Source organism: Nonomuraea sp. NPDC023979 (assembly GCF_040639085.1).
In the GTDB taxonomy this organism is placed as follows: Bacteria; Actinomycetota; Actinomycetes; order Streptosporangiales; family Streptosporangiaceae; genus Nonomuraea; species Nonomuraea ceibae.
In genome coordinates this window covers 56893-113796 of record NZ_JBEZZG010000018.1, presented here as the reverse complement: position 1 = coordinate 113796, position 56904 = coordinate 56893, and the positions used below count along the sequence as shown (strand labels likewise).

At 73.5% G+C, this 56904-nt stretch carries 54 protein-coding genes (2 of these 54 cut by a window edge); 35 read left to right on the top strand and 19 right to left on the bottom strand.

From position 1 onward, the window contains the following. From AB0G11_RS28355 to AB0G11_RS28340, 4 genes are all read right to left on the bottom strand, one after another. Positions 1-1562 carry the 5' portion of a serine/threonine-protein kinase gene (locus AB0G11_RS28355; RefSeq protein WP_357589494.1) on the bottom strand. 664 nt of this gene lie to the left of the window's left edge, so 1562 of the gene's 2226 nt are visible here — the first part of the coding sequence; it begins with the start codon at positions 1560-1562; its stop codon lies beyond the left edge, outside the window. 128 nt (positions 1563-1690) lie between these two features. Beyond that, on the bottom strand, positions 1691-3061 hold the full coding sequence (locus AB0G11_RS28350) for a DUF1116 domain-containing protein (protein WP_357589560.1): 1371 nt from the start codon (positions 3059-3061) through the stop codon (positions 1691-1693). After that, complete coding sequence (locus AB0G11_RS28345) at positions 3061-4620, bottom strand: FdrA family protein (RefSeq protein ID WP_357589492.1); 1560 nt, start codon at positions 4618-4620, stop codon at positions 3061-3063. Before AB0G11_RS28345 ends, AB0G11_RS28350 begins: the two co-directional genes overlap by 1 nt. A gap of 138 nt (positions 4621-4758) precedes the next feature. Then, on the bottom strand, positions 4759-5610 hold the full coding sequence (locus AB0G11_RS28340; protein WP_219506721.1) for a DUF2877 domain-containing protein: 852 nt from the start codon (positions 5608-5610) through the stop codon (positions 4759-4761). A 130-nt stretch (positions 5611-5740) separates the two neighbouring features. Here AB0G11_RS28340 and AB0G11_RS28335 point away from each other — a divergent pair, with 130 nt between their 5' ends. From AB0G11_RS28335 to AB0G11_RS28295, 9 genes are all read left to right on the top strand, one after another. Then, positions 5741-7369, top strand: coding sequence for a PucR family transcriptional regulator ligand-binding domain-containing protein (locus tag AB0G11_RS28335; RefSeq protein ID WP_357589490.1), 1629 nt, complete (start codon positions 5741-5743; stop codon positions 7367-7369). Positions 7370-7380: 11 nt separating this feature from the next. Beyond that, on the top strand, positions 7381-7590 hold the full coding sequence (locus AB0G11_RS28330) for an RNA-binding S4 domain-containing protein (protein WP_219506709.1): 210 nt from the start codon (positions 7381-7383) through the stop codon (positions 7588-7590). Positions 7591-7647: 57 nt separating this feature from the next. Next, positions 7648-8967: a solute carrier family 23 protein gene (locus AB0G11_RS28325; protein ID WP_219506702.1), complete on the top strand. Its 1320-nt coding sequence runs from the start codon at positions 7648-7650 to the stop codon at positions 8965-8967. A gap of 108 nt (positions 8968-9075) precedes the next feature. Beyond that, a complete protein-coding gene (locus AB0G11_RS28320) occupies positions 9076-10434 on the top strand; it encodes a solute carrier family 23 protein (RefSeq protein WP_219506700.1) in 1359 nt (452 codons plus the stop codon). Then, positions 10431-11267, top strand: coding sequence for an FAD binding domain-containing protein (locus AB0G11_RS28315; protein ID WP_357589488.1), 837 nt, complete (start codon positions 10431-10433; stop codon positions 11265-11267). The genes AB0G11_RS28320 and AB0G11_RS28315 overlap by 4 nt, the downstream gene beginning before the upstream one ends. Further along, positions 11264-11761 carry a (2Fe-2S)-binding protein gene (locus tag AB0G11_RS28310; protein WP_357589486.1) on the top strand — a complete coding sequence of 166 codons (498 nt, stop codon included), beginning with the start codon at positions 11264-11266 and terminating at the stop codon, positions 11759-11761. The genes AB0G11_RS28315 and AB0G11_RS28310 overlap by 4 nt, the downstream gene beginning before the upstream one ends. After that, a complete protein-coding gene (gene cutA, locus AB0G11_RS28305; protein ID WP_357589484.1) occupies positions 11758-14112 on the top strand; it encodes an aerobic carbon-monoxide dehydrogenase large subunit in 2355 nt (784 codons plus the stop codon). Before AB0G11_RS28310 ends, cutA begins: the two co-directional genes overlap by 4 nt. Continuing rightward, entirely contained in the window at positions 14109-15131 is a 1023-nt protein-coding gene (locus AB0G11_RS28300; RefSeq protein WP_308125815.1) for a leucine-rich repeat domain-containing protein, read from the top strand. Before cutA ends, AB0G11_RS28300 begins: the two co-directional genes overlap by 4 nt. Before the next feature lie 47 nt (positions 15132-15178). Then, the gene (locus AB0G11_RS28295) at positions 15179-15622 is read left to right on the top strand and encodes a hypothetical protein (protein ID WP_219506692.1); all 444 of its coding nucleotides are present in this window, start codon (positions 15179-15181) and stop codon (positions 15620-15622) included. On the opposite strand, the gene cydB is transcribed toward AB0G11_RS28295, so the two are convergent. From cydB to AB0G11_RS28280, 3 genes are all read right to left on the bottom strand, one after another. Then, positions 15594-16499, bottom strand: a complete 906-nt coding sequence (gene cydB / locus AB0G11_RS28290; RefSeq protein ID WP_219506690.1) for a cytochrome d ubiquinol oxidase subunit II — start codon at positions 16497-16499, stop codon at positions 15594-15596. The two genes, AB0G11_RS28295 and cydB, sit on opposite strands and share 29 nt — an antisense overlap. 10 nt (positions 16500-16509) lie before the next feature. Further along, complete coding sequence (locus tag AB0G11_RS28285) at positions 16510-17853, bottom strand: cytochrome ubiquinol oxidase subunit I (protein ID WP_219506688.1); 1344 nt, start codon at positions 17851-17853, stop codon at positions 16510-16512. A gap of 171 nt (positions 17854-18024) precedes the next feature. Beyond that, positions 18025-18882, bottom strand: coding sequence for a polysaccharide deacetylase family protein (locus AB0G11_RS28280; protein WP_357589483.1), 858 nt, complete (start codon positions 18880-18882; stop codon positions 18025-18027). Positions 18883-18980: 98 nt separating this feature from the next. On the opposite strand from AB0G11_RS28280, the gene AB0G11_RS28275 reads away from it, so the two are divergent. From AB0G11_RS28275 to AB0G11_RS28265, 3 genes are all read left to right on the top strand, one after another. Next, a complete protein-coding gene (locus AB0G11_RS28275; protein ID WP_219506686.1) occupies positions 18981-19640 on the top strand; it encodes a carbon monoxide dehydrogenase subunit G in 660 nt (219 codons plus the stop codon). A gap of 108 nt (positions 19641-19748) precedes the next feature. Beyond that, positions 19749-20645 carry a hypothetical protein gene (locus tag AB0G11_RS28270; RefSeq protein WP_219506684.1) on the top strand — a complete coding sequence of 299 codons (897 nt, stop codon included), beginning with the start codon at positions 19749-19751 and terminating at the stop codon, positions 20643-20645. Between the two features lie 59 nt (positions 20646-20704). Then, the gene (locus tag AB0G11_RS28265) at positions 20705-21376 is read left to right on the top strand and encodes a DsbA family oxidoreductase (RefSeq protein ID WP_357589481.1); all 672 of its coding nucleotides are present in this window, start codon (positions 20705-20707) and stop codon (positions 21374-21376) included. On the opposite strand, the gene AB0G11_RS28260 is transcribed toward AB0G11_RS28265, so the two are convergent. Next, positions 21361-21981, bottom strand: a complete 621-nt coding sequence (locus AB0G11_RS28260) for a thymidine kinase (protein WP_219506682.1) — start codon at positions 21979-21981, stop codon at positions 21361-21363. The two genes, AB0G11_RS28265 and AB0G11_RS28260, sit on opposite strands and share 16 nt — an antisense overlap. Positions 21982-22107: 126 nt before the next feature. Between AB0G11_RS28260 and AB0G11_RS28255 the strand changes: the two genes are divergently transcribed. The 7 genes from AB0G11_RS28255 (at position 22108) to AB0G11_RS28225 (ending at position 30153) form a co-directional block, all read left to right on the top strand. Further along, positions 22108-22479, top strand: a complete 372-nt coding sequence (locus tag AB0G11_RS28255) for a hypothetical protein (RefSeq protein WP_219506681.1) — start codon at positions 22108-22110, stop codon at positions 22477-22479. Positions 22480-22486: 7 nt separating this feature from the next. After that, the gene (locus AB0G11_RS28250) at positions 22487-24490 is read left to right on the top strand and encodes a hydantoinase/oxoprolinase family protein (RefSeq protein WP_357589479.1); all 2004 of its coding nucleotides are present in this window, start codon (positions 22487-22489) and stop codon (positions 24488-24490) included. Further along, a complete protein-coding gene (locus AB0G11_RS28245; protein ID WP_219506679.1) occupies positions 24483-26288 on the top strand; it encodes a hydantoinase B/oxoprolinase family protein in 1806 nt (601 codons plus the stop codon). Before AB0G11_RS28250 ends, AB0G11_RS28245 begins: the two co-directional genes overlap by 8 nt. 45 nt (positions 26289-26333) lie before the next feature. After that, positions 26334-26903, top strand: coding sequence for a hypothetical protein (locus AB0G11_RS28240; RefSeq protein WP_219506678.1), 570 nt, complete (start codon positions 26334-26336; stop codon positions 26901-26903). A 179-nt stretch (positions 26904-27082) separates the two neighbouring features. Beyond that, entirely contained in the window at positions 27083-27967 is an 885-nt protein-coding gene (locus AB0G11_RS28235) for a Gfo/Idh/MocA family oxidoreductase (RefSeq protein ID WP_357589477.1), read from the top strand. Positions 27968-28049: 82 nt separating this feature from the next. Beyond that, positions 28050-29057, top strand: a complete 1008-nt coding sequence (locus tag AB0G11_RS28230) for an NAD-dependent epimerase/dehydratase family protein (RefSeq protein WP_219506676.1) — start codon at positions 28050-28052, stop codon at positions 29055-29057. Positions 29058-29079: 22 nt separating this feature from the next. Then, a complete protein-coding gene (locus tag AB0G11_RS28225; RefSeq protein WP_246645131.1) occupies positions 29080-30153 on the top strand; it encodes a dihydrodipicolinate synthase family protein in 1074 nt (357 codons plus the stop codon). A 7-nt stretch (positions 30154-30160) separates the two neighbouring features. Here AB0G11_RS28225 and AB0G11_RS28220 read toward each other — a convergent pair whose 3' ends face one another. Beyond that, on the bottom strand, positions 30161-31396 hold the full coding sequence (locus tag AB0G11_RS28220) for a hypothetical protein (RefSeq protein ID WP_357589475.1): 1236 nt from the start codon (positions 31394-31396) through the stop codon (positions 30161-30163). Positions 31397-31440: 44 nt separating this feature from the next. On the opposite strand from AB0G11_RS28220, the gene AB0G11_RS28215 reads away from it, so the two are divergent. The 6 genes from AB0G11_RS28215 to AB0G11_RS28190 all read left to right on the top strand — a co-directional run bounded on the left by AB0G11_RS28215 (position 31441) and on the right by AB0G11_RS28190 (position 37123). Then, positions 31441-32589, top strand: a complete 1149-nt coding sequence (locus AB0G11_RS28215) for a DegT/DnrJ/EryC1/StrS family aminotransferase (RefSeq protein ID WP_357589473.1) — start codon at positions 31441-31443, stop codon at positions 32587-32589. A gap of 86 nt (positions 32590-32675) precedes the next feature. Continuing rightward, positions 32676-33923: an extracellular solute-binding protein gene (locus AB0G11_RS28210; RefSeq protein WP_357589471.1), complete on the top strand. Its 1248-nt coding sequence runs from the start codon at positions 32676-32678 to the stop codon at positions 33921-33923. Between the two features lie 25 nt (positions 33924-33948). Continuing rightward, positions 33949-34815 (top strand): sugar ABC transporter permease, encoded by an 867-nt coding sequence (locus AB0G11_RS28205; RefSeq protein ID WP_219506669.1) that lies wholly within the window; start codon positions 33949-33951, stop codon positions 34813-34815. Next, positions 34812-35672, top strand: coding sequence for a carbohydrate ABC transporter permease (locus tag AB0G11_RS28200; protein WP_308125814.1), 861 nt, complete (start codon positions 34812-34814; stop codon positions 35670-35672). The genes AB0G11_RS28205 and AB0G11_RS28200 overlap by 4 nt, the downstream gene beginning before the upstream one ends. A gap of 10 nt (positions 35673-35682) precedes the next feature. After that, positions 35683-36576, top strand: a complete 894-nt coding sequence (locus tag AB0G11_RS28195) for a dihydrodipicolinate synthase family protein (protein ID WP_357589469.1) — start codon at positions 35683-35685, stop codon at positions 36574-36576. Further along, positions 36569-37123, top strand: a complete 555-nt coding sequence (locus AB0G11_RS28190; protein ID WP_308125812.1) for an NUDIX hydrolase — start codon at positions 36569-36571, stop codon at positions 37121-37123. The genes AB0G11_RS28195 and AB0G11_RS28190 overlap by 8 nt, the downstream gene beginning before the upstream one ends. On the opposite strand, the gene AB0G11_RS28185 is transcribed toward AB0G11_RS28190, so the two are convergent. From AB0G11_RS28185 to AB0G11_RS28165, 5 genes are read right to left on the bottom strand one after another with little or no spacing between them, the layout of a single operon-like run. Then, a complete protein-coding gene (locus tag AB0G11_RS28185) occupies positions 37104-38114 on the bottom strand; it encodes a S66 peptidase family protein (RefSeq protein ID WP_219506667.1) in 1011 nt (336 codons plus the stop codon). The two genes, AB0G11_RS28190 and AB0G11_RS28185, sit on opposite strands and share 20 nt — an antisense overlap. A 23-nt stretch (positions 38115-38137) precedes the next feature. Next, entirely contained in the window at positions 38138-39001 is an 864-nt protein-coding gene (locus AB0G11_RS28180; protein WP_219506665.1) for an NAD(P)-dependent oxidoreductase, read from the bottom strand. A gap of 57 nt (positions 39002-39058) precedes the next feature. Continuing rightward, positions 39059-41008: a hypothetical protein gene (locus AB0G11_RS28175; RefSeq protein ID WP_357589467.1), complete on the bottom strand. Its 1950-nt coding sequence runs from the start codon at positions 41006-41008 to the stop codon at positions 39059-39061. A gap of 54 nt (positions 41009-41062) precedes the next feature. Continuing rightward, positions 41063-41773, bottom strand: a complete 711-nt coding sequence (locus AB0G11_RS28170; protein WP_357589465.1) for an amidohydrolase family protein — start codon at positions 41771-41773, stop codon at positions 41063-41065. Then, complete coding sequence (locus tag AB0G11_RS28165; protein ID WP_357589463.1) at positions 41770-42534, bottom strand: amidohydrolase family protein; 765 nt, start codon at positions 42532-42534, stop codon at positions 41770-41772. The genes AB0G11_RS28170 and AB0G11_RS28165 overlap by 4 nt, the downstream gene beginning before the upstream one ends. 86 nt (positions 42535-42620) lie before the next feature. Between AB0G11_RS28165 and AB0G11_RS28160 the strand changes: the two genes are divergently transcribed. From AB0G11_RS28160 to AB0G11_RS28130, 7 genes are all read left to right on the top strand, one after another. After that, positions 42621-44591: a PQQ-binding-like beta-propeller repeat protein gene (locus tag AB0G11_RS28160; protein WP_357589461.1), complete on the top strand. Its 1971-nt coding sequence runs from the start codon at positions 42621-42623 to the stop codon at positions 44589-44591. A 10-nt stretch (positions 44592-44601) separates the two neighbouring features. Continuing rightward, the gene (locus AB0G11_RS28155) at positions 44602-45366 is read left to right on the top strand and encodes an amidohydrolase family protein (RefSeq protein WP_357589459.1); all 765 of its coding nucleotides are present in this window, start codon (positions 44602-44604) and stop codon (positions 45364-45366) included. After that, entirely contained in the window at positions 45363-46082 is a 720-nt protein-coding gene (locus AB0G11_RS28150) for an amidohydrolase family protein (protein ID WP_357589457.1), read from the top strand. Before AB0G11_RS28155 ends, AB0G11_RS28150 begins: the two co-directional genes overlap by 4 nt. After that, a complete protein-coding gene (locus AB0G11_RS28145) occupies positions 46079-47233 on the top strand; it encodes a DegT/DnrJ/EryC1/StrS family aminotransferase (protein WP_219506651.1) in 1155 nt (384 codons plus the stop codon). The genes AB0G11_RS28150 and AB0G11_RS28145 overlap by 4 nt, the downstream gene beginning before the upstream one ends. Positions 47234-47579: 346 nt before the next feature. After that, positions 47580-49580, top strand: a complete 2001-nt coding sequence (locus AB0G11_RS28140; protein WP_219506649.1) for a PQQ-binding-like beta-propeller repeat protein — start codon at positions 47580-47582, stop codon at positions 49578-49580. A gap of 43 nt (positions 49581-49623) precedes the next feature. After that, positions 49624-49758 carry a hypothetical protein gene (locus AB0G11_RS28135; RefSeq protein ID WP_357589455.1) on the top strand — a complete coding sequence of 45 codons (135 nt, stop codon included), beginning with the start codon at positions 49624-49626 and terminating at the stop codon, positions 49756-49758. Between the two features lie 9 nt (positions 49759-49767). After that, on the top strand, positions 49768-50445 hold the full coding sequence (locus AB0G11_RS28130) for a histidine phosphatase family protein (protein WP_219506647.1): 678 nt from the start codon (positions 49768-49770) through the stop codon (positions 50443-50445). 3 nt (positions 50446-50448) lie between these two features. Here the strand turns inward: AB0G11_RS28130 and AB0G11_RS28125 are convergent, their stop codons facing one another. Continuing rightward, positions 50449-50979, bottom strand: coding sequence for an AAA family ATPase (locus AB0G11_RS28125; RefSeq protein ID WP_357589453.1), 531 nt, complete (start codon positions 50977-50979; stop codon positions 50449-50451). A 77-nt stretch (positions 50980-51056) separates the two neighbouring features. Between AB0G11_RS28125 and AB0G11_RS28120 the strand changes: the two genes are divergently transcribed. Together AB0G11_RS28120 and AB0G11_RS28115 are read left to right on the top strand one after the other, a co-directional pair. Then, a complete protein-coding gene (locus tag AB0G11_RS28120; RefSeq protein WP_357589451.1) occupies positions 51057-52220 on the top strand; it encodes a CoA transferase in 1164 nt (387 codons plus the stop codon). A 70-nt stretch (positions 52221-52290) separates the two neighbouring features. Next, complete coding sequence (locus AB0G11_RS28115; protein ID WP_219506642.1) at positions 52291-53781, top strand: carboxyl transferase domain-containing protein; 1491 nt, start codon at positions 52291-52293, stop codon at positions 53779-53781. 1 nt (position 53782) lies between these two features. Here the strand turns inward: AB0G11_RS28115 and AB0G11_RS28110 are convergent, their stop codons facing one another. Genes AB0G11_RS28110 through AB0G11_RS28095 form a run of 4 tightly spaced genes read right to left on the bottom strand, consistent with a single transcriptional unit; the run spans position 53783 to position 56351 of the window. Then, a complete protein-coding gene (locus tag AB0G11_RS28110) occupies positions 53783-54175 on the bottom strand; it encodes a hypothetical protein (RefSeq protein ID WP_219506640.1) in 393 nt (130 codons plus the stop codon). Beyond that, complete coding sequence (locus AB0G11_RS28105; RefSeq protein WP_246645128.1) at positions 54172-54618, bottom strand: hypothetical protein; 447 nt, start codon at positions 54616-54618, stop codon at positions 54172-54174. The genes AB0G11_RS28110 and AB0G11_RS28105 overlap by 4 nt, the downstream gene beginning before the upstream one ends. Before the next feature lie 10 nt (positions 54619-54628). Next, on the bottom strand, positions 54629-55420 hold the full coding sequence (locus AB0G11_RS28100; RefSeq protein ID WP_219506638.1) for a carbon-nitrogen hydrolase family protein: 792 nt from the start codon (positions 55418-55420) through the stop codon (positions 54629-54631). After that, a complete protein-coding gene (locus tag AB0G11_RS28095) occupies positions 55380-56351 on the bottom strand; it encodes a DUF418 domain-containing protein (protein ID WP_357589450.1) in 972 nt (323 codons plus the stop codon). The genes AB0G11_RS28100 and AB0G11_RS28095 overlap by 41 nt, the downstream gene beginning before the upstream one ends. 32 nt (positions 56352-56383) lie before the next feature. Here AB0G11_RS28095 and AB0G11_RS28090 point away from each other — a divergent pair, with 32 nt between their 5' ends. Beyond that, a protein-coding gene (locus AB0G11_RS28090) for a pyridoxal phosphate-dependent aminotransferase (RefSeq protein WP_219506634.1) crosses the window boundary here: on the top strand, positions 56384-56904 show its start. 646 nt of this gene lie beyond the right edge of the window; only the first 521 of its 1167 coding nucleotides appear in the window; the start codon lies at positions 56384-56386; its stop codon lies off the right edge, out of view.

Genomic DNA, 56904 nt, shown 5'->3' with positions numbered 1-56904 from the left:
GCCAGGCGGCTGTGCGGCATCTCGCGCGACAGGTCCCTGGACTGATCGCGCAGGTCGTCGGGGGAGGCCAGCGGCCACGGCGCGGACCTGCCGGCGGTCCGGCTGTCGCTGGTCAGCGGCAGGATCGGCGGTGCGGACGGCTCGTCGTCGTCCACGTTCGGGTAGCCGCCCAGCGGCGGGTTCGACGGGCCGTCGAGCAGGCCGCGCGCCACGAACGGCGTCTCCTGCGGCCCGGGCGTCTCCTCCGGCATCCGCTGCGGCCCGGACGTGTCGTGCAGGCCGGACATGTCGGGGATGCGGTGCGAGCCCGACGCAGGGTCGGGCAGCGGGTACGAACCGGACGAGGGGTCGGGCAGCGGGTACGAGCCCGACGAGTCTTCGGGGACGCGGTGCGGTCCTGAGCGGCTGCCGAACGCGTCGAAGCCGTCCGCCACCGGCGGCTGCCTGAGCTGGTCGGTCGGGTGCCCGCCGGCCGGGCCCGCCACCGCGTACCCGCCGGACGAGCTGCCGAGCGGATCGTACGGGACCCGTACCGGACCCGACGGGGTCTCCACGATCCGCGACGGCAGCGGCCCGGACGGCGGCTCCGACGGCGGCCCGGACGGCGGCATTGACGGCGGCTCGCCCGCGCCGAAGTCCGGGTCGGGCGGCAGCGGCGGGGGCGGCGGCACGTCCGGCACGCGCGGACGCGCCGAGCCGTGCGCGCGCAGCACCCGCTCCAGCTGCTCCACCACCTGGTCGGAGGTCAGCCGCTCGGCCGGGTTCTTGCGCAGCAGCCCGTCGATGACCGGCCGCAGCGCGCCCGCCCGCTGCGGCGGGTTCGGCTCCTGCGTGAGGACCGTGCCGAGCACCGCGATCGCGTCCGGCCCCTCGTACGGCGGCCGCCCCTCGACCGCCGCGTACAGCGTCGCCCCGAACGACCACAGGTCGGCCGCCTGGGTCAGCGGCTGGCCCGACAGCCGCTCCGGCGGGATGTAGGCGGGCGAGCCCATGAGCAGGCCGGTCTGCGTGATCGTCACGTCGCCCTCGATCGCGGCGATGCCGAAGTCCGTCAGCACCACCCGGTCGGCGGTGAGCAGCACGTTGCCCGGCTTGATGTCACGGTGCAGGATCCCGGCCGAGTGCGCGTGCCGCAGCGCGTCGAGCACCCGGATGCCGATCTCGGCCGCCTGGACCACCGGGAGCGGGCCGCCCTGCCGCACCGCCTGCTCCAGCGACCAGGCGCGGACCAGCTCCATGACGATCCACGGGCGGCCGTCCTCCTCGACGACGTCGTGCACGGTGATGATGCCCGGGTGCGTGAGCCGGGCCGCCGAGCGCGCCTCGCGCAGCATCCGCCGGTGCGCCACCTGCTTGCCGGCGTGGTCCAGGCCGAACGGCAGGATGAGCTCCTTGACCGCCACGTCCCGGGCGAGCAGGACGTCGTGGGCGTGCCACACCATGCCCATGCCGCCCCGGCCCACCGGCGACATCAGGCGGTAACGGCGGCCGATCAGGCGGCCCTGGCTCTGTGAGGCGCCGCCCTCGGCGCCGGGGCCGCTGAGTACGCGGTCGGCTGCCATGTCACGCCCCCATCTGTTACCTGCGTCGCGGCATACGTTCCAGATTAATGAGATTCGCCACGATATAGGCAGGCCATTCCGGGTGTGAAGCCAAACCTTCCTTACAGAAGCCCTGACCTGCCGATACGTCAGCCTGCAAGGGCCGCGAGCGCGCTGGTGAACGCCTCGGCGGGCGGGCTCACCAGCCCCGCCCCCACCTGCCCGGTGCCCGCGACACGCCCGGCGATGCCCGTGTTGACCACGGGCAGCAGCCCGGTCCTGGCGACCAGCGCCACGTCGATCCCCACCGGCGTCCCCCGGAAGCCCAGCGCCGGGATCTGGTAGGCCGGATGCTCCGCCAGCGTGATCTCGTACATGGACCGGGTCGCCGCCACCGCGTCCGCCACCTCCCCGCCCACGAACCGCACGATCGCCGGGGCCGCCGCCATCGCGAACCCGCCCAGGCCCGACGTCTCCGTGATCGTGGAATCGCCGATGTCCGGGTTCGCGTCGCCCGGCCCGTACGCGCCCAGGAACAGCCCGTCCGGCACCCCCGCCGGGCCGGTGAACCAGCGCGACCCCAGCCCCGACACCTGCACGCCGAAGTCCGTGCCGTTGCGCGCCATCGCCACCACCAGCGACGAGCCCGGCACGTCCCGCGCCGCGTCGGTGCTCACCTTGGCCGCCGCCATCGCCGCGTTCAGGAAGAAATGGTCGTTGCCCGCGATGAACCGCAGCACGTCCGACGCGTTCGCCGGAGCCGCGTCGACCACCGCCGGAGCCAGCTCCCGCAGCAGCAGCGAGGTGGCCGCCCGGTTGCGGTTGTGCAGCTCGTCGCCCATCTGCAACGCCTGTGCGATCATCGCCCGCAGGTCGATCGGGCCCGCCAGCTCCACCGCCGCCGACAGCACCGGGCCCAGCACCGTGTCCATCCAGCGCAGCCGCTCCAGCACCTCAGGCCCGTACGCGCCGTACCGCAGCACCTTGCCCAGGCCCTCGTTGAGCGAGCAGTACGCGACGCCGCCGTGCTCGTCGTCCCGCACCTCGAACAGCCACATCGACGGGCTGACCACCCCCGCCATCGGCCCCACCGCGCCGTGCCCGTGACACGGCTCCAGCAGGACGTCACCCGAGGCCAGCGCCTGCTCGGCGGCCCGCTCGTCCGGCGCGTACCGCTCCAGCAGCATCGCGCCGATCAGCGCCCCGCGCAGCGGCCCCGACGCCCGCCGCCACGTGATCGGCGGGCCCGCGTGCAGGAACATGCCCCTGGGCAGCCGCAGCAGCTCCGACGCCCGCCGCACCCCCGCCAGGTACGGGCGGGCACCGGTCATCCGGCGCACCGCCAGCTCGTTGGCCGCCCGCCTGCGCGGATCCGCCAGCACCCGCCCCAGCGCCTCGGCCGTCCCCGCCATCGGCGGCCGCCACGCCACGGTCACGGTGTCGGCGGCCTGCTCCCGCAACGCCTCCGCCAGCGGTTCGGCCCCCACGGTGATCACCATCGGCGGCCCGTCCAGCACCATCACGACACCTCCGTAACCGACCCCGGCCAAACCCCTCCAGGCGCGGACCCGGAGCCAGGACCGGACCCAGAGCCGTGAGCGGCGGCCCCGGGAGTACCGGGACCGGGGTCGAGGCGAGCGGCCCCGGGCGCTCCGAGGGCCGGAGCGGCGACCCCGGGAGCTCCGGGACCGGAATCGGGGGCAGGGGATGGGGGGCGGCTGGCGGTGGTGGCGGCGAAGCGGGCGGCGCGGGCGTTGGAGGCGAAGACGGCGGCCCCGGCGGCCCGGAGGGTCTCGGCCTGCCGCCGGAGCCCCTGGGGGTCACCCTCGGTGCCGACCAGCGCGACCACGACCGTGGCCGGGGACGCCGCGATCGCCGGGGCCAGTGCGGCTGCCGGGTCGGGGTCGGCCCCGTGCCCTAGCACCACGTCCATCAGCACCACCGCGTCCGGCGGCACCTTCCGCAACGCCTCCAGCCGCAGCGTCGGGTCGATCATCGGATGCGCACGCGCCCGCGTGTAAACGTCGTCCCCGTAGTCGGTGAACTCCCCCCGGCCCGCGACCGCCGCCGCCTCCGCGCACAACGTGCCCCCGGCGTACACGCCGACCAGCGCCCGCCCGCCCCCGGCCCCGCTACCGGTCCCGTCCCCGCCGGACGCCGCGACGTCGCCAGGGGCCGTCCACGACGGCCAGTCGGGCACCGGCACGCCCAGCGCCCGCAGGGCCTCCTCGGCCGCCGACGTCAGGTCCGCGTCCCCGCCGAGCACGGCCGTCACGACCGGCGTGCGCAGCGCCCCCGCCACCTCCCGTACGGCCGCCGCCACCTCGGGCGACGGCGGCTTGGAGATCAGCACGATCAGCTCGGTCGCCGGGTCGTCGTCCAGCATGCGCAGCGCCCGCACGGTGGACCGGCCGCCGATCTCCGCCGACAGGTCCCGCCCGCCGACCCCCAGCACATGGCTGACCCCCACCCCGGCCAGGTCGAGCAGGCACGTCACCTGCTGCGCCCCGGTGCCCGACGCGGCGACCACGCCCACCGGGCCGGGCCGCAGCACGTTCGCGAAGCCCAGCCCGACCCCGCCGATCACGGCGGTGCCGCAGTCGGGGCCCATGACCAGGACCCCGCGCTCGTCCGCCCGCTCCTTGAGCAGCCGCTCCTGCTCGACGGGCACCCCGTCACTGAAGATCATCACCGGCAGCCCGGCCTCCACGGCGTCCAGCGCCTCGGCGAACGCGTGCTCGCCCGGCACCGACACCAGCACCAGGTCGGCAGGCGACCTGGCGGCCGACCGGGTGGTGCGCGGCGGCTGCTCCGACTCCCGGCCCGGCGGGGCCCGCTCGGTGAGCCGCCGGTCCAGCTCCTCGGCGGCCCCGGCCACGTCGTCGCCCCGCAAGGCCACCAGCAGGTCGCCCGGGTCCGCCGCGGGCACGTCGAAGCCCAGGTCGCGGGCCAGGCCGAGGTTCAGCTGCGTGGCCATCGCCACCACCGCCACCTCGGCCCCCGGCAGGCCCGCACCGGCTCGCATGAGCGTCACCGAGTCGTGGTAGACGCCCCGGCGCACGAACACCGCATCACCCATGCCGACCCCCAGGACCGGGAACCCCGTACGGAGACCCAGGGGACGGCGGCCCCCCGAGCGGGCGGGACGCCCCTCCGGCGCGGCGCCCGGGGACGGGACGCCGGTCCCGCGTGGAAGGGCGCGCGCCCAGGGGACGGGTCATCGGCGGCCGCCCAGGGAGAGGACGGCGTCGAGGCCGATGGCGATGCCCTGGGCGAGGTCGGCGCCGGAGGTGTGGCCGAGGGCGTGGAGGCGGCGCAGGGCCGGTTCGAGCGCCTGGCGTCCGGCGAGGGCGCGCAGGACGGCGACGACCTCGGGCCCGGCCTGGCCGCGCGCCGCGCAGTGCAGGAGCGTCGCGGAGATCGGCGTGGTGCGGGTGCGGGCGTCGTAGGTGACGGCGGCGGCGAGCCAGCCGGCGAGCTTGACCGCCTGCCCGGCGCCGGTCGCGGCGCCGAGATGGCGCAGCGTCACCAGCAGCCCGGCCAGCACGTCGTCGCCGCTCGGGGTGAGCCCCGGCCCGAGGCCGACGAGCTGCTCGGCGGCGGTGACCGCGCCGACCAGCCGCCCGGACGCGCAGCTCACGGCCAGCAGATCGACGGCAGGGTGCCCGGCGAGCGCGGGCCCCGCAGGCGGAGGCGGCAGCGTCACGGCGGCGAGGCGGGCCGGGTCGACGGGGCCGAGGGGCGGGGCGGGGTCCCACCAGCGGCGGGCGCGCAGGCTGAGCCGGCCGAGCTCGACGGACCCGTCGCCGACGTGGGCGTCGTCGCCCACGGTGACGTGCGGCAGGGGAGCGGAGAGGAGGACGGAGTTGGGCAGCCGGGACGCCCCGCCCGTGATGACCGCGATCACCGACGGCTCCAGGTCGGTCCTGACCTCCAGGTAGATCCCGGCGGCGAAGGCGGCCAGCACCCGGGCGGGCCGCCGGGGCGCCTCCAGGACGGGCCGCACGGCCGCGCTGGCGGCGCCCGTGACGTGGACGCGTGCGCGCCCCGCGTGAGTGCCGACCGTCACCGGACCTCCCTATCGGCCTTGGACCTGACCGTAGAACGCGCCGGGCAACCCTCCGTACGGAGAAATTTGCCAACAGTCAGCGGGAAGGTTGGCTCTTCCTGCCAGACGTTTCTCGGGTCACAATCACCCCATGGAGCCCCCGGTCCGTCTCGCCAGCACCGGAACGATCATTCACGGTGTGTCCGTCGGGGAGGTGCTGGGCGTGTCGACGCTCGCGGGCGCCCGGCTGATCGCGGGGGAGCGCGGGCTGGGCCGCATCGTGCAGCGCCTCAACGTCATGGAGGTGCCCGACATCCTGGCCTGGGTCAAGCCGCACGAGCTGCTGCTGACGACGGGCTACCCGCTGCGCAACACGCCGCAGTCGCTCGGCCGCCTGGTCGCCGACCTGGACGAGCGCGGGCTGGCGGCGCTGGGGATCAAGCTGGGCCGCTACGTGGACGAGCTGCCCGCGGAGATGGCCGAGCAGGCGGAGCGGCTGGGCTTCCCGCTGATCCTGCTGCCGAACGACGTCGGCTTCGACGACATCCTCAACCAGGTGCTGACCGACATCCTCAACCGGCAGGCGGCGGTGCTGGTGCGGGCGGAGGAGGCGCACCGGGCGCTGGTGCAGGTGGTGCTGGCGGGCGGCGGGCTGGACGAGGTGACCGCCGAGGTGGCGGCCCTGCTGGACGTGGCGGTGGCGGCGGTCGACGGGCGCGGCCGGGTGCTGGCGGCGGCCGGCCCGCGGGAGCACGTGGCGGCGCTGCGCGAGTCGGCCGCCCACGACGGACTCCCGGCCTCGGCCGGCCAGGGGCAGCCGGGTCAGCCGGGGGCGGGGCCGCGCGGGCGGGTGATGGCGTCGGTGCCGGTGACGGCGGGCGGGCACCACCACGGCCGGATCGTCGCCTACAGCCCCGCCGGGGCGATCCGCGACAGCGACGTCGGCATCCTGGAACGGGCCGCGACGGTCGCGGCGCTGGCCGTCACCCGCCAGGAGGCCGTCCACGCCGTCGAGTCGAAGTACCGGGCCGACTTCCTGCGCGACGTGCTCACCGGCCGGGCCGGCACGGCCGAGCGGGTGGCGGCGCGGGCGCGGGCGTTCGGCTGGGACCTGGAGCGGCCCGTCACGGTGCTGGTGGCCGAGCTCGACCCCGACAGCGACGAGCGCACCGCCCAGGACCGCCTGGTCACCTGCTGGACGGCCGCGCTGCGCCGCCACGACCCGGGCGGCGCGGTCGCGGGCTTCTCGCACGAGGTGGTGGCCGTGGTGGGTGCGGAGGTGGACGCGTCCAGGCTCGCCAGGGACGCCGCCGCCGGGTTCGCCGACGTGCCGCCGGCGACGTTCTCCACCGGCACCTCCCGCCCGAGCCCGGGGGTGGCGACGCTGCCCGAGGCGTACACGCAGGCGCTCAAGGCGGCGCGCGTCGGCCGCCAGCTGCACGGCCCCGGCGCGGTCGCGCACTTCGACCAGCTCGGCGTCTACCGGCTGCTGTCGCTGGTCAGCGACACCGACGAGCTGCACGCGTTCGTGAAGGAGACGCTCGGCCCGCTGTCGTCCGACACCGACGCCGAGAACGCCGACCTGCGCCGCACCCTCCAGGTCCTGCTGGAGACGAACCTCAACGTGGCCGAGACCGCCCGGCGGCTGCACTTCCACTACAACACGCTGCGCTACCGCATCGGCAAGCTGGAGCGCCTGCTGGGCAACTTCACCGACGACCCCCACCTGCGCCTCAACCTGACGCTGGCCCTGCACGTGCTGCGCATGCGCGGCATCTAGGCTTGCTCTCCGTGGACCTGGAATTCGAGCTGCGCGACGACTTCATCCCGCTGTGCGACCTGCTGAAATACTGCGGCGTCACCGAGACGGGCGGCATGGCCAAGCATCTGATCGCCGAGGGCCTGGTGCTGGTCGACGGCGAGGTGGAGCTCAGGAAGACGTGCAAGATCCGCTCCGGCCAGGTGGTCAGCGGCGACGGTTTCGAGATCCACGTGAACTGACATCGCAGGTCACCCCCTATTGTGCTCTCCGGAACTACGGAGAGGACGGGCACGCGGATGGCGCTCGGGTGGAAACTGCACGGCGACGGCAAGAGGCTGACGCCGGGCGAGGTGGTCAAGCCGGACGAGCGGCTGTCGTGGCCCAGGACGGCCGGGATCGGGGCGCAGCACGTCATCGCCATGTTCGGCGCGACGTTCGTGTTCCCGCTGCTCATGGGCCTGGACGCGAACCTGGCCGTGATGATGTCGGGCGTCGCGACGATCATCTTCCTGCTGGTCGTGCAGGGCAAGGTGCCGAGCTACGTCGGGTCGAGCGCGTCGTTCGTCGGCGCGGTGGTGGCGATCCGGGCGGGCGGCGGCGACAGCGCCACCGTGACGGGCGCGCTGCTGGTGGTGGGCGTCGTGCTGGCGGCGGCCGGGCTGGCGATCCACCTGCTGGGGGTGCGGATCATCCACCGGGTGTTCCCGCCGGTGGTGACCGGCGGCGTGGTGATGCTCATCGGGTTCGGCATGGCGTACGTGGCGGCCGACAACTACTGGCCGCGCGATCCGTGGGTGGCGCTGCTGACGATGGTGGCGACGCTGGTGTTCGTCGGCCTGTTCCGCGGCTTCGTCGGCCGGATCGGCGTGCTGCTGGGCCTGGTGTTCGGGTTCGCGCTGTCGTACGTGTGGGACCTGGTCGGCGGGAAGATCGCCACGCCCGACGCGAGCGGTGCGACGACCGAGCGCTACCGGGTGGACCTGTCGAAGGTCGCCGAGGCCGACTGGTTCGGGCTGCCGGAGCTGCACGGTCCCGCGTTCGAGGTGTCGGCCGTCGTGCTGGTGCTGCCCGTGGTGATCGCGCTCATCGCCGAGAACGTCGGCCACGTCAAGGCCGTCGGCGAGATGACGAGGACCGACGTCGACGCCTACATGGGCCGGGCGGTGCTGGCCGACGGCGTCGGCACGGTGGTCGCCACGTCGGTGGGCGGCCCGGCCACCACCACCTACGCCGAGAACATCGGCGTCATGGCCGCCACCCGCGTCTACTCCACGGCCGCCTACTACATCGCCGCCGTGATCGCGATCCTGTTCGGGCTGTGCCCCAAGTTCGGCGCGCTCATCGCCGCCACCCCCGACGGGGTGCTCGGCGGCGTCACGACCATCCTGTACGGAATGATCGGGCTGCTCGGCGCGCGGATCTGGATGGAGAACAAGGTCGACCTGGCCGAGCCGGTCAACCTGCTGCCCACCGGGGCGGGCATCATCTGCGCGATCGGCCCGGTCGCCTTCCCGGTCACCGACACGTTCGCGCTGAGCGGCATCGCGCTGGGCACGATCGTGCTGCTGGCCGGCTACCACCTGCTTCACCTGGCCCGGCCGCGCCGGGAAGCCTGATCTCTGGTCAGCCGCGCAGTTTTGGCAGATCATGCCCGTGTACGTGCGCGCGGGCGGGCCTAATGTGCCCGCAACGCGGCAAGGCGGTCCGGGCGAAGAGGGGCTCGCATGGCTCTGAGATGGACCAGACACGGCGACGGCAGACATCTGGCTCCCGGCGAGGTCGTACGGCCTGACGAGCGGCTGAGCTGGCCCCGCATGGCCGGGTTCGGGGCCCAGCACGTGGTGGCGATGTTCGGGGCGACGTTCGTCTTCCCGCTCGTCATGGGGCTCGACCCGAACGTGGCGATCATGATGTCCGGGGTCGCGACGATCCTGTTCCTGCTGATCGTGAAGGGGAAGGTGCCCAGCTACCTGGGCACCAGCGCGTCGTTCGTGGGCGGGGTGCTGGCCGTGCGGGCGCTGTTCGGCGGCGACACGGCCGGGGCCGACGCGATCGTCACCGGGGCGATCCTGGTGGCCGGGCTCGTGCTGGCGCTGGTGGGGCTGGCGGTGCACTTCCTCGGCGTCCGGGTGATCAACCGGGTGTTCCCGCCGGTGGTCACCGGGGCGGTGGTCATGCTCATCGGGTTCGGCCTGGCGTACGTGGTGGCCGACGTCTACTGGCCGCAGGACCAGTGGATGGCGCTGGTCACGATGCTGATCACGTTCGTGGTCGTGGTGGCGTTCAAGGGGTTCCTCGGCCGGATCGGCATCCTCGTCGGGCTCGTGGCGGGCTTCGCGCTCTCGTGGGCGGCCGACCGGCTGTTCGGCATGGTGCCCGCCTACGACGACGGCGCCGTCCAGGTCGCGGCGCACTTCCGCGTCGACCTCGGCAAGGTGGCGCAGGCGCCGTGGTTCGGCTGGCCGGACTTCCACTGGCCCGGTTTCGAGGCCTCGGCCGTCCTGCTGGTGCTGCCCGCGGTCATCGCGCTCGTCGCCGAGAACATCGGCCACGTCAAGGCCGTCGGCGAGATGACGGGCACCGACGTCGACCCGTACGTGGGCCGCGCCGTCGCCGCCGACGGACTCGCCACCGTGGTCACCAGCGCCGTCGGCGGCTCGCCCACCACCACCTACGCCGAGAACATCGGCGTCATGGCCGCCACCAAGGTCTACTCCACGGCCGCCTACTACATCGCGGGCCTCATCGCGATCGCGTTCGGGCTGGTGCCCAAGTTCGGGGCGCTGGTCTCCGCGACGCCCGCGGGCGTGCTCGGCGGCGTCACCGTGATCCTCTACGGCATGATCGGGCTGCTCGGGGCGAAGATCTGGATCGAGAACCGGGTCGATTTCGCGGACCCGGTCAACATGGTCCCGATCGGCGCGGGAATCATCCTGGCGATCGGACCGGTGAAGCACATGATCAGCGGCGACTTCAGGCTGGAGGGCATCGCGCTCGGCACCATCGTGGTGGTGGGCGGCTGGCACCTGCTGCGCGTCATCGCCCGCCGCACCCCCGCGCCTGCCGGGAGCGAAGCCGGGTGAAGCCGCCCCCGTTCGTCCACCACGCGCCCCGCGACGTCGGCGAGACCCTGGAGATCCTGGCCGAGGCGGGGCCGCGCGGCAAGGTGCTCGCCGGCGGCCAGAGCCTCATCCCGATGCTCAACATGCGCCTGGCCGCCCCCGAGCACGTCATCGACATCAACCGCCTCACCGAGCTCGACACGGTCGAGGCCGGGCCGGGCGGCGTCACCGTCGGCGCGCTGGCCCGCCATGCCCGGGTGGCGCGGGCCGGCGTCCATCCGCTGCTCGGCCAGGCGCTGCGCCTGGTCGCCCATCCGGTGATCCGCAACCGGGGCACCGTCGTGGGCAGCCTCGCGCACGCCGACCCGGCCGCCGAGCTGCCCGCGGTCCTGGCCGTGCTCGGCGGCTCGGTGCGGGTGGCCCGCGCGGGCGCCGCCCCCAGGGACGTGCCCGCCGCCGAGTTCTTCACCGGCCCGATGGAGTCGGCGCTGCGGCCCGGGGAGCTGGCCGTGTCGGCGCACTTCCCGGCGCTGCCGCCGCGCACCGGCACCGCCTTCGCCGAGGTCTCCCGCAGGCACGGCGACTACGCGCTGGCCGGCGTCTGCGCCGTCGTCACGCTGGACGGGGACCTGCGCGTCGCCTCGGCACGGCTGGCCTGCATCGGCGTCGGCCCCGTGCCGCTCGTGGTGGACCTGGGCGCCGACTGGAAGAGCGCCGCCGACGCCGCGCGTGAGCGGGCGGAGCCGGACGGCGACGTGCACGCCAGCGCCGCGTACCGGCTGCATCTCGTCGGCGTGCTGGCACGGCAGGCGGCCGAGCGGGCCGAACGGACGGCGAGAGAGGCGGCGGCATGACCGACGGGCGAGCAGCGTCCCCGCACGAGATCACGCTGGTGGTGAACGGCGTCGCACGCCGCGCCCGGGTGCCCGGCAGGCGGCTGCTGTCCGACTGCCTGCGCCACGACCTGGGCCTGACCGGCACCCACGTCGGCTGCGAGCACGGCGTGTGCGGCTGCTGCACGGTGCTGCTCGACGGCGAGCCCGTCCGCTCCTGCCTGACGCTCGCCGTCACCGTCGACGGCCGCGACATCACCACCGTCGAGGGGCTGGCAGGCCCCGGCGGGCTCTCGCCCGTCCAGCGGGCCTTCGCCGAGTGCCACGCGCTCCAGTGCGGCTTCTGCACCCCCGGCTTCCTGTGTACGGTGACCGCGCTGTTGCGCGAGCACCCGGCGCCCACCGACGAACAGGTCACCGAGGGCATCTCGGGCAACCTGTGCCGCTGCACCGGCTACCGCAACATCGTCAAGGCCGTGCACCGCGCGGCCGAGCTCATGGCGGAGGAGTCATGAGCACCCGGCTGTTCGGCGAGCCGATGCCGCGCAGGGAGGACCCCAGGCTGCTCACCGGGCAGGGCCGCTACCTCGACGATCTCGGCCCCGGCGCGCTCGCCGCCGCGTTCGTCCGCTCGCCGCACGCGCACGCCCGCATCCGCGACATCGACGTCAGCGGCGCCCTTGACGTCGACGGCCTCGTCGCCGTCTACACCTGGGAGGACCTGCCCGAGCGGATCGGCAGGCCGCTGCCGCTGCTCATCCCGCACCCGGCGCTCACCCACGGCCGCACCGCCCGCCCGCTGGCCCGCGACGTCGTCCGCCACGTCGGCGAGCCCGTCGTCATGGTCGTCGCCGAGGACCGCTACCTGGCCGAGGACGCCTGCGCGCTCATCGAGGTCGACTACGAGGTGCTCGAACCCGTCGCCGGGCTGGAGGAGGCCGCGCGCGGCGACCGGCTCGTGCACGCCGACGTGCCCGGCAACGTCGGCGCCCACCTGGTGCAGGAGGTGCCGTCGGCCGGCGGCCGGAGCGCCGCCGACGCGATCGCCGCGGCCCCGCACACGCTCTCCTTCCGGCTCGACATCGAGCGCAGCGCGAGCATGCCGCTCGAAGGCCGCGGCGTCTACGCCCGCTGGGACGGCGCCGACCTGCGCGTCTACTCCAGCACCCAGACCTCCACCAGCGTCCGCATGGCCATCGCCGCCGCGCTGGAGCTGCCGCTGCCGCACGTCGAGGTCATCGCCCCCGACGTGGGCGGCGGGTTCGGCGTCAAGATCGTGCACCCGTGGCCGGAGGAGCTGCTGGTGCCGTGGGCGGCCATGCTGCTCGGCCGGGAGGTCAAGTGGGCCGAGGACCGGCGTGAGCACTTCGTCGCAGCCGCCCACGAGCGCGGCCAGGTGCACCGGGTGCGGGTCGGGTTCGACGACGAGGGGCGGGTGCTCGGGCTGGACGTGTCGATCCTGCACGACCACGGCGCCTACACGCCGTACGGGATCATCGTGCCGATCGTCACGTCCACGCAGCTCCTCGGGCCCTACCGGATCGGGGCGTACCGGGTCGAGTTCACCGCCGTCTACACCAACACCGTCCAGGTCACGCCGTACCGGGGGGCGGGGCGGCCGCAGGGCGTGTTCTGCATGGAACGGACCATGGACAAGATCGCCCGGTACCTGGGCAAGGACCGGACCGAGGTGCGGGCGGCCAACCTGATCCGGCCGGAGGAGTTCCCGTACGACCAGGGCCTGACCTTCCAGGACGGCCGCCCGCTCGTCTACGACAGCGGCGACTACCCCGAGATGCTGCGCATGATCAAGGAGCTGATCGGCTGGGACTCCTTCGAGCGGGCGCCCGGCCGGGGCATCGGCATCGGCTGCTACGTCGAGGGCACCGGCGTCGGCCCGTACGAGGGCGGGCACGTGCAGATCACCTCCGACGGGCGGGTGCACGTCTCCACCGGGCTCACCTCGCAGGGGCAGGGCCACGAGACCGCGTTCGCCCAGATCGCCGCGACCGAGCTGGGCGTGCCCGTCGAGCGGGTCTCCGTCGTCACCGGCGACACCCGCCGCTTCGGCTACGCCGTCGGCACGTTCGCCTCGCGCGCCGCCGTGATGAGCGGCAACGCGATCGCGCTGGCCTGCGCCGAGGTGCGCGCCAAGGCGCTGCGCGTCGCCGCCGCCGCGCTGGAGGCCGACCCGGCCGACCTGACCGTCACCGACGGGCTCGTGCACGTCGTGGGCGCGCCGTCGGCGTCGATCCCGCTGGCCACGGTGGCGGTGCTGGCCAACCCGCTGCGCTACGCCTTCGACGAGGAGACGGCCCGCGCCACCCAGTTCGCCGGGGCCGCGTCGCCCGACCGGCCGCCGGTCGAGCCGGGCGAGGAGCCGGGGCTGGAGGGGCGCGGCTACTACTCGCCGATCCGGTCCACGTTCGCCGCCGGCATGCACGCGGCCGTCGTCGAGACCGACCCGGAGACCGCCGAGATCAAGGTCGTGCGCTACGCCGTCGTGCACGACTGCGGGCGGCTGATCAACCCGATGATCGTCGAGGGGCAGATCCACGGGGGAGTGGCGCAGGGCATCGGCGGCGCCCTGTACGAGCGGATGGCCTACGACGGTGACGGGCAGCTGCTCAACGCCTCGTTCATGGACTTCCTCATGCCGTACGCGACCGAGATCCCGCCCATCGAGACCGGCCACCTGGAGACGCCGTCGCCGCTCAACCCGCTCGGCATCAAGGGCGCGGGCGAGGCGGGCGTCATCCCGGTGTCGGCGGTGATCGCCTCGGCGGTCGAGGACGCCGAAGGCATTAGCATCGACCGCATGCCGCTTTCCCCGTCCGACCTTTTCCACCTGCGCGAGGGCGCGTGAGCGAGCTGCGCGCGCCCGCCGCGGGCCTGACCGCGCCCCCCGCCCTGCCCGCCGGCGCCCGCGTCGTCGACCTGGCCTGGAACGAGCTGACCGAGCTGCCCGCGAGCGTGACCGGGCTGACCGCGCTGGAGGAGCTGCGGCTCGACGGCAACCGGCTGCGCTCGCTGCCCGACCTGTCGGGGCTCGCCGCGCTGCGCGAGCTCCACCTCGACGGCAACGCGCTCACCGCGTTCCCCGCCTGCCCGCCGGGGCTGGAGAGCCTCTTCCTGTACGGCAACGCCGTCGAGGCCATCCCCGACCGGCTCCCTCCGGGCCTGCGCCACCTGGCCGTCGGCGGCAACCGGCTGAGCGCCGTGCCCGGCGCCGTGTGGGAGCTGACCCGGCTCGAATCGCTCAACCTGGCCGAGAACGCGCTGACGTCGATCCCGCCCGCCGTCGCCCGCCTGACCCGGCTGCGCATGCTCGACCTGGGCCACAACCGGCTCACCGCGCTGCCGCCCGAGCTGGGCGAGCTGCCCCTCACCGACTACCTGTACGCCAGCGACAACGGCCTCACCGAGGTCCCCGACACCCTCGGCAGGCTCGACCGGCTGGGCTACCTCAACCTGACCGGCAACCGGCTCACCCGGCTCCCCGCCACGATCGGCCGGATGGCGTCGCTGGTGGAGCTGCGGCTCTACGACAACCAGCTGACGGAGCTGCCCGAGAGCATCGGCGGCCTGACCCGGCTGCGCGAGCTGCACCTGCGCGGCAACCGGCTGACCGCGCTGCCCGCCTCCGTCGGCGAGCTGGCCGAGCTGCGGACGCTCGACCTGCGCGACAACCACCTGCGCGCCGTGCCCGCCGAGCTGGCCAAGCTGGACCGGCTCAGCCACCTCGACCTGCGCAACAACCGGCTGCGCGACCTCCCGGAACGCCTGCCGTACGTGGACAAGCTGGACCTGCGCTGGAACAAGCTCGACGGCGACCCGCCGGTGCTGCGCGAGCTGGCCGCCCGGGGCTGCGTCATCCTGCGCTGAACCATCGCGCGCTGAACCGGGCCGCCCGCCTGTGCGTACCTCCGCACATGAAGACTCGTCCATGTCTGGCCGCCCTCGCGCTGCTGGCCGGGCTCGCCGCCGCGTGCGCGCCCGGCGCCGAGGGCGGCGGCGTCCCGAACCCCGAGCCCGCCGCCCCCCTCACCGTGGAGCAGCTCGCCGCCAAGGTCGGCTGCACGCCCCGGATGCAGGTCGACGCCGCCGACATCCGCACCGGCTACTGCAAGACCGAGGCCGGCCGCTTCTTCGTCAGCACGTTCGTCACCGAGGAGGGCAAGAACGCCTGGATGGACACCGCCCCCGAGTACAAGCCGCACCTGGTGGGGCCGCTGTGGACGGTGCTGGCCGACCTCAAGGTCCTGCGCAAGCTGCAGGAACCGCTCGACGGCGACCTGCACCTGTCGGACCACCGCGTCACACAGTCGCCCGCGGCGGGCGACCGTGTCACACAGTCGCCCGCGGCGGGCTACTGACCACCGGGAGCGTGACGCGCTTCCTGAACACCCAGTACGTCCACCCCTGGTAGCCGAGCACGAACGGCAGCGCGATCAGCCCGATCCAGCTCAGCATCGTCAGCGTGTAGGGCCCGGAGGCCGCCTCGGCCAGCGTCAGGCCCGGCAGCGGCGCGCCCCTCAGCTCGGTGAACACCGCCACCGACACCAGCACCAGCGCCGCCGCCATCGCGGTGAACGCCCAGCCCTCGCGGCGCCGCCACACCAGCGCCGTCGCCGCCGCCACGGCCCCCATCGCGGCCAGCGCCGGGATCGTGCCCACCGCCGACAGCGCGACCACGGCCACCGGGACCACCACGACGCTCACGGCCAGCGCGGCGGTCCTGGCGCGCCGCCGCACCGGCCCGTCGGTGCGCAGCGCCAGGAACACCGCGCCGTGCAGCAGGCACACCGCCAGCGAGAACACGCCGCCCATCAGCGCCGCCGTCGCGCTGCCGAACAGCAGGTCGGCGAAGACCGTGCCCCACACGAACGCGGGCAGCGCGCTGCCGACCGTGATGCCCAGGTCGCACCAGAACGGCTTGGCCACCTTGCCGCGCCACTCCAGGCCCACCCCGCGCACGATCAGCCCGAGCAGCACCAGCATGACCGGGATGTAGAAGCCGCTGAACATGCCCGCGTACCAGGCGGGGAAGGCGGCGAACATGGCGCCGACGGCGGTGATCAGCCACACCTCGTTGCCGTCCCACACCGGGCCGATCGTCTGCAGGGCCTGCCGCTGCTCGGCCGGCGTCCGGCTGACGAACGGGGCCAGCAGGCCCACGCCGAAGTCGAAGCCCTCCAGGACGAAGTAGCCCGTCCAGAGGAAGGCGATGATGACGAACCACAGATCGATCATGACCAGCTCCTCAGTACATCAGGGACGGTTCGCGCCGCTCGGCGGCTGGGACGGGCTCGTGCTCGTCCGGGCCCTTGCGCACGTGCCTGGCCAGCAGCACGATCTCGGCCACGGTCAGCGCCCCGTACACCAGCGTGAAGATCGCAAGTGAGGTCGCGACCTCGGCGAGCGAGACGCCGGGGGAGACGCTGGAGGCGGTCAGCAGCTCGCCCGCGACCGTCCACGGCTGGCGGCCCACCTCGCTGAGCAGCCATCCGGCGGTCACCGCCAGCAGCGGCAGCGGCAGCGCCCACAGCAGCGCCCTGGCCAGCCAGCGCGGCATCTCCCGCCTGCGCCGCATCAGCCACAGTCCCAGCACCGACAGTCCGACCGTCGCCATCCCGAACACGATCATCACCCGGAACGACCAGAACACGACGGTCTCGTCGGGGCGGTAGTCGCCGGGGCCGAACTCCTTCTCGAAGCGCGCCTGCAGGTCCTCGGTGCCCTGGACGACGGCGTCCGGGTCGTTGGTGGACAGGAAGCTCAGCACCTTGGGGATCTCGATCCCCGGCGCGATCGAGAACGGCGCCCCGGCCGTGTCGCGCTCCAGGCCCTCGGCCGCGGCCAGCTTCATCGGCTGCTGCTCGTACATGAGCTTGGCGGAGGTGTCGCCCGTGAGGGCCACGACCGCGCCCGCGATCGCCGTCATGACCAGCGCGGCGCGCGCCGCGCTGCGCCACATGTCCTCCTTGGTGCGCAGCAGCCAGTAGCCGCACACCGCCAGCACGAACCCGCCGGCCACCACGAACGCCGCCCCGACCACGTGCGGCACCTGCGCCAGCGCGGTGGAGTTGGTCAGCACCGCCCACAGGTCGGTCATCCTGGCCTTGCCGTCGACGACCTCGTAGCCGACCGGGTGCTTCATCCACGCGTTGGCCGCCAGGATGAAGTAGGCGGAGATGTTCGAGCCGATCGCCGCCGCCCAGATCGTCGCCAGGTGCACCCGCTTGGGCAGCCGGTCCCAGCCGAAGATCCACAGGCCCAGGAACGTCGACTCCATGAAGAACGCCAGCAGCGCCTCCATCGCCAGCGGCGCCCCGAACACGTCGCCGACGAACACCGAGTACTCCGACCAGTTCATGCCGAACTGGAACTCCTGCACGATGCCGGTGACCACGCCCATCGCGAAGTTGATCAGGAACAGCTTCCCGAAGAACTTCGTCAGCCGCAGGTACTGCTCCTTGCCGGTGCGATGCCACGCGGTCTGCAGCCCGGCCACGAAGACGCCCAGGCCGATCGTCAGCGGCACGAACAGAAAGTGGTAGACGGTGGTCACCCCGAACTGCCACCGTGCGAGATCCAGTGCGTCCATTTCCCCTCACCGCGTCCGTTAGCTCTACAGCCTGTAGTGCGTCTACTTGAAGTAGTACTACAAGCCGTAGAGCAATGCGATGCGATCTTCGTCACAACGCGCCCCCATCAGGCCGTTCAACGATGCCGGAGCGCCGCCGCCGGGCGCGTCACCCGCGCGGCGGACCGCCCGCTACGCCCCGGGACGGACGGCGGCGTCCAGGTACGCCCGCAGGTCGCCCAGCTCGTAGCCGCGGCGCTTGATCTTCTTGACCAGGATCCGGAAGTCCCTGGCCAGATTGGGGCGGAAGTGCATCAGCAGGATGTCGCCCGGGCGCAGCCGCTTGTCGGGCACCTGGTAGGCGATCTTGCCGCCCGGCTGGACGGTCGCGGTCCACAGCAGCACGGCGTCGATGCCGCAGCTCCCGGCCGCGCGCAGGGTGGCGGAGTTGTACGCGCCGAACGGCGGCCTGAACAGGGTCGGCCGGGCGCCGGTCTGCTTGCGGATCAGCGTGGAGGCGCCGCAGATCTCCCGGCGCTGGGCGTCGTAGCCCATCCGGCTGAGGTCGGGGTGGGTGAGCGTGTGGTTCTCGATCGGGACGCCCGCGTCGCGCAACTGCCGAAAATATCCCCACTTGCCCGCGCCGACGAAGCGTGCCTCGCCGCCCGACTGGTCCGGCGTCCCCTCCGCCTCCACCGCGTCCCGCATCGCGAACGCGGTCATCGGGATCCGCTCCTCCCGGATCTGCCTCACGAACCCCGGATCCTGCTCCCAGCCGTCGTCGATCGTCAGGAACACGACCTTGCGCCTGGTCGGGATCGAGCTCACCACCGGCGGCAGCCCGCCCGACGCCCGGATCCGCCCCACCTCGCCCGGCCTCGGCGCCACCCCCTGCGGGCCCGGCGTCCTCGTCCCGGCCGTCGCCGGCTTGCGTGCCGCGCCGCTCTCCCGCGCCGCGCCGCCGTCCTGCCGCGCCGGCTCCGCCGCGCACCCCGCCATCAGCAGCACCGCGGCGATCGCCGCGCCCCGCCGCGCCCGTCCCCCGTACATGCCGCACCATCCTGCCAGTCCCGATCACCACGTACGCAATCCGCGTTGGTCAGGTGTTGCCCTTATCGCCGGGGCCGGCGGCTTTCTAGAGTGGCGGTGTGAAAGTCGCAGGCAGCGCCGTGATCGGCGTCGACAGAGACCGCGTGTGGGCCGCCCTGCAGGATCCGGCGGTGCTCGTGCGCACCATCCCGGGCTGCGAGCGCCTGGAGGAGACCGGGCCCGACACGTACCGGATGACCGTCAACGCCGGGGTCGCCTCGCTCAAGGGCGTCTACCGGGGCGAGGTCGCGCTCGCCGACCCCTCGCCGCCCGAGACCTTCGTCCTGCGCGCCCGCGGCCAGGGCGCGCCCGGCACGGTCGACGCCACCGTCCGCGTACGCCTCAGCGAGGTGGACGGCGGCACCCGCGTCGACTACGACGCGGACGCGGTCGTCGGCGGCATGATCGGCGGCGTCGGGCAGCGCATGCTCGGCTCCGTCGCCCGCCGCACCGCCGGTGACTTCTTCACCGCCGTCGACCGGCACCTCCGCACCGCCGGGGCCCCGGACGCCCCCGCACCCGAGGCCGTGGCCACCGGCGAACTCCCGTCCCCCAACGGCGCCCACCCCCCGGCCCCGGCGCCCCCCGTCTACGAACGTCCCGCCAGACAGCCCGCCGAGACGCGGCCCTGGGTGATGCTGGCCGCGTTCGGCATGGGCGCGGGCGTCGCACTCGGCAGCGCCGCCGTCGGCTGGCTCTTCGGCCGCTCCCGCCGCTGACCCCCCGGGGGGCCGCCCACCCTCGGGCCCGCGGTGGCGGGGTGACCGGTGGGTTTGTGTGCAGGGTGGACTCTCGCGGAAAAGGATCTCCGGGCGTAGCGTGGCGGTATGCGGCAGGCACACGCTGAAGACGCCAGGACCGAGGCCAGACGAGTGATCCGCAACCTGCTGGGCGACGATCGCCCGACCGCCGGGTCGCTGGTGGCCGAGGCGCGTCCGGTGGTCGGCGAGGAGCGGTGCGAGCGGTGTCTCGGGCTGGTCCTGGGCGCGTCGCTGACGCGGCGGTCGGCGGAGCTGGCGGCGATCGCCGCGCTGCTGGTCGGCACGCGGGAGCTGGGCGTGGAGTGGTGGACGCGCCCCAGGGGCGGGAAGCTGCCCGCGCCGGACGAGGTGTTGCGCACGGCCGTGGCGATCGAGCCGTGGACCGACCTGACGGCGCTGGAGATGCTGGCCGCGTGGGCGTCCGACGACGCCGCCGACGCGCTGTGGGGCAAGCCGGTCGCCGAGGTGGACCTGAACTCCTGGCATGCCGAGGACCGTTTCGCGCTGCCCGAGGGGGTGCGGCCGGGGCAGCGGCTGGTGGTGCACTTCGACGCCGGGGGGAGGCTGGACGCGGTCGTCACGCGGCGTCCCGACGAGGAGCTGGGCTCCAACCTGGACTTCCACTCGCTGCGTTATTCGCGGCCCGCCGAGGCGCAGTGGAGCTGGGGGGTGGCGGCCGGGCTCGGGCCGCACCGGCTGCCGGGCGAGGAGCCGGACCCGTACGCGCGGCCGGTCGAGGCGGAGGCGGTGCGGATCCTGCGTGACTGGGCGCTGCGGCACGGCGCGACGGCGGCGCAGCTCGGGGAGCGGTGGGAGAGCGTCGGGGACGTGGTGGCGGCGATCGAGCGGGTCGACTGGATGTGGCGCAGCGGCGAGTGGTTCGGCTGGTGGCGTGGCGCGTCGGCGCTCGTCGACGGCTCGGCCTACCTGCCGTACCGCCTGGAGGAGCTGGCCTCCGGCTGACACCGCCGGTCCGGGCGGGGGCTGGAATCAGCGGGGCGGGGGTGTGGTTGTGGTTGGGCGTGAAGGTTGAGATTTTCTCTGACATCGTCTGCCCCTGGTGCTATATCGGGCACACCCGGTTCGCCCGTGCCGCTGAGGCGTTCCGGGCCAAGGGCGGGGTCATCGACGTGACGATGCGCCCGTACCAGCTCAACCCGGACGCCCCGGCCGAGGGCGAGCCGCTGATTCCGGCGCTGGAGCGCAAGTTCGGCCCGAACGTGGCGCAGATGACCTCCCGGGTCACCGCCGCCGGCGCCGAGGACGGCCTCGACATGCGCTTCGACCAGGCGATCAGCGCCAACACGTTCGAGGCGCACCGGCTCGTCGAGGTCGCCACCGGGCAGGGCCTGGGGGAGGAGATGACCGGGCGGCTGTTCCGGGCGCACTTCACCGACGGGCTGAACGTCGGCGACCCGCAGGTGCTGGCGAAGCTGGCCGCCGAGACGGGCGTGCGCGACACCGGCGAGGGCGCGGACGCGGTGCGCGAGCAGGTGGCGCGGGCCGCGCGGCTCGGGATCACCGGGGTGCCGCTGTTCCTGTTCGAGGAGCAGTTCGCGGTGTCGGGGGCGCAGCCCGTGGAGACGTTCGCGGCCGCCGTCGACGAGGTGGCGGCGCGTACCGGGCAGACCCCGATCACGCAGCTCGCCACCCCCGGCGACGGGTGCGACGACGACGGCTACTGCGCCGTCTGACCGGCGGCGGCGGGGGTGAGGGCCGTGGTGCCCTCGCCGAGCAGGCCGGCGCGGTGGTGACGGCGGCACAGCACCTGGTAGCGCACCGGGGAGGCGTCGGTGTCGCCGATGACGACCTGCTCGCCGGTGCGCGCCAGCTCGCCGCCCACGACGCGGGCGTTGAGCAGGCCGGGCCTGCCGCACCAGCACAGCACCTCGACCTGCAGCCGGCACACCTCGTCGGCCAGCTCGAACAGCCGCTGCGCCGCCGGGAACATCACCGACCGGAAGTCCGAGGCGAGCCCGAACGCGTACACGTCGATCCCGTGCTCGTCGACCAGGTCGGCGAGCTGCTCGATCTGCTCGACGGTGTAGAAGCACGCCTCGTCGCAGATCAGATAGTCGATCTTGTCGTGCGCGCCGACCAGCGCCACCAGGTCGAGCGAGTCGTCCACCTCGATCGCCTCCAGGCCGAGCCCGATGCGGCTGGTGACGCGCGGCCCGCCGGACCGGTCGTGTTTGGTGAGCACCAGGCCGCGCCTGCCCTGGCGGCCGTGGTTGTAGTTCATCTGCAACGCCAGCGTGGACTTGCCGCAGTCCATCGGCCCGAAATAGAACTTCAGCACGGCATCACGAGCACCCGGCGGCACAGGAGACAGGGCAGACGATTCAGTCACGGGGTGCCACCTTAGCGGCTTGGCTTGTTCCATGACCTCGTGGGACATTTCTCCTCTGGAGTATCAGGAGGAACCGTGGTCCATGACAAACCCCCGTCGCTCGACGCGATGATGACCCCCGACGAGGTCACCGCCGCGCAGGCTGACGCCGCCCGGTGGCGGTACGGCTTCTTCGTGGTCGTGACCGGCATCGTGGCCGTCCTCGTCGCGTTCGGCGCCGCCGTGTTCGCCACCGGGGAGCTCGCCGCGCTGTTCGCCGGGGTGGCCGGGGTGATCGGCACCATCATCGGCGCCTACTTCGGCGTGCAGGCGGGCCAGTCGGGGAAGGCCAGGGTCGAGGCCGAGCTGTCCAAGGCACAGGAGATGGTCGTCCGGCTCGCCGCCTACGTCGGCACCGAGAACGCGCCCAAGGTCATCGACGAAGTGCTCGGCCGTCGCCGAAGCTAGAGGAGCCATGCGCAGCGTCCGTATCGGAGTCGACACCGGCGGGACGTTCACCGATGTGGTGGCGGTGGACGAGCAGACCGGTGAGATCGTCACGACCAAGACCCCCTCCACCCCCGCCAACCCGGCAGACGGCTTCCTCACGGGCGTCGCCAGGCTGGGCGAGCTCGACGTCGCCTCGATCGTGCACGGCACCACCGTGGCGACGAACCAGCTCCTGGAAGACCGGATCTCCAACCTGGGCCTGATCACCACGGAGGGCTTCGAGTTCCTCCTGGAGATCGGCCGGCAGAGCGTTCCCGACGGCTACGGCAACTCGTACTTCTGGGTCAAGCCTCCCCGGATCGTCCCCGTGCACCTGGTGAAGACCGTCGGCGGCCGGCTGGACCACCGAGGCGCCGAGGTGCGGCCGTTCTCGGAGGAGCAGGCCGCCGAGGTGGCGCGCTGGTTCCGGGCCCGGGGCGTGACCGCGATCGGCGTGTGCTTCCTGCACTCCTACGCCAACCCGGCCCACGAGCGGCGCATGCGCGAGGTGCTGGCCCGCGAGCACCCCGAGGCCGTGGTGTCGCTGTCCAGCGACGTGCTGCGTGAATACTGCGAGTACGAGCGCGCCGTCACCACGCTGGTCGACGCGGCGGTCAAACCGGCCATGCGCGCCTACATCGCCAACCTGTCGAGCCGCCTGGGCAAGCCGTTCTCGGTGATGAAGTCCAACGGCGGCGTGCTGTCGGCGCGCGAGGTCGTCCACCAGCCCGTCACCACGGTCCTGTCGGGGCCGGCGGCGGGCGCGCTCGGCGCGAGCCTGATCGCCGCCAACGCCGGGCACCCGTCCGTGATCACGCTGGACGGCGGCGGCACCTCGACCGACGTGGCCGTGGTGATCGACGGCGAGCCGTCCGTCACCACCGAGGGGTCCGTCGGCCGCTACCCGTGCAAGGTCCCGATGATCGACATCGTGACCGTCGGCGCGGGCGGCGGCTCGATCGCCTGGATCTCGCCCGAGGGCACGCTCAAGGTCGGCCCCCGCTCGGCCGGCGCCGACCCGGGCCCGCTCTGCTACCGCCGGGGCGGCACCGAGGTGACGGTCACCGACGCGCACGTCTACCTGCGCCGCATCCCGCCGCACCTGCTCGGCGGCGAGATCCCGCTCGACTACGACGCCGCCCGGATGGGCGTCGAGGCGCTGGCCGACAAGCTCGGGCTCACCCCCGAGCGCACGGCGACGGGCATCCTGGAGATCAGCGCGTTCAACCAGAGCAACGCGATCCGGCAGCTCACCGTCAAGCGCGGCCTCGACGTGCGCGACTTCCCGCTGGTGACGTTCGGCGGCTCGGGGCCGCTGCTGGCCTGCCGGCTCATCGACATCCTCGGCCTGCCCGCCGTCATCGTCCCGCCCGAGCCGGGCAACGTCTCGGCGTTCGGCCTGCTCACCGTCGACGTCAAGAACGACTACGTGCGTACCTGCGTCACCCGCGACCTCGACCTGGCCACGGCCGCCAGGATCTTCGGCGAGCTGGAGGGCGAGGCCGCCGAGGCGCTCGACCGCGAGGGCTTCGACGAGCCCGTCCACGTCCGCAGCGCCGACCTGCGCTACTACGGCCAGGCCTACGAGGTGCGGGTCCCCGCCCCGGCCGGGCCGCTGGACGAGCAGTGGCGCGAGCAGGTCGTGGCCCGCTTCCACGACGCCCACGAGAAGCTGTACGGCTACGCCTACCGCGACGACGCGCGCCACGGCGTCGAATGGGTCAACCTGCGCGTCTCCGGCATCGGCCCCATCACCCGCCCGGTCATCCGGCGTGACCCGTACCGGCGGATCGAGCCCGTCGAGGCGAGCAGGAGCGTCCACTTCGAGGAGGCGCACGACACCCCGGTCCACCAGCGCGCCGCGCTGGAGGCCGGCACGGTCGTCGCCGGGCCCGCCGTCATCGAGGAGTACGGGTCCACCATCCCGATCCATCCCGGCTTCTCCGCGAAGGTGGACGAATACGGCAACCTGGAGGTGCGGCGTGACTGACCCGATCCTCGTGGAGATCGTCGAGGGCACGCTCGCCTCCGTGGAGAAGGAGGTCGAGACCGCCATCGCGCGCACGGCCCGCTCGCCGATGATCCGCGACGCGCACGACTTCCGCGCCGGCATCCACGACGTACGGCTGCGCAAGCTCACCGGCCGCTCCTACAGCGCGCTCGTGCAGCCGGTCGTCCGCGACTTCCCCGTCGAGACGATGAAGCCCGGCGACGTGTACTTCCACAACGACGTCTACCTGTCCGAAGGCGGCATCGGCCACCTGCCCGACCTGTGCGTCACCGTGCCCGTCTTCCACGACGGCGAGGTGGTGGCGTTCGTGCAGGCGTTCGGCCACCACGACGACATCGGCGGCTCGGTGCCCGGCTCCATGCCCTCGCACGCCCGCTCGGTGTACGAGGAGGGGCTGATGGTCCCGCCGATCAAGCTGTGGGACCAGGGCGTGCCGAACGAGGCCGCGCTGCGCATCATGACGCGCAACTCCCGCATGCCCGACTCGCTGGCCGGCGACCTCGACGCCGAGTGCTCGGCCTGCCTCATGGGCGCCCGCCGCCTCGCCGAGCTGTTCGGGCGCTACGGCAGGCAGGCGGTCGAGGAGTGCTTCGACGCCATCATCGGCAAGACGACCGAGACGTTCCGCCGCGAACTCCTGGCCAAGATCCCCGAGGGCACCTACACCTGGGAGGACTACGCCGAGCACGACGGCGTCGACGAGCCGCGCCTGCACGCCCAGCGCATCACGCTGACCGTCGACCACGCCGCCGAGGCGCCGCTCACCATCGACTTCACCGGCACCTCACCCCAGGCCAAGGGCCCGATCAACCACGCGGGCGACTACGCCGACGGCGTCTTCCTGAAGAAGTGGCTCGCGCCCGTGCTGCGCAACCTGGCCGACACGCCCGAGCGCATGGCCGAGCTGGACGTCAACGAGGGCGTCGTCCCCCTCATCAAGATGATCTTCCCGGAGAAGGGCACGCTGCTCACCCCGGTCTTCCCCGCGCCCACCAACGCCCGCACGTTCGTCATCCTGCGGCTGCTCGGCGTCCTGGCCGGGGTGCTCGCCAAGGCCACCGGCGGACGCATGCCCGCCGACCAGGAGACCATCCGCTACACCGGCGTGCACGGCATCGGCGACGACGGCCCCTACCTCATGCGCGAGGTGCTCGGCGGCGGCTCCGGCGGACGCTGGTACGCCGACGGCGAGGACACCATCCACGTCGTGCCCGACTCGCGCAACATCCCCGTCGAGTTCGCCGAGGCGCGCTGGCCGTTCCGGGTGGAGCGGCTCGGGCTGGCCTGCGACTCCGGCGGGCCCGGCATGTTCCGCGGCGGCCTCGGCTACGACAAGCACATCCGCATGCTGCGCGACGCCTCCTACATGTCCATCGCCGACCGGTCCATCCTGTCCTGCTGGGGCGTCAACGGCGGCCTCGCCGGGCGCCCCTTCCGCGTCGAGATCGCCGGCAAGGAGATGGAGGGGCTGGTCGACGACCACCCGGTGCAGGCCGGCGAGCTCATCCGCATCCGCACCACCGGAGGCGGCGGCTGGGGCTCCCCCTACGACCGCGACCCGCGCGCCGTCGCCGCCGACGTCCGCGACGGCAAGGTGTCGATCGCCGGCGCCCTCGGCGACTACGGCGTCGTCCTCGACGGCGACCGCATCGACGAGCAGGGCACCGCCGAGCTCCGTGCCCGCCTGCGGCCCCCGTCCGACCGCTTCTTCGACCGCGGCCCCGGCTACCCCCGCCTCTCGGGCGGGCGCACGTTCGCGGAGGTCGACGAACTGTAGGGAGATCGTCACGTTACGTGAGGGGCGGGGCTAGCATGAGCGCTCGTGAACCCCCCGTTCTCCGCGTACGTCGACGAGTCGATGCGGTTCTCCCATGGCCTTTACCTGATGGCCGCCGTGCTCGTCCCGCCGGCCCGGGCCGAGTGCCATCGGGCCGCCCTCCGTGAACTGCTGCTTCGCCGGCAGCGGCGGCTCCACTGGCGTGACGAGAACGCCAAACGGCGGACGCTGATCGTCGAGGCGGTGGCGGAGCTGCGGCCCTCCGCGCTCGTCGTCGTGGGCACCGGCCTCGACGCCAGGAGGCAGGAGCGGGCGCGCCGCAAGTGCATGGAGCACCTGCTCTGGGAACTCGGGCGACGGCCGGTGCTGGAGATCTTCTTCGAGTCGCGCGGGCCCGGGCTCGACGCGGCTGACCGGGACCTGATCGACGTCCTGCGCATCCGTCACGCCATCAGCCCGAGGCTGCGGGCGCTCTGGGTGCCTGCCGTCGAGGAGCCGCTGACCTGGCTGCCCGACGTGGTGGCGGGCGCCGCGTCGCTGGCCGCCGCGGGACGGACGGAGCTTTGGGAGGGGCTCGGCGCCGGGATGGAGATGGTCTACGTGACCGTCGGCTGAGGCCGGACAGCGCAAAGCCCGGGCTCCTGTCGTCCGGCAGTCCACCCGGGCTCACTTCCGGTCCCATCGGCGATGGGCGGCAAGGAAAGCGTACCCGTCCGCGTACGCAGTGTCACCTGGGTTGCCGGGCTGTCATGATGGGCTGCGTTTCGTACCCTCTGACACTCTTGGAGCACGCCGTGCGCATCACTCTCGCCGGGCTCGCCACCAGCCATCCCTACACCGATGCCCGCACGCTGGCCCGGCATGCCGAGCTGGTGGTGTGGGAGCCGGACGCCGAGCGGTTGCGGCGCTTCACGGCGGAGCACCCGGGGGCGCGGGTGGCGGGGAGCCTGGCGGAGGCGCTGGAGCACGGCCCTGACGGGGTGGTGCTGACGGTGCCGAACCCGCAGGTGCCTGAGGCGCTGGCGGCGGTGCTGGAGACCGGGGCGGCGTGTTTCGTGAACAAGCCGGCGGCGGCGACGCGGGAGCAGCTCGACCGGCTGGACCGGCTGCCGATCCACGACCGGGTGATGTCGGGTTCGGTGCTGCGGTTCGCGCCGGCGTTCGCCGGGGTGAAGGCGGACGGGGAGGACGTGCTGTCGGTGCGCGCGACCGTACGGCATGACGTGGGCCTGTGGGCGACCGGCTACAACGCCTGGCAGGACACCCCGTCGGAGGGCGGCGGGACGCTGGTGACGATGGGCGTGCACGGGGTGGAGCTGCTGGTGGCGCTGCTCGGGCCGGGGGTGCGGCTGGCGGGGGCGGCGGCCGCGACGCGGCACTACGGGACGCTGCGGTCGGAGGACACCGGGGTGATGGCGCTGCGGTGGGACAGCGGGGTGACCGGCGTGGTCGAGGTGATCGGGGTGAGTGACGAGGAGCGCTACGGCGTGACCGTGCACCGCCGGGGCGGCGACGAGCACGTGGTGATCGAGGCGGGGGACGATCCGGTGCGGGGGCTCGGCTACGCGGGGACGATCGAGGCGTTCCTGGAGATGGCGGGCGGCGCGCCGAGCCCGGTGCCGTGGGCGGAGACGCGGGCGATCCTCGGTGTTCTGGTGGCGGCGCGCGAGAGCGTCTGACGTCGCGGCGCCGCCCGTTGACAGGCGGACTCCCTCACGGTTACGGTCTGGACCGTAAATAACGGACAGAGGGGGACCCCGCGTGCGGACGACAGCGGAACTCGAGGAGCGCCTGGCGCGCCCCAGCGCCGGCCTCGTGGAGGATCTCGGCAAGCTCGACGGCGACATCATGATCCTCGGCGCGGGCGGCAAGCTGGGCCCGAGCCTGGTGCGGCTGGCGCTGAACGCCACCCGGGGCGAGAAGCGCGTCATCGCCGTGTCGCGCTTCTCCGAGCCCGGCCTGGCCGACGCGCTCGCCGCCGAGGGCGCCACCGTGGTGAGCGCCGACGTGGCCGACGAGCGGGCGCTGGCCGGCCTGCCGGAAGCGCCGAACGTGGTGTTCCTGGTCGGGGCCAAGTTCGGCACGCAGGGGCGCGAGCACGCCACCTGGTTCACCAACACGTACCTGCCGGGCCGGATCGCCGAGCGCTTCCGTGACAGCCGCATCGCGGCGCTGTCCACCGGCAACGTCTACCCGCTCGTCCCCGTCACCGGCGGCGGCAGCGTCGAGGACGACCGGCCCGGGCCCGTCGGCGACTACGCGATGAGCTGCCTGGGCCGCGAGCGGGTGCTGACGCACTTCTCGGAGCTGCACGGCACCCCGATGGCGCTGATCCGCCTCAACTACGCCGTCGAGCTGCGCTACGGCGTGCTCGTCGACCTGGCGCAGAAGGTGCTCGCCCGCGAGCCCGTCGACCTGACGACCGGTCAGGTCAACGTCGTGTGGCAGGGCTACGCCAACGAGGTCACCCTCCGCTCGCTGCTGCACGCCGGCACCCCGCCGTACGTGCTCAACGTCACGGGCCCGGAGCTGATCTCCGTACGGCGGGCCGCGCTGGAGCTGGGCGCGCGGCTGGGCGTGGAGCCGGTGTTCACCGGCGAGGAGGCCCCGACGGCGCTGCTGTCGAACGCCTCGCGCTGCCACCGGCTGTTCGGCTACCCGGAGATCACGCCGCTGGAGCTGATCGACCACATCGCCCGCTGGGTGGCGGACGGCGGCCCGCTGCTGGGCAAGCCCACGAAGTTCGAACGCCGTGACGGCCGTTTCTAGCGCCGGCGGGACCACATCTTCCATGACAAGGGGGACAAACGTGCTCAGCACGGCTCCAGAGGCGCAGACGTCGGTGCGTGACCTGTTCAGGCGCGGGCTGGTGATCCCGGCGCACCCGCTCGCGCTCACACCCGGCAGGACGCTCGACGAGCGCCGCCAGCGCGCCCTGACCCGCTACTACATCGAGGCCGGCGCGGGCGGCCTGGCGGTCGGCGTGCACACCACGCAGTTCGCCCTGCACGGCACGGACCTGCTGCCGCCGGTGCTGGAGCTGGCCGCGCGCACAGCGGGCGAGTTCGAGCGCGAGGTGGTGATGGTGGCGGGCACGACCGGGCCCACCGCCCAGGCCGTGGCCGAGGCCGAGCTGGCCAGGTCGCTCGGCTACCACATGGCCCTGCTGAGCCCGTACGCCGAGCTCGACGAGGACGCGCTGGTGGAGCGGGCGCGGGCGGTGGGCGAGGTGCTGCCGGTGATCGGCTTCTACCTGCAGCCCGCCGTGGGCGGACGGCCGCTGTCGCGCGACTTCTGGACGCGGCTGGCCTCGATCGAGTCGGTCGTCGGCATCAAGGTCGCCCCATTCGACCGCTACCGCACGCTCGACGTGCTGCACGGCGTCGTGCGGGCCGGGCGCGCCGGCGAGGTCGCGCTCTACACCGGCAACGACGACCACATCCTGGCCGACCTCATCACCCCGCACCGGGTGGTGGTGGACGGGCGCGAGGTGGAGGTCGAGTTCGTCGGCGGGCTGCTCGGCCAGTGGGCCGTGTGGGTGCGGCGGGCGGTGGAGCTGCTGGAGGAGGCCGGGCGGGCCCGCGCGGGCGACGACGCGGCCACGCGCCGCCTGCTCACGCTCGACGGCCACCTCACCGACGCCAACGCGGCCATCTTCGACACGGCCAACGGCTTCCACGGCTGCATCCCGGGCATCCACGAGATCCTGCGCCGCCAGGGCCTGCTGGCGGGCCGCTGGTGCCTGGACCCGGCCGAGGAGCTGTCGCCGGGCCAGCTCGCGGAGATCGACCGGGTGTGGGCGGCCTACCCGTGGCTGCGCGACGACGACTTCGTCGCCGAGGGACTCGCCCGCTGGCTCGCCTGAAGCCGTGTCAGAGCGTCAGCCGGTAGAGGGTCAGCGGCCGCCCGCTGGAGCCGCTGGTCAGGTTGCCGGTGCGCTCGGCCAGACCGGCGAGCTCCAGCCGGTGCAGCATGCGGCGGGCGGTGCGCTGCTGGACCGCGAGCCGGTCGGCGATCTCCCGCGTGGTCAGCGGCTCGTCGCCGGCGGCGTCGCGGGCCTCCAGGAGCTTCTCCAGCGTGGGCACCGACAGGCCGACGCGGCGGGCGATGACCGACAGGTTCTGCTCGCCGGCAGGGCCTGTCGGCACCGACTCCAGCACGATGTCGGTGTCGGCGCGCAGCGACAGCACGGCGGCGACGTCGCCGATGCGGCGGGCGCGGGCCAGGGCGCGGCGGGCCAGGCTCTCGGCCTCGGCGGCGCTGCGGCCCAGGCCGAAGCCGACCCGCACCACCTGGTTCTGGCCGGCCAGGCGGGCCAGCAGGGGCAGCCCGGTGAAGCCCACGGTGGCGTCGTGCAGCGGCCCCCGGGTGGTGACGAGCAGGTGGGTGCCGCCCCGGAAGGCGGCGACGGTTCCGCCCAGGGCGGCGGCCTCGCGCAGCAGCCCCTCGTCGTTCTCCACCTCGATGAGGCCGAGCGCGATCTGCGCGTCCTCCTGCGCCTGCCCTTCGGCGGTGAGCAGGAGCTGGCGCAGCGCGACCCGCACCGAGTGCGTGGAGGGGGCCAGCCGCAGCACGTGCGGGTCGTCGCGCAGCGCCTCGTAGACGGAGCTCAGGCAGGTGATCACCGGGTGGGCGGGGCCGCGCCGGTGGAAGGCGATGGCCTTCTTCGACGTCATCTCCGGCCGGTAGGGCAGCGTGCGGAGCTGCTCGGTGGGCAGCCCCGCCTCGGCGAACGTGGCGGTCACGTCGGCCGCCGACAGCGTGTCGATGGACAGCCGGGTCACGTCCACGCCCCGGTGCTGGAGCCGGACGAGGGCGCTGAGCAGCGTCGCGCCGGTGTAGTCGACGAACGCGGCGGGGCGGGTGAGCGCGTCGGCGTCGCGGGAGAGCATGTACGGCACGATGCCGGTGAACAGCCAGCCCTCGACGGAGGTGGCGTGCGCCTCCACGATCGCGGGCGCCTGCGACTCGTGGTCGTAGTCGAGCCGCAGGGCGCTCAGGCCCGGCTGCTCCTCGCAGGTGGCCGCGACCTGGTCGACCAGATCATGCGGACCGACGACACCGATGACGATCGCCACCCACGTCTCCCTCTCGCTATTAACGGTCAAGACCGCAATCGTATCCTGTGAGGTGCTCTGTGAAGTTCCCGTCCATGGCAGAGGCGGCCGGCCGCACGCTCGGTGACGAGGAGGTGGCGGCCGTCGAGCGGGTGATCCGCTCGGGCATGCTCAACTCCGTCTGGGGCACCGAGGCGCGGGCGCTCGAACGCGAGATCGCCGGCATGCACGGCGTGCGCCACGCGATCGCGTGCAGCTCGGGCACCGCCGCCCTCCATCTCGCGGTCGTGGCCGCAGCGCCGGATCCCGGCGACGAGATCATCACGACGCCGATCACGGACTTCGGGACTGTGGCCCCCATCTTGGCGCAGAACGCCGTTCCTGTCTTCGCCGACGTCGATCCCGCCGACGGCAATCTCGACCCGGACGCCGTCGCGCGCCTCATCGGGCCGCGGACCAGGGCGATCATGGCCGTGCACTTGTTCGGCGCCCCGGCCAGGGTGGACGAGCTGCGCGCGCTGGCGGACGCGCACGGGCTCGCGCTGATCGAGGACTGCGCCCAGGCGTGGCTGACCGAGCTGCCCGCCGGGCCGGGGGAGAGGCGGCCCGCCGGGACCGTGGGCGACGTGGCCTGCCTGAGCCTGCAGCAGTGGAAGCACATCACCTGCGGCGACGGCGGGCTCACGCTGACCGACGACGACGAGCTGGCCCGGCGCATGCGGCTCTTCTCCGACAAGGGCTGGGACCGGGCGGCGGGCCGCTCGCACGCCGCGTTCGGCCTGAACTACCGCATGAGCGAGCTCCAGGCCGCCGTGGCGCGCGCCCAGCTCGCCAAGCTGCCCGGGGTGGTGGCCGACCGCCGCGCGACGGCCCTGCGGCTGCTGGAGGCCCTGGAGGGCCTGGAAGGGGTACGGCTGCCGCGCCCGGAGGGCCACGCCTGGTGGCTCTTCCCCGTCGTGCTGCCCGGGGGCGGCGCGCCGGAGCTGGCCGCCCGGCTGCGGGAGGCCGGGATACCGGCGCGGGCCGGATACCTGGACGAGCCGCTCAACCGCGCGCCCGTATGGCAAGGGCCGATATACGGGTCGTCTCGCTACCCTTTGGAGGGGTACGTCCCCCGCGCGTGCCCCGAGGCCGAGCGGCTGGTCGCCGAGACGCTGCTGGTCATCGACTGGAACGAGAACTACACCCCCGATCACGTCACCCTCATCGCCCAGGAAATGCTGAAATTTCGGCCCGCCCCGTAGTCACGGTCAGGTATCAGGGATTGACCGCGCCGAGTACGCGTTACTAGGTTTCGGTCAGGACCGGTATTAACGAAAGGATGCCGCCGATGAGGAAGACAACGGCCCTGGGCGTCGCGCTCGCGCTGAGCGTCGCCGCCGCCGGGTGCGGATCGTCGTCCGACGGGTCGGACAAGAGCACGGTGACCCTCTGGATGTACCCCGTCATCGGCGACCAGGCCAAGAGCCAGGCGTTCTGGGCGAAGGTCGAGAAGGACTTCGAGGCGAAGAACCCGGCGATCGACGTCACCGTCGACCAGCAGCCGTGGGAGGGCCGCCAGGAGAAGGTCACCACCGCTCTCGTCTCCAAGAAGGGCTTCGACCTGGTCGTCCTCGGACCCGACCAGATCCCGCAGTACGCCCAGCAGGGCACCATCGAGCCCGTCGACGACGTGGTGGCCGCCGACAAGGCCGCCTACCTGCCCAACTCGCTCAGCGCCCTGACCGTCGACGGCAAGCTCTACGGCGTCCCGATCTACCAGACGATCACCGCGCCCATCTACAACAAGAAGCTGTTCGCCGAGGCGGGCGTCGAGAAGGTCCCCGAGACGCTGGACGAGCTCAAGGCCGCCGCGCCCAAGCTGGCCGCCAAGAAGGTCGCCGTCCTCGACTACCCCGGCAAGCCCGAGGTCAGCCTGAACCAGAGCTTCTACCCCATCCTGTGGGCCAACGGCGGCACCGTCTTCGCCGCCGACGGCAAGAGCGTCGCCTTCAACGGCCCGGAGGGCGTGGCGAGCCTGCAGCTCCTGCTCGACCTCAAGGCCGCCGGCGGCCTGCCGGAGAACGCCGCCAGCAAGGGCAACGACATCGAGGGCGGCGCGCTGGCGTCCGGCAAGTCCGCCATGTACCACGCGGCCACCGCGCTGCAGGCCGTCCAGCTCGGCACCGCCATCGGCGAGGAGAACGTCGGCATCGGCCTGCCGCTGGAAGGCAGCAAGCGGGTCGCCTTCGGCATCCCCGGCGGCGTCGTGCTCGCCAAGCACGCCGAGAACAAGGACGCCGCCAAGAAGCTCGCCGGCTACCTGGCCTCGCCCGGGGTCGCCGCCGAGCTGGCCAAGGAGTCGGGCTTCTTCCCCGCCCGCACCGACGTCACCGTGCCCGGCCAGTCGGAGTCGGCCAAGGAGTTCGCCAAGTCCCTGGAGTACGCCTTCCCCGGCGACACCCACCCGCAGGCCCGCCAGGTCATGGGCCTCATCGCGCCGCACATCCAGGCCGCGCTGCTCGGCCAGGAGGACGCCAAGACGGCACTGGACAAGGCCGCCGAGGAAGCCGACGCGCTGCTGAGCAGCGGCGGCTGAAGCGGCTGAACGAGAAAGGAACGCCGTGCGACATCGCTTGCGTGACCCGGTCACCGGACTGCTGTTCGTCCTGCCCGTGCTGGTGCTCTTCCTGATCTTCCGGATCTTCCCCTCGCTCGGGGCCGTGGGCATGAGCCTGACGAACTGGAACGTCAGCGGCGACTGGAGTCTCATCGGCGCGGACAACTACGCCAGGCTGTTCGAGGACGTCAACTTCTGGCGCAGTCTGCGGGTCACGCTCGTGTACGCGGCCGTCTACGTGCCGCTCACCCTCGTGGTGGCGCTCGGCACGGCGTTGCTGCTCAACCGGGTGGTGTTCATGCGCGGCCTGTTCCGCGGCATGCTCTTCCTGCCGTACGTGACCAGCTTCGTGCTCGCGGGCGTGCTGTGGCGCTGGATCTACGAGTTCGACGGGCTGATCAACGGCCTGATCGGCAAGCTGGACCTCGGCCCGGTGGCCTTCCTGGAGGAGGCGTCGCTGGTGCTGCCCGCGCTGGCCGTCGTGTCGGTGTGGAAGGGGTTCGGCTACTCGATGCTGATCCTGCTGGCCGGGCTCAAGTCCATCCCGGCCAGCTACCTGGAGGCGGCCACCGTCGACGGGGCGGGCTCCTGGCAGAAGTTCCGCCGCATCACGCTGCCGCTGCTCAAGCCGACGCTCTTCTTCGTTCTGATCATCGAGACGATCAGCGCCTTCCAGGTGTTCGACACCATCTACGTGATGACCGGCGGCGGCCCGGCGCGGGCCAGCTACACGCTCATCTACGGCATCTACGACCACGGCTTCCGCTTCTTCGACTTCGGGTACGCGGCCACGTGGGGCGTGGTGCTGTTTGCGATCGTGCTGGTCGTGTCGCTGATCCAGCGCCGCTTCCTGGACCGGGGGAACACGTGACCATCACCGCCACCAGGCCGCTCACCCGCGAACGGGCCGCCGGACGGCCGCCCAGGCGCCGGGCGAGGTGGCCGCTCGCCGCCCTGCTGGCCGTGCTGTCGCTGCTGACGGTCGCGCCGTTCCTGGCCATGTTCGTCGTCGCGCTGTCGCCGGCCGGGCGGCCCACGCTGCCCGCCCAGTGGCCCGAGTCGCTGACGCTGGACAACCTGACCGCGGTGCTGTCGGCGTCCGGGTTCGTGGAGTGGACGGTCAACTCGATCGTCTACTCCGTCGTGTCGGTCGTGATCATCCTGCTCACCGCGTCGATGGCCGGCTACGCGTTCGCCAAGAAGCGCTTCCCGGGCCGCGACGCGATGTTCTGGACGTTCCTGGCGACGATGATGGTGCCGTTCCAGGCGACGCTCATCCCCACGTTCGTGCTGGTCAACAGCCTGGACGGGGTCGACACGTTCTGGGGGCTGATCGTCCCGACGCTGGCCAACTCCCAGGCCGTCTTCCTCATGCGGCAGTTCATCATGGGGCTGCCGGACGAGCTGTTCGACGCCGCCAAGGTCGACGGCGCCTCCGAGCTGCGCGTCTACCTGACGATCGTGGTGCCGCTGACCAAGCCGATCATGGCCACGCTGGGCGTGTTCGTGTTCCTGTGGCACTGGAACGACTTCCTGTGGCCGCTGGTCGTCGGCCAGAGCGACGCCACCCGGACGCTGACCGTCGGCCTGGCGGGGCTGCGTACCGAGGAGATGCAGCTGACGATGCTCATGTCGTCGGCGACGATCTCGGTGATCCCGTGCCTGCTGGTGTTCTTCCTGTTGCAGCGGTACCTGGTGAACAGCATCGCGATGACCGGATTCAAATAGGCTCCCTTCCGTGGATGAAACGGCACAAGCGCTTCGGGATCGGCTCCACGGCACCCTCATCGCCGCCGCGGCCACCCCCATGACGGCGACCGGCGAGGTGGACCCGGACGTCGTGACCCGCTACCTGGCGGGCCTGGTCGAGGACGGCGCGGGGGCCCTGGCGGTCCTCGCCCACACGGGCCGCGGCCCGTACCTCCCCCCGGCCACCCGCGCCACCGTGATCGAACGCGCGGTCGCCACCGGCGTCCCCGTCCTGGTCGGCGTGGGCGGCGGGCCGGCGCGCGACGACCCGGGGGAGCAGGCGCGCGTCGCGGCGGCGCTGGGCGCGGCCGGCGTGCTGGTGTTCCCCGAGGAGGGGGACCGGCTCGCCCGGCACGAGCACGTCTGGCGGGCGGCCCGGCTGCCCATGATCGCCTTCGACCTCTACACCCGCCCCTGCCCGCCCGAGACGCTGCGCGACCTGCTCGCCCACCCGGGCGTGGCGGGGCTCAAGACGGCCCTGCTGTCCGACGCCATGGGCTGCCAGCTCGCCATCGCGCTCACCAGGGACGCCGACCGGCTCGCGATCACCGGCGAGGACCGCATGTTCGGCCCCTCGCTCCTGTGGGGCGCCCAGGCGGCCCTGGTCGGCATCGCCGCCGCCCACGTCGGCCTGACCGCCGCCGTCCTGCGCGCGTTCGAGGGCACCGACCTGCGCGCCTTCCACGAGGCGTCCGCCCGCCTCGACCGGCTGGCGGCGGCCACGTTCACCGCCCCGATGGAGGGCTACGTGCAGCGCATGCTCTGGCTGGCCGCCGCCGAGGGCCGCATCCCCGCAGCCCACGCCGCCGACCCCTACGGCCCGCCGCTGCCCGGCGGCGAACGCGCCGCCGTGCTGGACGCCCTGGCGGCCGGCCGTGCCTGACCCCCGGCCGGACACGATCCGGCAGCTGTCCAGCAAGGTCGTCTACGACAACCCGTGGATGACGGTCCGCGAGGACCAGGTCGAGCGCCCCGACGGCACCCGGGGCATGTACGCCTACGTCGACAAGCCCGACTTCGTGCTGGTCGTCCCGATGGAGGACGACGGGTTCCACCTGGTCGAGGAGTACCGCTACCCGATGCGCCGCCGCTCCTGGAGCTTCCCCCAGGGCACGGCGACGGCAGCCAGCCGGGAGGAGGAGGCCAGGATCGAGCTGGCGGAGGAGACCGGGCTGCGCGCCGCGAGCTGGACCCTCCTCGGCGCGCTCGACAACGCCCACGGCCTGGTCAACCAGCAGCTGTACGTCTACCTCGCCACGGAGTTGCGCCGCGGCCCGGTCAACCGGGAGCACACCGAGCAGGACATGCTGCACCGGTGGGTGAGCCGCGCCGAGTTCGAGCGGATGATCCGCGCCGGCGAGATCAGCGACTCCAGCTCGGTCGCCGCCTACACCCTGCTGAGGATGGGGCTCACGCCAGGGTCTGGGTGACCTCGTCGCGCTCGGCGGTGTGGGTGACGACCGCCCGCGCGCCGTTGACCAGCGGCAGGTACGGCGGCACGTGGCCGCACTCGACGTCGGCCACGATGGGCACGCCGAGCCCGCCGAGCGCGTCGAGCACCGCCTCGTGCTGGGTGAGCGTGCGCAGCCCGGGAGCGCGGGTGCGGCCGACGAGGATCGCGGTGGCGCCGTCGAAGAAGCCGGCCAGCCGCATCCCGTGCAGGTTGCGGCAGATGGTGCCCGCGTCGTGCTCGCACGCCTCCACGTACACGATCAGCCCGTCGCCGGCCAGCGGCGCGGTGTCGAGGTAGGGCGTCCCGGCGAGGTTGCAGAGCATCTCGACGCAGCCGCCGATCAGCCGTCCCTCCGCCCGGACGTCGCCGTCGCCGTCCAGCCGGGTCCACCGGCCGGGCGTGTCGAGGGTGAACTCGTCGGAGCCGGGCGCGTTCTGCCAGTCGTCGAAGCCCTGCGCCCGGTAGCGGCCCGGCGGGGTCTGCGTGAACGTCGCGCCGGGCGGCATCGCCACGATGTCCAGCCAGCTCGCCAGCCCGTCGGGCACCCGGTAGGGGGTGTCCATCAGGTTGTTGCCGTGGACGGTCGCGACGCCGGTCAGCAGCGTCAGCGGGGTCAGGATCGTGGTGTTGTCGGAGTAGCCCACCAGCCAGGTCGGCTCGGCCTGGCGCAGCGCGTCCCAGTCGAGCAGCGGCAGCAGGTCGATGCAGGTGTCGCCGCCCCACGGCGGCACGATCGCCCTGATCGACGGGTCGGTGAGCATGTCCGTCAGCTCGCGGGCCCGCTCGGGGGCGGGCGCGCTGACGTGACCGGAGCCGTCCATGCAGGCGCCGACGACCACCTCGTAGCCGCGCGCCTCGACGGCGTGGATCGCGACCTGGAGGCGGTCGTTCAGGCTCTTGTCGACGCCGCTGGACGGTGAGGTGACCCCGACCCGGTCACCGGGCCGCAGGGGAGACGGATATCGCATCTCCGTTAACTAGCACGTACGCATCAGTCGAAACTAGCGAAATATGTGGCGGACATGTCCTCGTCGCCGTGGCCCTGGGCGTCGGCGCGGCGGAAACGCTCGCGGGCGGCGGCCACCACGTCCAGCCGGACGCCGGCCTCCCGGCCCGCCTCGACGATCAGGCCGGTGTCCTTCTCGGCGTTGCGCACGGTGAAGCTCGGCTCGAAGGAGCCGTCGAGGATCGCCCGCGACTTGACCTGGAAGTAGGCGCTGTCCATCGGCCCGCCCACGATCACCTCGCGGACCAGCTCGGGGTCCACGCCGAGGCCCCGGGCCAGGGCCAGCGACTCGGCGACGACGGCCGTCAGCGAGATGCCGAAGCTCACCGTGGCCATCTTCAGCCGCGACCCGGCCCCGGAGGCGCCGTCCTCGTCCAGCCAGAGCGTGCGCTGCCCGAGGGCGGCGAAGACCGGTTCGAGCGCCTGCCTGGCCTGTCCCGGCCCGGCGGCCAGGATGATCAGCGTGCCCTGCTCGGCCGGCTGCTTGGTGCCCTGCACGGGCGCGTCGACGAACGTCAGCCCGTGTGCCGCGGCCAGCTCCGCCAGCCGGGCCACGCCGCCGACGCCGACCGTGCTCATCTGCGCCCACACCTGCCCGGCGCGCAGCCCGGGGGCGGCGGCGGACACGGCGTCGTGGACGGCTCCGGCGTCGCTCAGCATCGTGATCACGACGTCGGCGCCGTCCACGGCCTCGGCCGGCGTGCCCGCGACCACCGCGCCCGCCGCCTCCAGCGGCTGCGCCTTCTCCCGCGTGCGGTTCCACACGCGGACGGGCAGGCCCGCCGCGAGCAGGTTGGCCGCCATGGGCGCACCCATGATCCCCGTTCCGAGCACTGCGACGCCGGTCATGTTCTCCCCCAGATCACGACTTCACCTCTACGGTAACCGGGCCCGGAACGGCGCTGGTCAGCGGCTGCCGTCGATGGCGATCCGCACCAGGTTGCGGCCCTTGACCCCGTACAGGGCGAGCCGGGACGGGTCGAGCGCCAGCTTGGGCTCGCCGCCGAACCACTGCCCCGCCAGCCCCTCCACGATCGGCTTCGCGGTGAAGGCGCGCAGGTCGACCTTGTAGACCTTGTCGCCGTCGGTGCAGTACGCCACCCGGCCCACCACGTGCAGGTCGCCGCCCTTCGAGCCGGTCTTGAGCGTCCGGGTGACCTTCCGGGCGCGCAGGTCCCACTCGAAGACGACGCCCGTGTTCGTCATCCCGTACAGGTGGCGGGGGCCGAGCGCGAGCGCGGAGATGTAGCGGGCGCCCGGGACGGGCTCGGCCTCCCACAGCAGCTCGCGCGCCGCCAGGTCGTAGGCGGCCAGGCGGGCGGTGGTCGTGACCGGCGGCAGGCCCAGCCCCTCCTGGGTGAGCGTGCCGAGGTAGGCGGTGCCGCGCCGGGTGACGACCGAGTAGACGGTCTGGCGCTCGACGGCGGGCCGCTGCGTCGCGTACGCGCCGGTGCGCGGGGCGTAGAAGGACAGGGCGCCGTTCATGTGGCCGGGCTCCGGCTGGGTCGGCATGACGAGCAGGCCGGTCCTGGCGTCCCAGGCCAGGTCGCGCGGGCGGTCCTGCTGGTTGCCGGTGCGCGCCAGCAGGGTCGCCTCGGCGTCGCCGGCCCGGTGGGAGTAGAGCGCGGCCTGGGTGTAGACGCCGATGTAGGTGGTGCCGTGGACGGTGATCATGGTCTTGGGTTCGCCGGGGATGGCCAGCCGGGTGGTCTCGCCGGTGGCCAGGTCGTGGATGTCGGCGCCGCTCTTGCCGCCCACGTAGACGCGCTCGCCGTCGGAGTGGACCGACATCGGCTCCTCGGCGGCGGCCCGGAAGCCGCGCTGCACCAGGTTGCGGTAGTCCAGCGAGCCCGTCGCCGGGTCGTAGACGAACACCGCGTTGTCCTGGACGCCGTACACGCGGCCCTCGTGGGCCAGGATGCGGTGGGTGGCGGCCTCGAAGTACGGCACGCCCAGCACCTCCAGCTCGCCGGTGTCGAGCCGGGCCCGGTAGAAGGTGCCGGTAGGGCGGCCGGCGAAGTAGGCGTAGCCGTCGTGGATCAGCACCGAGACGATGTACTTCTCGCCCGGGGCGGTGGCCTTGACGACCTTGTAGTCGGACGGGTCCGCCTTGTTCAGGATGACCAGCTCGGCGAGCGAGTTCATGCCGCCGGCGATGTGGGTGGCGGAGACGCTCAGGCTCGACACCCAGTCGCGGTCGGCCAGCTCGGGCGGCAGCAGGTCGCGCCGCTCCCCGGTGGCCCGGTCGATCGCGATCAGGTGGGCGTTGGCGCCGACGCCCGCGTAGACGTGGGTCTCGTCGGCCTGGATGCCGCGCACGTACGCCTCGCCGGGGGCCGCCTCGCCCAGGTCGCGGCCGGCGCCGGTGGCCGGGTCGTACTCCTTGACCTTGCCCGGCTCGGAGGTGCCCAGGTAGACCTTGCCGTCGGGGGAGGCGGCCAGGGTCCAGATGAAGTGGTCCGGGTAGGAGGCGACCTTGGTGACGGTGCCCGCGACGGTGTCGAGCTTGTAGAGGTCGGATCGGGAATGGGTGCCCACGTACACGTCGGTGCCGACCCGGCACATCGCCCAGACGCCGATGCCGGTGGGGATGTCGAAATGGGCGGTGACCGAATCCTGGGCGAGGTCGTAGGCGCCGACCACGTTGGGCGACAGGCCGCGCGAGCCGGCGTAGAGCACGCCGCCGACGATCTCGGCGTTGCCCAGCGGGCTGGCGACGCTGGCGGGGCCCAGGTCGGTGAGGGTTCCTTCGGGAGGTGCGGCGGCGTGGGCGGCGGTCGCTGGCGTCAGGGCGGGCAGCGCGGCGGCCGCCGTGGACGCGGCGGCCACCTGCAGGAAACGACGGCGGGGGATCATGTGCGGCTCCTGGGAAGGTTTGGCCGCACGCTATAACGGGCTGGTCCGTAATGTCTAGATCGAGAACAGCTCCGCCGCGTTGCGCCACGCGACCCGCTCGGCCGTCAGGCCCGTGAGCCCCGCCGCCGCGACCGCCCCGAACGCCGAGGACGGGTCGATCAGCGTGGCGTCCGTGCCGAACAGCAGCTGCCGGTCGTCCACCGCCGCCACCACCTCGGCGATCCGGCCCGCCGGGGCGTGCGACCAGCACGGCTCCAGGTAGAGCCGGTCGCAGCCGCGCGCCGCCTCGATCGCGTAGCGGTGGCCGTCGGCGCCCATGTGCCCGGCGATGACCCGCAGGCCCGGGACGTCCAGGCACACCTGGGCCAGGTCGAGCACCGAGGGCCCCCACGTGTGCACGAGCGCCGGCAGCCCCGCCTCGGCGGCCAGCTCCAGCGCGGCCCGCATCCGCGGCGAGGTCACCGGCGAGCCCGTGTAGTCCGTGTGGATCTTGACGCCGACCCACGGCCCGGTCAGGTCCCGCAGGTCCTCGGCCGCCTCGCGCAGCCGCCGCGGGTTGATTGTGACGTACCCGTGGAGCCGGTCCTGCCCCTCCAGCACCTTCGCCAGCGCCCGGTTGCCCGCCTGCGCGTCGTAGATGACCGCCTCGGTGGCCGACACGATCGCCTTGCCGATGCCGTAGCGGTCCATGGTGGCCAGGCTCGCCCCGGCCACGTCCATGGTGAAGAACCACGGCCCCCAGTGCGCGTGCACGTCGATGATCATGCCAGCAGCCTCCTCGCGTTGCCTCCGGCCACGGCCTCGACCTGGGCCGGGTCCAGCCCGCTCGTCGCCAGCCTGAGCAGCGGCACGATCGGCTCGTAGTGCGGCGCGCGGGTGCCGTGCAGCAGCCGCTCCACGCCCAGCTCGGCGGCGACGGTCTCCAGCGCGTCGGGGGAGTTGAGCAGCCGCGTCGAGGTGTGGAACCCGGGCTCCTCCAGCGCGGCCACCAGGAAGTCGCCCAGATGGTAGAAGTGCGTGTCGAGGAAGACGACCCGGGCGCCGATCCCGGCGAACGGCTGCCAGAAGCGGCGCACGTCGCCGCCGGTCAGCACCACCAGCCCGAGCTCCGCCGCCCGGCGGGCGACGTGGCGCACCGACGGGAACGACGCGTCCACGCCCTGCTCGTCCGGGAACAGCCGCACCGCCCGCACCCCGGCCCCGGCCAGCCGGTCGAGCTCGCGCCCGGCGCCGAGCGCGTCACGCAGGTCCACGGCGCCCACGGGCAGCCACCGTGACTCGGCGGCCAGGGCCAGCACCTCGTCGTTGCCCTGCCGTACGTCGAACAGGGCGGCCCGCAGGCTCGCGACCGCGCCGGCGCGGGTGCGGTGGCCGGCCAGGAGCCCGCCCACCGACTCCGGCGTGCCGGGCGGGCCGTCGCGGTCGGGGAAGGCCCCGACGAGCACGTCCACGTCGAGCGTCACCTCCAGGCCGCCGATCAGGCTCCAGGCGTCGAACGGTATTGCGGGCTGTTCCTCAATCGTCATGCGCGTCATCATGCCATTGACTAACCGCGCTCATATAGTTACGGTCTGGGCCAAAATCAGGCACAAATGAACGTGAGGTGGCCGGCGTGCTCCGATCCCTGCTCGTCGTGGTGGCGGGCCTGTTACCCGCGCTCGTCTCTCCCGGGGCCGCATCCGCCGCCCCCTCCCGCTGTGGCGACCCCGCCGTCACCACCTACGGCCCGGCCTCCGTCACCGCCGCCATCGTCGGCGCCGCCGTGCACGAGGGCCGCGCCTACGTCGTCAGCCGCGGCCCCAAGCCGCCCGTGATCGCCGAGATCGACCTGGCCACCCGCAAGGTCGTCAGGAGCGCCACGCTGCCCGACGGCCCCGCCGACGGCGAGCCCGAGGGCGGCTGGGCCGTCGCCGTGTCCGGCGGCAAGGTCTACGTCGGCACCTACCCCGTCCCCGACCTCTACAGCTTCGACATCGCCACCGGCGAGGTGGCCCATCTGCACTCCTTCGGCAAGGTCGGCGGCTTCGTGTGGAGCCTGGCCGCGGCCCCCGACGGCACGCTGTACGCCGGCACCTCCTCCGACGGGCGGGTGTGGGAGTACGTCCCCGGCACCGGCGCCGTCCGCCGCTACGGCGTGCTGGCCCAGGGCGAGCACTACGTGCGCGCCGTGGCCGCCGACGACCGCTACGTCTACGCGGGCCTGCTGGAGAAGAAGCTGCTCGTGCGGGTCGACCGCGTCAGCGGCGAGGTCACCCGGCTCGCCGAGGCCGGCGCCGCGTTCGGCGTCGTCACCCTCAACGGCGACCGCGTGGTGGCCGCCGCCGGGCCCGAGCTGATCGACGTCCGCAAGGACGGCACCGACCTGCGGCGGGTCACCGTCGAGACCGGGCTGCTCGACGCGCTCACCCCGGCCGCCGACGGCTCCGTCTACGCCGCCTCCCGCCCCGACGGCGCCGTCCACCGCTACCGCACCGGCGACAGCGCGCTCACCCGGGTCGCCGCCCCGCCCTCCTACGGCGACGAGACCCGCCTGCTCCACGTGACCGGCGAGAACGCGGTGCTGTCGTTCGCCGGCAGCGGCGGCCTGTGGGCGCTGGACGGCGGCACCGGCGCGGCCGAGTTCACCGACCTCATCGACGCGGGCATGCCGGCCGGCGCCGAGCGCACCCAGAGCATGGTGCTCGTCCCCGGCCGCGCCGTCTACGCCGGTGGCCACTTCGCCCTCGACATCCGCGACCTGCGCACCGGCGAGCAGCGCAGGATCCGGGTCCCCGGCGAGCCCAAGGCCATGGTCAGGGCGGGGGACAAGGTCTACGCCGCCATGTACCCCACCGGCGAGATCGTCTCCGTCGACGTGCGCACCGACGAGGTCCGCAGCCTCGGCTACCTCGGCCACGACCAGAAGCGGCCCTGGGACATCGAGTACGACCCGCGCACCGGCAAGCTCCTGGTCGCCACCTCGTCGCTGTCGGCGAGCGTCCCCGGCGCGCTGTCGGTCGTCGACCCGCGGACCGGCGCCAAGGACGTGTACGCCGGCGTCATCCCCGGCCAGAACCTCATGAGCCTGGCCCTCGACGAGGAGCGGGGCGTCGTCTACCTGGCCGGCGACGTGTTCGGCACCAGCACGCCGACGGCCTCCGTCGCCGCCTTCGACCTGGCCCGCCGTACCGTCCTCTGGCAGGCCGACCCGATGCCGGGCCACCGCACCTTCCAGGACGTCAAGCTGCACAAGGGCCTGCTGTACGCGTCGTTCAAGCGCGAGTCGGGCGCCTGGATGGCGATGGACCCCGAGACGCGGCAGGTCGTGCGGCAGGGCACGATCTCCGGCTACGGTGAGCTGACCACGCACCGGGGCCGCCTGTTCGCCTCGGTCTTCCGGGGCGGCGGCAACGCCTACGAGCTCGACGCCGGGCGCGGGGCCACGCTGCTGGCCACCGGGCTGGGTGACGAGTGGCACACCAATCCGCAGCTCCACTTCGAGCCCGGCTCCTGGAACGCCTGGGCGATCGTGGGGCGTGACCTGGCCCGCGTCCGGCTCGACCCGCGCTGCCCGCCCTTGACGCTCCCCGCCGGCACGTCGTAGGTTTCGGTCTGTGCCGAAATTGATCGTGGACGCCCACCGGCTGGCCGGTCCCGTGCCGTTCGACGACCTGCCGGTGGACCCGCGGCCCGACCTGGACCGCCTGGGCATCGACCGGGCCCTCGTGACCCACACCCTCAGCCTCTACTCCGACGCCGAGGCGGGCAACGACGCCCTCTTCGCGCTGTCAGACCCCCGGCTCGAACCGGTGCCCGTCGTGGTGCCGGCCGTGCCGGGGGCGTGCACCCCCGCCACGCCCGCCGCCGTGCGGGCGTGGGGGGCGCGCATGGTGCGGCTCTGCCCCGAACGGCACCGGTTCGACCTCACCGGCCCGATCGCGCTCCGCTGGCTCGCCGCCCTCCGCGACGGCGCTCTCCGCGACGGCGATACGGGGAGTGACGCCGGGCCGGGACGGCCGCCCGTCGTCGCCGTCGACCTCGACGAGACCAGCCCCGCCCAGCTCCGCACCCTCGCCGACCGGCTGCCCGGCCAGCGGATCCTCGTGCTGAACCCCGGCTACCGCCGCCTGCGCGCGCTGGCCGAGCTCATGGCCGAGGCGCCGGACGTCTGGGTGGAGAGCGGCACCGTCAACACCCAGGGCGGCGTGGAATGGCTGGCCGAACGGTTCGGAGCCGAGCGGCTGGTGTTCGGCACCGGCGCCCCGGTCGCCGACGACTGCGGCCCGCGCTTCCTGCTCGACCACCTCGACCTCACGCCGCACGAGACCGACCTGATCGCCGCCGGGTCCCTCGCCGCGCTGCTCGGAGACCGCCGATGATCCTCGACGCGCACGGCCACGTCGGCACCTGGCCCGACTTCCTCATCCCCGACCCCACCGCCGAGGGCCTGGTCGCCACCATGGACCGGCTCGGCGTCACCGCCGTGGGCATCAGCCACCTGCTCGCCGTCGGCCCCGACGCCGAACGCGGCAACCGGCTCGCCCAGGAGGTCGCCGCCCGCCACCCCGGCCGGTTCGGCGTCTGGCAGGTCTACAACCCCCACCACCGCACCCCGCTGGTCACCGACGGCGTGTGGGGCGTCAAGCTGCACCCCGACGTCCACCAGTGCCGCCTCGACGACCCCCGCTACGAGCCCGTCTGGCGGCTCGGCCTGCCGGTGCTCGCCCACGGCCAGACCGACTCGCCGTGGAGCGACCCCGCCCAGTTCGCCACCGTCGCCGCCCGGCACCCGGACGTGCCGCTCCTCATGGGCCACACCGGGCTGTGGCCGAACGGCTTCGCCCGCGCCGCCCGCCTGGTGGCGGACCACCCCAGCGTCCACCTGGAGGTGTGCGGCTCCAAGTCGACCGGCCGCTGGATCGCCCGCCTGGTGGAGCTGGCCGGGGCCGGACGTGTCGTGTTCGGCACCGATGCCTGCTTTCTCGACATGCGCCTCGGCTTCGGCCGCCTGGCGCTCGCCCCGCTGTCCGACGCCGACCGCGCCCTCGTCCAGGGCGGCAACCTGGCCCGCCTGCTCGGGAAGGGACTCCCATGACACTCGCCCTGCACGGCGGCACCCCCGTGCGCGCCACCCCGTGGCCCGCCTGGCCGCCGCCCCTCGACGCCGCCCAGCGCGAGCTCGTGACCGGCGTGCTGGACAGCGGCCTGTGGGGCGCCACCCAGGGCGGCTCCCTCGTCGCCGACCTCACCGCCGCGTTCGCCCGCGCCGCCCGCGTTCCGTACGGGGTCGCCGTCGGCAACGCGACGCTGGGCCTGTTCGCCGCGCTCAAGGGCCTGGGCGTGGGCCGGGGCGACGAGGTGATCGTGCCCGCCTACACGTTCGTCGCCTCGGCCACGGCGGTGCTGCTCGCGGGCGCCGTCCCGGTGATCGCGGACGTCGACCCGGAGCACCTGCACCTGTGCCCGCGCGCCGTGGCCGGGGCCGTCACGCCGCGCACCGCCGCCGTCATGCCCGTCCACCTGGCCGGCAGCCCCGCCGCCATGGACGAGCTCGCCGCCGTGGCCGCCCGCCACGGCCTCGCGGTCGTCGAGGACGCCGCCCAGGCCCACGGCGCCGCCTACCGTGGCCGCCCGGTCGGCGGGCTCGGCGACGCCGGCGTCTTCAGCTTCCAGTCCAGCAAGGCGATGACCGCGGGGGAGGGCGGGATGATCGTCTGCCGGGACGAGAGCGCGTACGAGGCCGTCTGGTCGGTGTGCAACGTCGGCCGCCGGCTCGGCGGCCAGTGGTACGGCCACCCGTCGGTGGGCTGGAACCTGCGGCTCACCGAGATCCAGGCCGCGCTCCTGCTGCCGTGGCTGGACCGCCTCGACGGCGAGCTGGCCCGCCGCGACGCGTTCTGCGCGGCGCTCACGGCCGAGCTGGCGCACCTGCCGGTGAGCGCCGTGCCCGCGCCGGAGGGGACCACGCGCGACTCGCGGCACCTGCTCATGCTGCGCGTCGAGGCCCCGGTGGACCGGGACTTCCTGCTGGCCGCCATGGCCGCCGAAGGGGTGCCGCTGGACGCCGGCTACCCGCCGCTGGGCGGCATGGACGCGCTCACCGCCGAGGGGGCGCGCGCCGAGCCCTGCCCGGCCGCCGAGCAGGCCGCCCGCGACGTGGTGTGGGTGCGCCAGTCGATGCTCATGGACGATCCGGCCCGCGCCTCCGACATCGCCGAGGCGCTGGCCAAGGTGCTGTCGGCCTAGATCCGCCGCAGGAGCTCGGCCGCTTCACGGATGTGGCGGTCGCCTCCGCCGGGCGCCGCGAGCCGTACCGGATCACCGGGGACGGCCGCGACGCGCTGCGCGAGGAGGTCGCCGACCTGGTCCGCTCCCGGCCCGCGCGGCCGCGCACGGTGCTCGGCCCGTGCGGCCGCGCACGGTGCTCGACCTGGCGCGGCGGCGTTCGCGGCGGCGGTGTCGGCCGGCGCGCTGGTGGCGGTGATCGCGCTCGGGCACCGCCGGGCCGTGCCGGAGCTCCAGGAGATCTATATTCGGCCCCAACCGTAACCGGAGTATTGACGGGAAAACCGTTCCTTCCTAGGTTTCGGTCATGACCTTAATCAAGCGAGCGTTCGCCGCCGCCGTGGCCGCCGTGGTGCTGGCCGCGCCGGCCGCCCCCGCGCACGCCGATGACCGGCTCACCGACCTGGGGGTGCCGCTGCAGGACGTGCTGCTCCTCGGCGGCACCGTCGCCCCCGGACCCGGCGGCACGCCCGTGCTCTGGGCCGCCTCCTCCGGGGCCCCGGCCCACCTCAACGCCGTCGACCCCGCCACCGGCGCCGAGGTGACCCGGCTCGACCTGCCCGGCGCCGCCGGAGCCTGGGCGGTGGACGCCACGCCCGACGGCAGCGTCTACGCCGGCACCTACGGCGACGGCCGCCTCTACCGCTGGACCCCCGGCGGCGGCGTCACCGACCTGGGCCGCCCGATCGCCTCGGAGAACTTCATCTGGTCCGTGGCCGCCGGCGAGGGCGCCACCGTCTACGGCGGCACCTACCCGGGCGGACGCCTGTTCGCCTACGACCCGGCCACCGGCGTGCGCGACTACGGCAAGCTGTCGCCGTCCCACTCCTACGTCCGCAGCGTCTCCTACGCCGACGGCAAGATCTACGCGGGCACCGAGAACCCGGCCGCCCTGTTCGAGGTCGACGCCGCCTCCGGCGCGGTCCGCCGGCTGCCGGCCCCGCCCGGCATCGACCTGACGGACCGGTGGGCCTACGACGTCGACGTGGAGGCCGGCTACCTGTACGTCCGGCTCGGCAGCGCGTTCCCGGCGCCGCTGCACGTGTGGGACATCGCGGCCGGCGCCTGGGTGGACGCGCTGGAGACGGCCCACGGCCTCGACGTGTCGCCACCCGACGACGAAGGCAGGGTCTACTTTGTAAAGGCGGGCGAGCTGGTCAGGTACGACCCGCGCACCAAGGCCGTCACGCCGACGGGGATGCCGTTCGTCGGCCGGGTGGCCAACACGCGCGGCATCGGCTGGGCCGAGCTGGGCCTGCCCGACTACCCGGGCAAGAGCCTGGTGGGCCTGCTGTGGCGCGGCATGATGTTCCGCTACAACCCGCAGACCGGGGCCAAGTCGTTCGTCCAGTCCGGGATCAAGGGCGAGCCGATCGACGTCACCGCCATCGCCGACGGCCCCGACGGGCGCGTCTACACCGGCGGCTTCCTCAACGGCGGCTTCGCCGCCCTGGACCCCGGCACCGGCGAGAGGGAGGAGTTCCACACCTTCTCCCAGACCGAGGCGCTGGCGACGCACCGGGGCAAGCTCTACGTCGGCGCCTACCCGGACGCCCGCCTCTACGCCTACGACCCGGCGCTGCCCTGGAACAGCCCCGAGTACTCGCCCAGCCCCGAGCCCGGCCCGGCGCCGAACCCGGCCAGGCTCGCGGACTTCGCCGCCGACAAGCAGATCAGGCCCCGCGCCCTGACCTCCGCCGGTAAGTACCTGGCCGCAGGCACCATGCCCGACCTGGGGCACCTCGGCGGCGTCCTGGCCCTGTGGGACCCGGAGACCGGCGCGCTCAAGCACGCCGAGCGCAACGTGGTCAAGGACCAGAGCATCGTCTCGCTCGCCTACCGCGACGGCGTCCTGTACGGCGGCACCTCCATCTACAGCGGTCAGTCGGCGACCGAGCCCACCCAGCCGGAGGCCAAGCTGTTCGCCTGGTCGGTCAGGCACGACAAGCTGCTGTGGGAGATCGTCCCGGCCCCCGGCAAGCCCGCGATCCCGGCGCTGACCTTCGACGACCGCGGCCGCCTGTGGGGCATCGCGGGCGGCGAGGTGTTCGGCGTGAACGTCCACGCGCGCAAGGTGGTCGACCGCCTCACGCTCTCCGCCAGCTCCAGCTCCGGCGGCCAGCTCGCCTTCAACGCCGCGGACAGGCTCCTGTACGGGGCGCACGCGGGCAAGGAGGCGTTCACCCTCGACCCGAGGACGCTGGCGCGGGCCGTGATCAAGCAGGGGCCGGTGCACCACCTGGCGGTGCACCGGTCGGGAGACGTGTACTTCGCCGAGGGTCCGAAGCTGTTCCGCTACCGGCCCTGAGCCTAGGATCGATCCCGGACCCAGCCTGCCGGGAGGACCGCCGTTGGACGTCGTCCCCTTCGACAGCGCGCCGGCCGAGCCCGCCGGCCGGCTGCTCGCCGACGCGCACCCGGGCGAGCCGGGGCGTGGCGGGCTCGACCCGGCGGCGGCCCGGCGCCGGCACTTCCGGGCGGAATGAGGGGGCGCGATGCACGCCACGGGACCGTCGCGGATCATCGCGGTGCGGCACGGCGAGAGCGAGGCCAACCTGGCCTACCGGGAGGCCGGTGACGAGCCGCTGGTCTACGGGCGGGGCGACGACGAGGTCACGCTGACGCCGCTCGGCAGGGAGCAGGCCGCGGCGCTCGGCGCGCTGCTGGCCGCGCTGCCGGAGGAGGAGGCGCCCGACCTGGTCCGCTGCTCGCCCTTCCGGCGGGCGCTCGACACCTGGGCGATCGCGCGCCGGGTGTGGGGCGCCGATCCGCCGGTGACGGTGGACGAGCGGCTGCGCGACCGCGGCAGGGGAGAGCTGGGCCGCTACAACGAGGCGGCGATCGCGCTGCGCCGCCCGGAGGAGCTGGCCCGGCTGCGGGCCGAGGGCGAATACCGCTACCGGCCGCCCGGCGGGGAGTCGTTCGGCGACGTGGCCGCCCGCGTCCGTGACTTCCTGGCGGGCCTGCGCGGGCGGGCCGACGGGCGGCGGGTGCTGATCGTGGCGCACGACGCGGTGGTGCTGGCGCTGCGCCACGTCATCGCCGAGGCGCCCGACGCCGATCTGGCGGAGCTGGACGCGTTCACGCCGATCCGCAACGGCTCGGTCTCCACCTGGCACACGGTCGGCGGCCGGCTGACGCTGCTTGACTTCAACGCCGGGGGCCACCTGTAGGGGTCAGGTGGTGACGATCTCGTCGGCGCGCGCCCGGGTGCCGTCGGCGGCGAACCACGCCTCCTCCTTGGCGAACCACGTCCGCCAGCTCGGCTCCAGGTGGGCGCCGTCGCGCGCCAGCACCCGGCGCAGCCGGACGTCCTCGTCGGCCTCGACCCAGACGGTGAAGGCGAGCAGGTGGGCGGCCGACGCCCTGGCGGTGCCGACGCCCTCGATGATCAGCGTGGGGGCGACCGGCACCACGATCCGCCCGGTGTAGGCGGCCCGTACCCAGTCGTAGCGCCGGAAGGCGCCGGGGCGGCCCTGGCCGAGCGGGCGCAGGACCTGCTCGTCGAGGGCGGCGAACCAGGTTTCCGGGCCGTCGTCCCAGTGCACGGGGAAGTCGTCGCTGTGCACCACCTGGCAGCCGAGCGCGGCGGCGAGCGCGCCGGCGAACGTGGTCTTGCCGGAGCCGGCCGGACCGTCGACGGCGACGACGCGGACCGGGCCGCACGACGGTGGGCGTTCGAGGACGCGCCGGGCCAGGGATTCCACGCACTCAGGGTAGGAGGAGACTGGAGTGCGGAGGCGAGGAGATATGCTTCCGCTTCCGAACCGGCTGGAGGTTGATCTTGCGCGGACCCCTGGGTGACATCGTCGTGCTCGACCTTTCCAGGGCCCTCGCGGGCCCGCACGCCGCGCAGATGCTCGGCGACCTGGGCGCCAGGGTCATCAAGGTGGAGCACCCCGACGGGGGAGACGAGTCGCGGGGGTGGGGACCGCCGTTCGTCGGCCCGGACGAGGAAATTTCGACATATTTCCTGGCGGCGAATCGTAACAAGCAGTCCATCGCCGTGGATTTGAAGTCCGACGCGGGCAGAGACCTCGTCGAACGGCTGGTCCGCCGCAGCGACGTGCTGGTGGAGAACTTCCGCACCGGGGTGCTCGACCGGCTGGGCCTGCCGGTCGAGCGGCTGCACGAGCTCAACCCTCGCCTGGTCGTCCTGTCCATCACCGGGTTCGGGCACGACGGCCCCGAGGGCGGCCGGCCGGGATACGACCAGATCGCGCAGGGGGAGGCTGGGCTGATGTCGCTGACCGGGCCGCCCGGGGAGCCCCACCGCGTGGGCGCCTCGGTGGCCGACCTGCTGGCGGGCATCCACGGTGCGTACGGGGTGGTCGCCGCCCTGTACGAGCGCGAGCGCACCGGCCGGGGCCGGGTCGTGCGGACGTCGCTGCTGGCGGCGGTCACCGGCGTGCACTCCTACCACGGCACCGCCTGGACCGTCGGCGGGCGGGTGCCCGCGGCGGGCGGCAACCACCACGCCACGATCGCCCCCTACGGAGCCTTCCGCTGCGCCGACGGCATGCTGCAGATCGCCGCGGCGAACGACGGCCAGTGGAAGAAGGTCGCCGCGCTACTCGACATTGACCCTGATATGGCGAAATATGCGACCAACAGGGACCGATTCACGCACCGGGATGAGCTGATCGCCGACATGGAGAAGGCCCTGGCCGCCCACGACCGCGCCCACTGGCTGGCCAGGCTGGGAGAGGCCGGCGTGCCCGCGGGCGCGATCCGGTCCATCGACGAGGTCTACGCCTGGGAGCAGACCCGCTCGCAGGGCCTCGTGGTGGAGGTCGACCACCCGGTGCTCGGCCCCATCGAGCTGCCGGGGCCGCCGCTGCGCTTCGACGGCCTCGACGGCGTGAGACACACGCCGCCCCCGGCCCTCGGCCAGGACGGCGACGCGGTGCTGCGCTGGCTCACGGAGCTCGAAGAGCGGGAGCGATGACGGCGATCCGGCGGCACCGCACGAGGAGCTCGTGCGTCAACCTTGCATCACCGGCTGACGAGAGGGAGCGATGGTGAGCCGTCCGGACGCGCGCACACTGATCGACACGGTCCTCGACGGGGGCTCGTGGAAGTCGTGGGACGCGCCTCCCGCCGACCCGGCCGAGCCGGGCTCCTCCTACGCCGAGGAGCTGGCCGCGGCCCGGGTCAAATCCGGCTACGACGAGGCCGTGCTGACCGGCGAAGGGCTGCTCGGCGGGCGCCGCGTGGCCGTCGTGGCGTCGGAGTTCTCGTTCATGGCCGGGTCGATCGGCGTGGCGGCCGCCGAGCGGATCGTCGCCGCCGTCGAGCGGGCCACCCGCGAACGGCTGCCGCTGCTGGCCGCGCCCGCCTCGGGCGGCACCCGCATGCAGGAGGGCGCGACCGCGTTCGTCCAGATGGTCAAGATCACCGCGGCGGTGCAGCAGTTGCGCGCGGCGGGCCTGCCGTTCGTCGTCTACCTGCGCCATCCGACGACCGGCGGCGTGTTCGCCTCCTGGGGTTCGCTCGGGCACGTGACGGCGGCCGAGCCGGGCGCGCTCATCGGGTTCCTCGGGCCGAGGGTGTTCGAGTCGCTGCACGGCTACCCGTTCCCGGCGGGCGTGCAGGTGGCGGAGAACCTGTTCGAGCACGGCCTCATCGACGCCGTCGTCGCCGCCGAGGACGCCCGCGAGATCGCGATCAGGGCGCTGTCGGTGCTGTCGGCCGAGCGCCGCGGCCTCGACCCCGGCCCCGCCCCCGAGGAGGACCTGCGGCCCGTCGAGGCGTGGGAGGCCATCACCCGCTCCCGCCGCGACGACCGGCCCGGCGTGCGGGCGCTGCTCAAGCTCGCCGCCACCGACGTGACCCCGCTCAGCGGCAGCGGCGAGGGCGAGAACGAGCCCGGCCTGGTGCTGGCCCTGGCCAGGTTCGGCGACGCCCCGGTCGTGCTGCTCGGCCAGGACCGCCAGCACCAGCGTGCCCGCTCACCCCTCGGCCCCGCCGGGCTGCGGGTCGCCAGGCGCGGCATGCGGCTGGCCGCCGAGCTGGGGCTGCCCCTGGTCACCGTCATCGACACGGCCGGCGCGGCGCTGTCGAAGTCCGCCGAGGAAGGCGGCCTGTCCGGCGAGATCGCCCGCTGCCTGGCCGAGCTGGTCATGCTCGACGCGCCCACGGTCTGCCTGCTGCTCGGCGAGGGCGCCGGCGGCGCCGCGCTGGCCCTGCTGCCCGCCGACCGGGTGCTGTGCGCGCAGCACGCCTGGCTGTCGCCGCTGCCGCCCGAGGGCGCCTCGGCCATCCTCTACCGCAGCGTCGACTTCGCCCCCGAGATCGCCCAGGCGCAGCGGGTGCGCGCCACCGACCTGCGCCGCGACGGCATCGTCGACCGCGTCGTCCCCGAGCTGCCCGACGCCGCCTACGAGCCGCGCGCCTTCTGCGAGCGCGTCGGCCGGGCGCTGGAGCACGAGATCGCCGGCCTGCTCGCCCAGCCACCCGCCGACCGGCTCGCCGCCCGGCTGGCCCGCTACCGCCACCTGGGCGGCTGAGTCACGGCACCGGGACGCGCTCGACGCGGATGGAGACGACCTCCTCGCGCGGCACCACGACCTCGTAGGCGCCGTGGTCGACCATCCAGTAGCCCAGCGCCTCGGCCTTCATCCCGCTGTGGCCGGTGTAGGCGATGTGCAGGCCGTCCTCGTCCTCGTCCAGGACGATGCACGGCTCGCCGCCGAACGCGCCCACGGTGCGCACCAGCACCAGCCACTCCAGCTCCGTACGCGCCACCGTGCGCCGCCAGTAGCCGGAGGCCGCCTCGAACCCGTCGAGCTCCTCCTCGCTGAACAGCACCACCTGCTCGTCCGGACCCAGCGCGGCAGGCAGCGTGCGCTCGCCGAAGCGGGCCACGAACCCGGAGGCGACAGGGATGAGCTCGTCGTTCATGCGGCCGGCCGCCACGTGAGACCGTCGTACTCGGCGAAGGGCCGTTCGCCCTCGGCGGTGACGTGCACGATGCTCGCGCCCGCCGGGATCGGCATCGGCGTCGTGTGGAACTGCGGCACCACGTGCTCGCGCGAGGTGGTGAACCCGTTGCCGGCGAACGGCGGCGCGTCACTCCAGTCGCCGCCCATGTGCGGGCCGTAGGGCACCGCGTAGGTGTCGACGTCACGTGCCTGCCAGCGCATCACGTAGAGCTCGGGCACGCCGGCCGTCAGCTCCGAGCCGTCGAACGACAGGTCGAGGCCGTAGTAGAGCTGCTCGGGCGTGGTCAGCCTGGCGCAGTCCTGCACCCGGTAGACGAAGCCGGAGATGACCGTGCGTTTGCCCGCCAGATAGGGCACCAGCAGACGCGGCGGGACCACCTTCTGCATCTGCGTTCCGCTCATGATGACCACTTTACGGTCGCTCGACCCCGAGCACCCGATGTTCAAGGCATGGCAAGGTCGCGCGGGCGGCCGCGGTGGCCTCCGGATCGAGCTCCACGACCTGCACGCCCGGCGGCGTGCCCAGGTCGGCGCGGACCACGCCCAGCGGGTCGACCAGCATGCTGCGGCCCACGCCGTAGCCGTCGCCGGACTCGGCGGGGTTGGGCGCCTGGCCGACGGCGGCGGTCCACATGGTGTTCTCCAGCGCGCGGGCGCGCACCAGCGTGACCCAGTGGTCCTCCTTGAGCGGCCCCGACCCCCACGCGGCGATCACCGCGAACAGCTCGGCGCCCCGGTCGACCAGCGCCCTGGTCAGCTCGGGGAAGCGGATGTCGTAACAGGTGACGAGCCCCACGCGGAGCCCGGCGAGCTCGACGACCACCGGCTCGGCGCCCGGCGCGACCAGCTCCGACTCCTTGGCGCCGAACGAGTCGAACAGATGGATCTTGCGGTAGGCGGCGCGGATCCCGCCGTCGGCGCCGATCGCGACGGCGGTGTTGCGCACCCGGCCGTCGCCCGGCTCGAACACCCCGGCGATCACCGCGAGGCCGTGCCGCCGCGCCGCCTCGGCCAGGCCGGTCACGAACGGCCCGTCGAGCGGCTCGGCCAGCTCGGTGATCCGCCTGCCGTAGCGGGTGAGCGTGGCCTCGGGGAAGATCGCCAGGTCGGCGCCCTCCGCCTTGGCGAGGGCGTCGCGGACTCGTGTCAGGTTGGCCGCCGGGTCAGGAGACACCGGGATCTGGCAGAGGGCGATTCTCGTCACGGCCCGACTCTAACTTGTTGGGCACGTACCGGAACCAGGTGAGGCACCGCCAGATCCACTCCAGCGGCCCGTAGCGGAAGCGGGCCAGCCACCACCGGCTGAAGACCCCCTGGACGAGCAGCGTCACCGCCGTCAGCCCGAGCACCGACCAGCGGGTCGGGTCGGCGGCCAGCAGCGGCGCGGCCAGCACGATCACCACCGTGCCGCTCACGTAGTTGGTCAGCGCCATTTTGCCCAGCGGCTCCAGCGCCGCCGACAGCCACGGCCGCAGCACCAGCAGCAGCCCCGTCACGTACGCCGACGCCCCGGCGACCGCGCCCGCCAGGTAGAGCGACCAGTCGCCGGTGGAGTTCCAGGCGGCGGTCAGGAACACGACGGCGAGCACGCTCACCACGAACCCCGGCGCCAGCAGCCGCCGCGACGGCCGCAGCCGCATCAGCCCCATGCCGATCAGGAACGCCGCCGGGATCAGCAGCGGCCCGTTGGAGACGAACGGCGGCGCGTCCTCAATGCCCAGGTAGCCGCCGCCCGACATGACGCTCCACGCCAGCAGCGCCACCCCCAGCAGCAGCGGAAGCAGCCCGCCCGGCAGGAACGAGGCGGGCAGCAGCACCAGCACGCCGAAGAACGCGTAGTCGGTCAGCACCTCGCCCGGGTACCACCGGTGCTGGACCAGCCCGAACCCCATCAGCCACGCCAGCCGCCTGGCCAGCGCCCACCGGTCGGACCCGCGCAGGAACAGCACGAAGCTGATGCCGAACAGCAGCGAGAAGATCGGGTAGAAGCGGCTCTGGAAGAACGTGTCGACCACCTGGTCGATGCCCGTCTGCGGCTCGTGCGGCGCGTGCTGCCAGGTGTTGACCAGCATGATCCCGCCCACCGCGAACCCGCGGAGGGCGTCGAGCTCACGGATGCGTGCGACGCTGCCCAAGTGAATCACCCTACGGGTAATAGTGTGAGGCTGTGACGGAACCACTTGTCTCCCGGATGCGCTCCTTCGGCACGACGATCTTCGCGGAAATGAGCGCGCTCGCCACCCGCACCGGCGCGATCAACCTGGGCCAGGGCTTCCCCGACACCGACGGCCCGGCCGCCATGCTCGACCGGGCCGTGCACGCGATCCGCTCGGGCGCCAACCAGTACCCGCCGGGCCCCGGCGTGATGGAGCTGCGCCAGGCCGTCTCCGAGCACCGCCGCGAGCACTACGGCCTGTCCTACGACCCGGCCGGCGAGGTGCTCGTCACCGTCGGCGCCACCGAGGCGATCGCCGCCGCCGTCCTGGCGCTGTGCGAGCCCGGCGACGAGGTCATCGCGTTCGAGCCGTACTACGACTCCTACGCGGCCTCGATCGCGCTCGCCCAGGCCCGCCTCGTCGGCGTCACGCTGCGGCCCGTGGCCGGCCGCTTCACGTTCGACCCCGCCGAACTGCGCGCCGCCGTCACCTCCCGCACCCGGGCGATCCTCGTCAACTCCCCGCACAACCC

Bases quoted from the DNA above. Each gene is read 5' to 3' on its own strand.
- AB0G11_RS28285 (WP_219506688.1), bottom strand. From the start codon at position 17,853: ATGGACGCACTGGATCTCGCACGGTGGCAGTTCGGGGTGACCACCGTC.
- AB0G11_RS28110 (WP_219506640.1), bottom strand. From the start codon at position 54,175: ATGAACGACGAGCTCATCCCTGTCGCCTCCGGGTTCGTGGCCCGCTTC.
- AB0G11_RS28145 (WP_219506651.1), top strand. From the start codon at position 46,079: ATGACACTCGCCCTGCACGGCGGCACCCCCGTGCGCGCCACCCCGTGG.
- AB0G11_RS28185 (WP_219506667.1), bottom strand. From the start codon at position 38,114: ATGCGATATCCGTCTCCCCTGCGGCCCGGTGACCGGGTCGGGGTCACC.
- AB0G11_RS28180 (WP_219506665.1), bottom strand. From the start codon at position 39,001: ATGACCGGCGTCGCAGTGCTCGGAACGGGGATCATGGGTGCGCCCATG.
- AB0G11_RS28335 (WP_357589490.1), top strand. From the start codon at position 5,741: ATGGAGCCCCCGGTCCGTCTCGCCAGCACCGGAACGATCATTCACGGT.
- cutA (WP_357589484.1), top strand. From the start codon at position 11,758: ATGAGCACCCGGCTGTTCGGCGAGCCGATGCCGCGCAGGGAGGACCCC.
- AB0G11_RS28295 (WP_219506692.1), top strand. From the start codon at position 15,179: ATGAAGACTCGTCCATGTCTGGCCGCCCTCGCGCTGCTGGCCGGGCTC.
- AB0G11_RS28270 (WP_219506684.1), top strand. From the start codon at position 19,749: ATGCGGCAGGCACACGCTGAAGACGCCAGGACCGAGGCCAGACGAGTG.
- AB0G11_RS28150 (WP_357589457.1), top strand. From the start codon at position 45,363: ATGATCCTCGACGCGCACGGCCACGTCGGCACCTGGCCCGACTTCCTC.
- AB0G11_RS28325 (WP_219506702.1), top strand. From the start codon at position 7,648: ATGGCGCTCGGGTGGAAACTGCACGGCGACGGCAAGAGGCTGACGCCG.
- AB0G11_RS28170 (WP_357589465.1), bottom strand. From the start codon at position 41,773: ATGATCATCGACGTGCACGCGCACTGGGGGCCGTGGTTCTTCACCATG.
- cydB (WP_219506690.1), bottom strand. From the start codon at position 16,499: ATGATCGATCTGTGGTTCGTCATCATCGCCTTCCTCTGGACGGGCTAC.
- AB0G11_RS28250 (WP_357589479.1), top strand. From the start codon at position 22,487: ATGCGCAGCGTCCGTATCGGAGTCGACACCGGCGGGACGTTCACCGAT.
- AB0G11_RS28310 (WP_357589486.1), top strand. From the start codon at position 11,264: ATGACCGACGGGCGAGCAGCGTCCCCGCACGAGATCACGCTGGTGGTG.
- AB0G11_RS28225 (WP_246645131.1), top strand. From the start codon at position 29,080: ATGACAAGGGGGACAAACGTGCTCAGCACGGCTCCAGAGGCGCAGACG.
- AB0G11_RS28320 (WP_219506700.1), top strand. From the start codon at position 9,076: ATGGCTCTGAGATGGACCAGACACGGCGACGGCAGACATCTGGCTCCC.
- AB0G11_RS28345 (WP_357589492.1), bottom strand. From the start codon at position 4,620: ATGGGTGATGCGGTGTTCGTGCGCCGGGGCGTCTACCACGACTCGGTG.
- AB0G11_RS28280 (WP_357589483.1), bottom strand. From the start codon at position 18,882: ATGTACGGGGGACGGGCGCGGCGGGGCGCGGCGATCGCCGCGGTGCTG.
- AB0G11_RS28105 (WP_246645128.1), bottom strand. From the start codon at position 54,618: ATGAGCGGAACGCAGATGCAGAAGGTGGTCCCGCCGCGTCTGCTGGTG.
- AB0G11_RS28215 (WP_357589473.1), top strand. From the start codon at position 31,441: ATGGCAGAGGCGGCCGGCCGCACGCTCGGTGACGAGGAGGTGGCGGCC.
- AB0G11_RS28210 (WP_357589471.1), top strand. From the start codon at position 32,676: ATGAGGAAGACAACGGCCCTGGGCGTCGCGCTCGCGCTGAGCGTCGCC.
- AB0G11_RS28350 (WP_357589560.1), bottom strand. From the start codon at position 3,061: ATGGTGCTGGACGGGCCGCCGATGGTGATCACCGTGGGGGCCGAACCG.
- AB0G11_RS28115 (WP_219506642.1), top strand. From the start codon at position 52,291: ATGGTGAGCCGTCCGGACGCGCGCACACTGATCGACACGGTCCTCGAC.
- AB0G11_RS28175 (WP_357589467.1), bottom strand. From the start codon at position 41,008: ATGATCCCCCGCCGTCGTTTCCTGCAGGTGGCCGCCGCGTCCACGGCG.
- AB0G11_RS28140 (WP_219506649.1), top strand. From the start codon at position 47,580: ATGACCTTAATCAAGCGAGCGTTCGCCGCCGCCGTGGCCGCCGTGGTG.
- AB0G11_RS28130 (WP_219506647.1), top strand. From the start codon at position 49,768: ATGCACGCCACGGGACCGTCGCGGATCATCGCGGTGCGGCACGGCGAG.
- AB0G11_RS28165 (WP_357589463.1), bottom strand. From the start codon at position 42,534: ATGACGATTGAGGAACAGCCCGCAATACCGTTCGACGCCTGGAGCCTG.